The sequence below is a fragment of the Vibrio sp. 1F263 genome (assembly GCF_041439035.1).
GTDB classification, from domain to species: Bacteria; Pseudomonadota; Gammaproteobacteria; order Enterobacterales; family Vibrionaceae; genus Vibrio; species Vibrio tasmaniensis_A.
The window spans coordinates 1-57,671 of sequence record NZ_JBGONI010000029.1 but is presented as its reverse complement, the minus strand read 5'-3'; the positions used below and the strand labels follow the sequence as shown (position 1 = coordinate 57,671).

Annotated in this window: 44 protein-coding genes (1 of these 44 running past the window's edge); 21 read left to right on the top strand and 23 right to left on the bottom strand. The window is 43.7% G+C overall.

All coding sequences use genetic code 11. The features are described from left to right. The 4 genes from ACED25_RS16895 to ACED25_RS16880 form a co-directional block, all read left to right on the top strand. A protein-coding gene (locus ACED25_RS16895; RefSeq protein WP_371695739.1) for a hypothetical protein crosses the window boundary here: on the top strand, positions 1-186 show its 3' portion. 162 nt of this gene lie to the left of the window's left edge; the window shows 186 of its 348 coding nt (coding positions 163-348); its start codon lies beyond the left edge, outside the window; its stop codon occupies positions 184-186. Positions 187-306: 120 nt separating this feature from the next. Then, positions 307-3,657, top strand: a complete 3,351-nt coding sequence (locus tag ACED25_RS16890) for a hypothetical protein (RefSeq protein ID WP_371695738.1) — start codon at positions 307-309, stop codon at positions 3,655-3,657. A gap of 798 nt (positions 3,658-4,455) precedes the next feature. Further along, positions 4,456-5,112 (top strand): 2OG-Fe dioxygenase family protein, encoded by a 657-nt coding sequence (locus ACED25_RS16885; protein WP_029223059.1) that lies wholly within the window; start codon positions 4,456-4,458, stop codon positions 5,110-5,112. After that, a complete protein-coding gene (locus ACED25_RS16880) occupies positions 5,096-6,331 on the top strand; it encodes a cysteine desulfurase-like protein (RefSeq protein WP_371695737.1) in 1,236 nt (411 codons plus the stop codon). Before ACED25_RS16885 ends, ACED25_RS16880 begins: the two co-directional genes overlap by 17 nt. Before the next feature lie 164 nt (positions 6,332-6,495). Here ACED25_RS16880 and ACED25_RS16875 read toward each other — a convergent pair whose 3' ends face one another. Beyond that, positions 6,496-7,167 carry a type 1 glutamine amidotransferase domain-containing protein gene (locus ACED25_RS16875; RefSeq protein WP_371695736.1) on the bottom strand — a complete coding sequence of 224 codons (672 nt, stop codon included), beginning with the start codon at positions 7,165-7,167 and terminating at the stop codon, positions 6,496-6,498. 218 nt (positions 7,168-7,385) lie between these two features. Between ACED25_RS16875 and ACED25_RS16870 the strand changes: the two genes are divergently transcribed. Both ACED25_RS16870 and ACED25_RS16865 read left to right on the top strand, forming a co-directional pair. Continuing rightward, positions 7,386-8,270, top strand: coding sequence for a LysR family transcriptional regulator (locus ACED25_RS16870; RefSeq protein WP_371695735.1), 885 nt, complete (start codon positions 7,386-7,388; stop codon positions 8,268-8,270). Between the two features lie 247 nt (positions 8,271-8,517). Continuing rightward, entirely contained in the window at positions 8,518-9,768 is a 1,251-nt protein-coding gene (locus ACED25_RS16865) for a diguanylate cyclase (protein ID WP_371695734.1), read from the top strand. A 152-nt stretch (positions 9,769-9,920) separates the two neighbouring features. On the opposite strand, the gene ACED25_RS16860 is transcribed toward ACED25_RS16865, so the two are convergent. Further along, the gene (locus tag ACED25_RS16860; protein WP_135380643.1) at positions 9,921-10,745 is read right to left on the bottom strand and encodes a DUF2797 domain-containing protein; all 825 of its coding nucleotides are present in this window, start codon (positions 10,743-10,745) and stop codon (positions 9,921-9,923) included. A gap of 302 nt (positions 10,746-11,047) precedes the next feature. Here ACED25_RS16860 and ACED25_RS16855 point away from each other — a divergent pair, with 302 nt between their 5' ends. Beyond that, positions 11,048-12,343: a GGDEF domain-containing protein gene (locus ACED25_RS16855; protein ID WP_102257343.1), complete on the top strand. Its 1,296-nt coding sequence runs from the start codon at positions 11,048-11,050 to the stop codon at positions 12,341-12,343. Positions 12,344-12,639: 296 nt separating this feature from the next. Here the strand turns inward: ACED25_RS16855 and ACED25_RS16850 are convergent, their stop codons facing one another. The 3 genes from ACED25_RS16850 to ACED25_RS16840 form a co-directional block, all read right to left on the bottom strand. Beyond that, positions 12,640-14,010 carry a DASS family sodium-coupled anion symporter gene (locus ACED25_RS16850; protein ID WP_009846474.1) on the bottom strand — a complete coding sequence of 457 codons (1,371 nt, stop codon included), beginning with the start codon at positions 14,008-14,010 and terminating at the stop codon, positions 12,640-12,642. Between the two features lie 198 nt (positions 14,011-14,208). Then, complete coding sequence (locus ACED25_RS16845) at positions 14,209-15,045, bottom strand: ElyC/SanA/YdcF family protein (RefSeq protein ID WP_371695732.1); 837 nt, start codon at positions 15,043-15,045, stop codon at positions 14,209-14,211. 172 nt (positions 15,046-15,217) lie between these two features. Further along, positions 15,218-16,906: an NAD-dependent malic enzyme gene (locus tag ACED25_RS16840; protein ID WP_055318335.1), complete on the bottom strand. Its 1,689-nt coding sequence runs from the start codon at positions 16,904-16,906 to the stop codon at positions 15,218-15,220. A gap of 184 nt (positions 16,907-17,090) precedes the next feature. On the opposite strand from ACED25_RS16840, the gene ACED25_RS16835 reads away from it, so the two are divergent. Next, positions 17,091-19,475, top strand: a complete 2,385-nt coding sequence (locus ACED25_RS16835; RefSeq protein ID WP_371695731.1) for a helicase-related protein — start codon at positions 17,091-17,093, stop codon at positions 19,473-19,475. A gap of 203 nt (positions 19,476-19,678) precedes the next feature. Further along, positions 19,679-20,056 carry a transporter gene (locus ACED25_RS16830; protein WP_371695730.1) on the top strand — a complete coding sequence of 126 codons (378 nt, stop codon included), beginning with the start codon at positions 19,679-19,681 and terminating at the stop codon, positions 20,054-20,056. A gap of 188 nt (positions 20,057-20,244) precedes the next feature. Here the strand turns inward: ACED25_RS16830 and ACED25_RS16825 are convergent, their stop codons facing one another. The 7 genes from ACED25_RS16825 to ACED25_RS16795 all read right to left on the bottom strand — a co-directional run bounded on the left by ACED25_RS16825 (position 20,245) and on the right by ACED25_RS16795 (position 26,391). Further along, positions 20,245-21,348: a phosphoribosylaminoimidazolesuccinocarboxamide synthase gene (locus ACED25_RS16825; RefSeq protein WP_371695729.1), complete on the bottom strand. Its 1,104-nt coding sequence runs from the start codon at positions 21,346-21,348 to the stop codon at positions 20,245-20,247. 323 nt (positions 21,349-21,671) lie between these two features. Continuing rightward, positions 21,672-22,079, bottom strand: a complete 408-nt coding sequence (locus ACED25_RS16820; protein ID WP_269334863.1) for a SulA-like leucine-rich domain-containing protein — start codon at positions 22,077-22,079, stop codon at positions 21,672-21,674. Between the two features lie 353 nt (positions 22,080-22,432). Continuing rightward, a complete protein-coding gene (locus ACED25_RS16815; protein WP_048659540.1) occupies positions 22,433-22,621 on the bottom strand; it encodes a hypothetical protein in 189 nt (62 codons plus the stop codon). 165 nt (positions 22,622-22,786) lie between these two features. Further along, positions 22,787-23,881 carry a hypothetical protein gene (locus ACED25_RS16810; protein ID WP_371695728.1) on the bottom strand — a complete coding sequence of 365 codons (1,095 nt, stop codon included), beginning with the start codon at positions 23,879-23,881 and terminating at the stop codon, positions 22,787-22,789. Positions 23,882-24,023: 142 nt separating this feature from the next. After that, on the bottom strand, positions 24,024-24,692 hold the full coding sequence (locus ACED25_RS16805; RefSeq protein ID WP_009846483.1) for an OmpA family protein: 669 nt from the start codon (positions 24,690-24,692) through the stop codon (positions 24,024-24,026). 105 nt (positions 24,693-24,797) lie between these two features. Next, on the bottom strand, positions 24,798-25,487 hold the full coding sequence (locus tag ACED25_RS16800) for a DUF2786 domain-containing protein (RefSeq protein ID WP_009846484.1): 690 nt from the start codon (positions 25,485-25,487) through the stop codon (positions 24,798-24,800). Positions 25,488-25,707: 220 nt separating this feature from the next. Beyond that, entirely contained in the window at positions 25,708-26,391 is a 684-nt protein-coding gene (locus tag ACED25_RS16795; protein WP_009846485.1) for a DUF3334 family protein, read from the bottom strand. 219 nt (positions 26,392-26,610) lie between these two features. Here ACED25_RS16795 and ACED25_RS16790 point away from each other — a divergent pair, with 219 nt between their 5' ends. Both ACED25_RS16790 and ACED25_RS16785 read left to right on the top strand, forming a co-directional pair. Beyond that, the gene (locus tag ACED25_RS16790; RefSeq protein ID WP_371695727.1) at positions 26,611-29,646 is read left to right on the top strand and encodes an FAD-binding and (Fe-S)-binding domain-containing protein; all 3,036 of its coding nucleotides are present in this window, start codon (positions 26,611-26,613) and stop codon (positions 29,644-29,646) included. A gap of 66 nt (positions 29,647-29,712) precedes the next feature. After that, on the top strand, positions 29,713-30,174 hold the full coding sequence (locus tag ACED25_RS16785; RefSeq protein ID WP_012603712.1) for an isoprenylcysteine carboxylmethyltransferase family protein: 462 nt from the start codon (positions 29,713-29,715) through the stop codon (positions 30,172-30,174). Between the two features lie 138 nt (positions 30,175-30,312). On the opposite strand, the gene ACED25_RS16780 is transcribed toward ACED25_RS16785, so the two are convergent. From ACED25_RS16780 to hutC, 7 genes are all read right to left on the bottom strand, one after another. Beyond that, entirely contained in the window at positions 30,313-31,038 is a 726-nt protein-coding gene (locus ACED25_RS16780; RefSeq protein ID WP_010438254.1) for a DUF3581 domain-containing protein, read from the bottom strand. Positions 31,039-31,205: 167 nt separating this feature from the next. After that, positions 31,206-32,273 carry a histidine ammonia-lyase gene (locus ACED25_RS16775; protein WP_371695726.1) on the bottom strand — a complete coding sequence of 356 codons (1,068 nt, stop codon included), beginning with the start codon at positions 32,271-32,273 and terminating at the stop codon, positions 31,206-31,208. A gap of 124 nt (positions 32,274-32,397) precedes the next feature. Next, positions 32,398-33,930 carry a histidine ammonia-lyase gene (gene hutH, locus ACED25_RS16770; protein ID WP_086049202.1) on the bottom strand — a complete coding sequence of 511 codons (1,533 nt, stop codon included), beginning with the start codon at positions 33,928-33,930 and terminating at the stop codon, positions 32,398-32,400. Positions 33,931-33,944: 14 nt separating this feature from the next. Further along, positions 33,945-35,639 (bottom strand): urocanate hydratase, encoded by a 1,695-nt coding sequence (gene hutU / locus ACED25_RS16765; RefSeq protein ID WP_371695725.1) that lies wholly within the window; start codon positions 35,637-35,639, stop codon positions 33,945-33,947. 60 nt (positions 35,640-35,699) lie between these two features. After that, the gene (gene hutG, locus ACED25_RS16760) at positions 35,700-36,764 is read right to left on the bottom strand and encodes a formimidoylglutamase (RefSeq protein ID WP_371695724.1); all 1,065 of its coding nucleotides are present in this window, start codon (positions 36,762-36,764) and stop codon (positions 35,700-35,702) included. Then, positions 36,751-38,001 (bottom strand): imidazolonepropionase, encoded by a 1,251-nt coding sequence (gene hutI / locus ACED25_RS16755; protein ID WP_371695723.1) that lies wholly within the window; start codon positions 37,999-38,001, stop codon positions 36,751-36,753. The genes hutG and hutI overlap by 14 nt, the downstream gene beginning before the upstream one ends. Before the next feature lie 113 nt (positions 38,002-38,114). Further along, on the bottom strand, positions 38,115-38,828 hold the full coding sequence (gene hutC, locus ACED25_RS16750) for a histidine utilization repressor (protein WP_371695722.1): 714 nt from the start codon (positions 38,826-38,828) through the stop codon (positions 38,115-38,117). A gap of 181 nt (positions 38,829-39,009) precedes the next feature. On the opposite strand from hutC, the gene ACED25_RS16745 reads away from it, so the two are divergent. From ACED25_RS16745 to ACED25_RS16715, 7 genes are all read left to right on the top strand, one after another. After that, the gene (locus ACED25_RS16745) at positions 39,010-39,753 is read left to right on the top strand and encodes a sporulation protein (RefSeq protein ID WP_371695721.1); all 744 of its coding nucleotides are present in this window, start codon (positions 39,010-39,012) and stop codon (positions 39,751-39,753) included. A gap of 384 nt (positions 39,754-40,137) precedes the next feature. Next, positions 40,138-42,066: a threonine--tRNA ligase gene (gene thrS, locus ACED25_RS16740; protein ID WP_029223062.1), complete on the top strand. Its 1,929-nt coding sequence runs from the start codon at positions 40,138-40,140 to the stop codon at positions 42,064-42,066. A gap of 2 nt (positions 42,067-42,068) precedes the next feature. Further along, the gene (gene infC / locus ACED25_RS16735) at positions 42,069-42,620 is read left to right on the top strand and encodes a translation initiation factor IF-3 (RefSeq protein WP_077680304.1); all 552 of its coding nucleotides are present in this window, start codon (positions 42,069-42,071) and stop codon (positions 42,618-42,620) included. Positions 42,621-42,724: 104 nt separating this feature from the next. Then, the gene (gene rpmI / locus ACED25_RS16730) at positions 42,725-42,919 is read left to right on the top strand and encodes a 50S ribosomal protein L35 (protein WP_004738430.1); all 195 of its coding nucleotides are present in this window, start codon (positions 42,725-42,727) and stop codon (positions 42,917-42,919) included. Between the two features lie 42 nt (positions 42,920-42,961). Continuing rightward, entirely contained in the window at positions 42,962-43,315 is a 354-nt protein-coding gene (gene rplT, locus ACED25_RS16725; RefSeq protein WP_004733517.1) for a 50S ribosomal protein L20, read from the top strand. Positions 43,316-43,483: 168 nt separating this feature from the next. Beyond that, positions 43,484-43,798, top strand: a complete 315-nt coding sequence (gene yqfB / locus ACED25_RS16720; protein WP_009846506.1) for a N(4)-acetylcytidine aminohydrolase — start codon at positions 43,484-43,486, stop codon at positions 43,796-43,798. 68 nt (positions 43,799-43,866) lie between these two features. Beyond that, positions 43,867-44,316, top strand: coding sequence for a hypothetical protein (locus tag ACED25_RS16715; RefSeq protein WP_102257340.1), 450 nt, complete (start codon positions 43,867-43,869; stop codon positions 44,314-44,316). Between the two features lie 120 nt (positions 44,317-44,436). On the opposite strand, the gene ACED25_RS16710 is transcribed toward ACED25_RS16715, so the two are convergent. The 4 genes from ACED25_RS16710 to ACED25_RS16695 form a co-directional block, all read right to left on the bottom strand. Continuing rightward, entirely contained in the window at positions 44,437-45,675 is a 1,239-nt protein-coding gene (locus ACED25_RS16710; RefSeq protein ID WP_371695720.1) for a leucine-rich repeat-containing protein kinase family protein, read from the bottom strand. A gap of 114 nt (positions 45,676-45,789) precedes the next feature. After that, the gene (locus tag ACED25_RS16705) at positions 45,790-47,364 is read right to left on the bottom strand and encodes an ABC-F family ATP-binding cassette domain-containing protein (RefSeq protein WP_371695719.1); all 1,575 of its coding nucleotides are present in this window, start codon (positions 47,362-47,364) and stop codon (positions 45,790-45,792) included. Positions 47,365-47,857: 493 nt separating this feature from the next. Then, complete coding sequence (locus ACED25_RS16700; RefSeq protein WP_371695718.1) at positions 47,858-48,436, bottom strand: TetR/AcrR family transcriptional regulator; 579 nt, start codon at positions 48,434-48,436, stop codon at positions 47,858-47,860. Next, positions 48,433-49,869, bottom strand: a complete 1,437-nt coding sequence (locus ACED25_RS16695) for a coniferyl aldehyde dehydrogenase (RefSeq protein ID WP_371695717.1) — start codon at positions 49,867-49,869, stop codon at positions 48,433-48,435. Before ACED25_RS16695 ends, ACED25_RS16700 begins: the two co-directional genes overlap by 4 nt. A 561-nt stretch (positions 49,870-50,430) precedes the next feature. Between ACED25_RS16695 and speA the strand changes: the two genes are divergently transcribed. The 3 genes from speA to ACED25_RS16680 form a co-directional block, all read left to right on the top strand. After that, positions 50,431-52,338, top strand: coding sequence for an arginine decarboxylase (gene speA, locus ACED25_RS16690; protein ID WP_371695716.1), 1,908 nt, complete (start codon positions 50,431-50,433; stop codon positions 52,336-52,338). After that, positions 52,338-53,264 carry an agmatinase gene (speB, locus tag ACED25_RS16685; protein WP_371695715.1) on the top strand — a complete coding sequence of 309 codons (927 nt, stop codon included), beginning with the start codon at positions 52,338-52,340 and terminating at the stop codon, positions 53,262-53,264. Before speA ends, speB begins: the two co-directional genes overlap by 1 nt. A 725-nt stretch (positions 53,265-53,989) precedes the next feature. After that, the coding region (locus tag ACED25_RS16680; protein WP_371695714.1) for a retention module-containing protein at positions 53,990-57,671 on the top strand (3,682 nt) is incomplete at its 3' end.

Here is a 57,671-nt window from a genome sequence, read left to right as displayed (position 1 = left end):
TACAAGAAGTCAGCATCTCCAGAAGAGCTAGCTGGACTAATTGAGTCATCAAAAGTCCTTCAAGAGGTAATAGCCCAATTAAACGAAAAACCTCAAACTGTAATCAATATTAATGCATACGGAAGTGGTGATGCATTTAATGGCGACAAGATCATGGGCAACCAAATCAACATCAAAGATAAGTAAACCTTCCTTTGAATAAATCACGATAGCCTTAACGTATGTTTGTCAATTGAGGCTCTATTAAAGTGTGGGTCTTCCTATATTCCCTAATTACAAAAAATCAGAACACACTATGAGGTATCAATGAACACCTACAATATAACCAGCAGCGGTACAGGTGACGCATTTGGCGGTAACAAAGTTATTGATGCTGAAATTTTTATAGATAAGCTTCAAGTCCAGATCAGTGATAACGTATCATTAAGTGCTATAAGTAGACCTATCATTGATGCTCTAGATGATTTCAGGCAAAACGACAATCATAGTGGGATACAAAAACTAAGCCTCCTCAGTATGATGGGGACGTTAGATGAAGAAGCAAAGCTGGCTATTGCATCCCTTCGAATCCTAATGAGTGGTGAAAGCCTTGAGAATGATGAGGAACGAGTCGAAGGTTATTCTCAATCTGAAAACTACTCCACATTTGCACAGGAGCTAGCAAACGCTGCAATACTTAAACTAATCAAGATTAGAAATGGTAAAGAAGCCGCCGAAGCATACTTTGAAAGAATCCCTGAACAAACGTTACCTCAGTATATTTATTTGCAAACGCTTGCTACTGAGGGCTATGTAAGTAACCTTGTAGCCAGACAATCAGAATTACCTGAGTTCATTCTTGGTGCTTTATTTGAAAAAACGCTCGAATATTCAATGATAGCCGAAAGCCAAGGCATCCTTGATCTATTGCGAGAGTTAAAGCCTCTAGCTGATTTCAAACGAGAAAGAATCATCTTAGAGTGCGTCAATGCTAATGACTTTCTCAATAAAGATTATTTCTGTCTATCATCTGAAGATAAGTCTACGTTTGATAACCTACGAGACTCACTCATAGAGCTGATTGGCAGCAGTAAAGCGCCTGACTTTAAACTAATTAACATCCTTAGCCAGCTATTTCATTACACTCAATATACTTGTGCAGTAACAAGAGCTTGTCTGGAAAATAACCAAATAAACATAGAAACAAGAAATTATTTCGATGATGAAGTATTGAAGTCTGTGCTGACTAAAACTCCTTTAAATGAGTTTGAAAACATACACTCGCTGTCACCAGAAGAACTTTCGCTAAAACTAATAAATCAAACAGATAAAAACTTTTGTAATTTACCTGTTGTCGGATTGCTCTGCCAAAGTGGGGATAGCGAACGAATAATAGGAACCCTCGATAGGTTATCCGAACAAGCCTCTATGGGGGCTAAAGCTAACCTACTAGCTTTGGCTGCTATCAGCTGTCCAATTTTATCAAATCATGAATTTCCTCATACTCAAGTTGAGGACTGCATAGACAACTACTTTAAAGACGCAGATTTAAGCATCTCCTTTATCGACAGCGTTGCGTTTCACTTTGCGCACAATGGACATGTAGAAATAGCAGTAAAGCTTTATCAAATAGGCTTTAACGATCACTTTCCTTGGCTCTCAGATACTTATTTTTCATATCTAAACTGTTCACATCAAGCCAGACAGTACAATACCGTTACTCAACGCTTGTCTCATTTGAATGAAGAGGAAAAGCAAAAAGAAGAAATAATAACACTCTACTCTTTGCTTGCTAACGAAGAAAAAAACTATGAGCTAGCAGCGACTTTGCTTCGAAAAAATATAGAACGATATGAGGATCGCACCCTAGAGACTTATGAAAAGAGGAATCTAGTCTATTTATGGGGGCAATACTTAGAGACCGTTCATCAAGAAAACCCAAGCAAAGCTCATGAGCTAACAAGTGAATTACCCTCCAATATTTTTGATGAATGCTTTGGGGAGTATTCGTGGCGACTAATGTTTTACCATTCACACCGTATTGAAGATATTGCCGAAAAAGCTCTCGATTGGTTCTTGGATGATCCCTATTCAAATGCCAAGCATTATTTCAAGTTAATAATGCATGCCAACCAAAACTTCCATGAACAAAACTGGTCGTTTAACTCTGGAAAATATACCAACGCATACCATTACAAAGAAAACTATAAATCGTACATAAAAATAGCGGTTCCTACTCGGTTTGTAAGAAACAACCCTCAATATCTAATTGATGTTAGTGGAGTAGTGGCTACTAAACTAAGTCATTCTCAATTAGGGGATGCAATTTTATTGCCTGTAAAACTTTGTACTTTAGTTGATAAATTATTCCCCGTGATTGCAGCTTATCACATTGCACAAAACATCATGGATGAAGATGAAAGCGAAGTTTTTCACATGCTAAGACTTCCAGAGGATGCTACAGGTGAAGAGATACTAGAAGAACTACATAAAGTAACATCTACCTTCAGGGAACAAAGAGATAAATTAGCTCCGCAAATGAAGCAACCGATCCCTATAGACCTTAAATACAAATACTTAAACGGTCAGGATTACGCAGAAAAAGCGATGTCAGCCATACTTTGTGAAGATGTAACAATCCACATAACCCCGATTAATGAGGAGCACTCTAAAGTAGGTTGTAGGGATTTCGTTATCGATGAAACTACGGCTATATATTTAGCATATATAGGTTATCAAGCTTTCAAAGGTTACACATGGCATATGACAAAGGCTGTGTATGAGTCATTATCACTATATTGTGACTTTCACAAAGATCAATGGCCGTTTTATCATGAATCACATGACACAGTGTACTTTGAAAAAGAAGGAGAGCGAAAAAATAGTGTCGTACCGACAAACGTCATTGAGAACCTGTTAGATATCCTTCAACAGACCGAGGTACATAGTGACAGCAACTTGGATATACCTCTTAACTTAAAGCTCAAATTTAGAGGTATATGTACCGAAAGCTTCCTGCTAAGCATTGCATTAGCTGAACAGCTTGAAATAGGCTTCTTCGCTATAGATGCAGGAACAAGGAACATTCTCAAGCTCTTTGCGCCGAACATAGAGGCATTGATGCCTGAAGATTTCCTAGAGATTATTGTTTCAAATAAAGATCTTCAAATTATCAACAACTTGCTTTGGTTAAATTGTCACTCAAACATTAGTTCAATGTCATTCGATAGTATGGAGGAATTAATACAGTACGGTAGTGACGAAAAATTAACAATACTGATCAAGTTTTGTCAGTCTCACATTGACAGTCAGTGGTCAAAAACAAATATTATCAATTTAATCATTGCCTGTTTGAAAAAAATGGTTATTGCGGGTATTTTTACTGATAAAACAGAAGTTGTTGAGCAACTACTTATCGGCTTACTTGTAATGTTGACCAATAGTGAATCGGTCACAAATACTATTACTGACCACTTAATTAATTTATTACCTGTACCTCTTTTTCTTGAGCACTATGAGCAAGAAAAATATCACAATGATCTGAGTTTAATTCGACAATCACTATTTGAAATCACACAAAGGTACACTGACTGTCTTTCAAAAGCTCTAAGAAAAAATAACCATTCAACGGCTGCATTTTGGAAAAACTTTGCAGACCGATGTGACTTAGATGAGTAGAACTTGAACTTTCTATCCATACCACTCAAGGAATGTTACTTCATGATTTTTAAAAAACTTCCGTGAATTGGTAAACTTGGACACCGTGTTATGGAAGAGCGGCTTGCATTTGTGAACACATGCCGCTTATTACTAAATTACATCATTTGTCGTGGCGGACTTCAAATACCTCATGTTCAGGTTTTCAGATACGACTGAGCCAATATCCCCCCGTAACATTCCACTTCAAAAATCTTCGAGACTAAAAGAACTATCAAGTTGCTCTTCTAAAGAAATGAGCCATTTGAGGGCGGCCGAGTTCCCCCCGAACTCGACCTGTTCCAGACGCGCAAGCAAAGGCGTTTGGTTTCTGGCTTACTGATAAATTAACCAATTTTAGTTTGTTGTGTAAATAATCAATAGCTTGGCAATTGATAGGTAGGTCGTATTTCGATGTGCAAATCATAGAAATAAATGATGACAACCGTGGTGCCTGAGTTCATGCAAGGAGGCTGGCGTATTGAAGTGAAAGGGCCGACACAATATGAAACTTGCCTTTCTAGTTAATAATATCGTTATTATTTAAATTGTAGGTATTTATAACTGGCTAGTGGAGTGTGCTAGTTTTAAGAGTTGGTCATCTTTTATTCTGGTGTTATACACTGCTTTTTATTTCTAGATTGGACTTAGTGTCTGAATTATTAAATCTGACGGGATAAATGATTGTTTAATGTTGATTTGGCAAGATCTTCAAGTATCCTTTATGTAAACAAAACGTTAAATATCGAAAGTTAATTAACAATCATTAAGGAGTCGATGATGTTACATGCTCACGAAAATACCCTACATATTACCCACCTCAGTAACCATGCAGTTAAGGAGTTGTCACCTTCATTCTCTAAGCTACCAAGCACAGAGCATGCAGATGGCCAGTTCCGATTGAGAAGGTACTCAGTGGTTGAATTCAGTAATGGACAAGTCGTTGAGCTAGACAAACATAACTTTGTTCAGTCTGAAAACATTAATCACTTTCAAGGTGATGTTGTTCGTCAGTTCGAGCCGATTGAAGCGAATATTCTAAGCAGCGAAGGCATGCAAGAGATGTGTGAACTGTTTATTGAAACCAACGGGCTTGAAGACGGACAAGAAATCGAAATCCATCAAATCCGCATTGCCGCTATTTTTGAAGAAACTCAGGTTGCACCAGAAGGTGTTCACCAAGACGGTTTTGACCACATCGCGATCATTGGTGTTACTCGTCACAACATCGTTGGTGGTGAAGTGATGCTTTATCAAGATAGCCACGAAGCGCCATTTTTTAGAAAAGTGTTAGGAGATGGCGAGGTGGCAATGCTTGCTGATAGTAAGCTTTGGCACAATGCACAACCGATTCGTACCATAGACCACGGCGAGATGGGCTACATGGATGTGTTTGTTCTAACGGCTAAGGATGCGCGCAATGTCCTTCACTCTTAATGACGTGCGCCAACAGTTTAGCGCGTTAGGCCAATATCATAATGGCAAGCCAGTCACTTTCTTTGATGGGCCGGGCGGCTCTCAGGTGCCTGAGAATGTTTTAGCATCAATGACCGAATACCTAGGGCATTTCAATTCAAACCTAGGCGGCCACTATTTTTCTAGCCAAAAGACCACAAGTTTAATGCAGCAAGCGCGAGAAGCGGCGCAAGCACTGCTCAATGCGGAGTCTTCTGGCAACGTTGTGTTCGGAGCGAACATGACATCGCTGACCTTCCAACTAAGCCGAGCGATCAGCCGCGATTGGAAAGAGGGCGATGAAGTTATCGTCACTGCGCTAGATCATTACTCAAACGTGTCGAGCTGGCAGCAAGCGGCAGACGACAAAGGCGCGATTGTTCGCCAAGTTCGTGTAGACGAGTCGGATTGCAGTTTGGATATGGCGCATTTTGAATCGCTGCTTAACGAGAAAACCAAGCTTGTCGCGGTGACGTTTGCTTCGAACACGACGGGCTCGATTGTCGATATGGCAAAAGTTATTGAGCTTGCACATCAATATGGTGCGCAGGTTTATGTCGATGCCGTTCATTACGCGCCACACCATTTGGTCGATGTTCAGCAATTGAATTGTGATTTCTTAGCGTGTTCAGCGTATAAGTTCTTCGGCCCGCATGTGGGTATTGCTTATGTTGCGCCTCAATGGCTGCATACTTTAAAGCCTTACAAGGTAGAGCCTGCAACCAATATAGGCCCAGGTCGATTTGAGACAGGAACACAAAGCTTTGAAGGCCTTGCCGGTGTGATTGCGGCGGTGGATTACTTAGCGCAATTAGGTGATCCCGCCGATTCATTGCGTTCTCGTTTAGAGCAAAGCTACGCGCTTTATAATAAGCATGAAAGCCAACTCAGTGAGTACTTCCTTAAACGCTTGTCTGATCTAGAAGGGGCAACGCTTTACGGAAAAACCGAATTTGATTCGAACCTAAGAACCCCAACCTTTGCGATTACCTTTGAGAACCATTCTCCAGAGTTCATCGCCAAGAAGCTGGGTGAACATAATATCTGTGTGTGGAATGGTCACTTCTACGCATTAGGGTTAGTGAAGCAGTTGGGTATTGAAGAGCAGGGCGTGGTGCGTATTGGTTGTATGCATTACAACTCTATTGAAGAGATCGACTTGCTGTTTAATGTGCTTGAAGGGATCTTACGAAGCCACTAGCACTTAATAGCTACAGAATTAGAAAAGAGCATACTTCTCTCAAAAATATTGAGTAGGAAGTATGCTCTTTTTATTTGATCGAGCTTATATCTGTTTAACGGCAGTTATTCTATTAGGACGGTTACTAAGACTAAAACCGTTACTCGATTAACTCCATGACTTAACTAAGACAACTGCTTAACGAGAGCTGCACCTACTGCGTGCGCACTGGTTGGGTTTTGGCCAGTAATCACTCGATCATCAACAATCACAAGCTCTTGCCAAGGTTGAACCTTGTTGAAACGCGCTGCGCTGCGAGCAAGAGACTCTTCCAGTAGGAATGGAATGTCGTTGATGGTGCCAAAGTCGATCTCTTCTTCACGAGTAAAGCCAGTCACCGATTTAGAGCTTAATAGCTTCTCGCCGTTGCTCAAAACAATCGGAAGCAGTGCAGCTGGGCCGTGACATACAGATGCGATCACGCCGCCATCTTCATAGTGCTTAGCCGCAATAGCTGCGAATTGCTCGTCGGTTGCTAAGTCAGAAAGTAGACCGAATCCACCTGGGTAGAAGATGGCATCGTAGCTTTCTACGTTTACTTGGCTTACAGGAATCGTGTTGTTAATACGGTTCTGGAAGTCATCGTCAGCCAAGATCTCTGCGTTTACTGAATCACCTTCAATATCGGTTCCATACAGTGGACCTTTACCACCCTTGATAGACGCGATGTCGTACTCAAAACCCGCAGCAATGATCTCTTTCAGTGCATGAGTCAGTTCTGGAGCGTAAGTACCGTTCGCTTGGTCTGTATCGCCTAATGTTGCGTGGTTAGTTACTGGGATTAGTATTTTTTTCATGATTCGTTCCTTTGAGCACGTTTGTTTGGTTTTAGCGTCGTGGCTTTTATTTAGAAAACCAAAGCTTTCAATTTAGATACCGCTGTTTCGTTACCTGTAATACTAGTAGTAAACCATTTGAGTGATAATATGCCGTGTAGGCAAAACATTATTGCTATATAGCAATAGTGGATGTGGATTAGTCGTATGTGAACTCGTTAAATGTAAACAGGTGAAGTATGGATAGCTTTGAAGGTATTAATGAATTTGTGGCGGTAGCGGAGTGTCACGGCTTTTCTGCAGCAGCAAAACAACTGGGTTGCAGTACCAGTCATGTAAGCCGTCAAGTTTCAAGGTTAGAAGAGAGAGTGGGTGTGGCACTGCTTGCACGCTCTACACGAATGGTGAGCCTGACCGAATCGGGTCACACCTATTATCAGCAATGCAAAGATCTGGTTATCGGGCTGCAACAGGCGAATGAACAAGTCACGTCTCAACAAACTCAACTTAGCGGTACTTTGCGTGTGAGTGCTGCGGGTGCGTTTGCTGAAAATCATGTTGCCGCGGCGCTGATGGAATTTGCGAAAGACCACCCTGATCTGACTATCGAAATGAACTTCAATACCAATATGGTTAACTTCATCGAAGATGGTATTGATTTCGCGATTCGCTATGGTCGACTTGATGATTCTGGTTTGGTGGCAAGGAAGCTGGTGGATCGCCCAATGGCAGCGGCCGCGAGTCAGAACTACATCGATCAATTCGGTTCTCCAACACAGCCTGAACAGTTGAAGTTGCACAGCTGTATTATTGCCAACAGTGATCAGTGGTTGTTTGAGAAAGATGGAAAACCGTTAAACGCGGTGCGCGTACATGGGCGTTGGAAAAGCAATAACTCAAGTGCGGTACTTAAAGCTTGTGAAGAAGGGCTTGGCATTGTTTATCTTCCCAAAAGCAGCTTCAACGGAGGTCTTGCCAATGGAAAGCTCGTTCCAGTGCTAGAAGAGTATTGGGGAGCAGGTACAAGCAGTTGGATCGTATATCAAAACCGTCGCTTTCTTCCACAGAGAGCAAGGCTGGCTATCGACTTCTTAGTCTCTCACTTTTCGGATTGGAATGAATAACCGAATAGATAATGCTTACATAGCTATACAATATCCTTCTTGTTTTTTGATGTGCGTAATAAGAAGGTGCTATTTGTCTACTTTTGATGACTTAAGCTTACGATTGAGTTGTAGAGAAGCCCAAAGCAGTACGATATACTAGATATTATATTAATGTCCCTAACGCGTGATAGATTGTGTGGAAGCGTTGGCAGGATGTGTTGTTATGCTTCGGCTTATGAAGTGTAGCGAGAATGCGGAGTTGGCAATGTCTTCAATAAATTTCGAATCCACGTACGGTGTAATAACGATTCAAGATATGAATGTAGTGAGTGTTGACGCTAACTATGCTCGCATCTATGGATACCAATCACCGGAAGAACTACTTTCTGATATCGATAGCTTTCTAGATCTCATCTCAGAAGAGTACCATGTTTTAGCCTATCAAAATTACCTTGAAACGGTCAGTGGTCAACGAGACCCTCAGGTTCACACCTATACCAATATTGATCGCAATGGCAGAGAGTTTACCGTGTTTTCTATCGATCATGTGACGGAGTGGCAAGGAAGACCTGCACTGCAAGTCACGGTTATCGATCTTTCCCCTGCGATTCAGCTGCAAAACGCAGTGCGTGAGCAAGATAAGATGTATCACGACATGATCATGCAATCAGGGCAGGGCATCTTGGTTCACCGAGATTTCAAACCACTGATGGTCAATCAATCATGGGTAAAACTGCAAGGTGGATCTTCCATAGAGCAAGTCTTAGCGCTGGATTCGATTCTTGACTTAGTGCCACAGCAGAATAGCGACGGCATCTATAAACACTATCAAGCGATCGTGTCGGGTGAGTTGTCGGGAACCAGTACCGTGGTTGAAAACATTGGCTTTGACGGTGTTCATCGCTTCTTTAATATTTACGATAATGCAATTACTTGGAAAGGTCAGCGGGCCGTTCAAGTGGTACTCGAAGATGTGACTCAAAAGGTGATGTTGGAGAAGCAGTTGGTTCACCAAGCGAATTACGATGAAATGACGGATCTGCTTAATCGTAGGGCGATTTATGAATGGTTGAGAGAGCATATGTTCTCTAAAAACTACCTTGTCTGTATGCTACTAGATATCGATGACTTCAAGTCGATCAATGACACTTATGGTCATATGGTGGGTGATGAGGTAATTTGTGCTTTAGCTGGTATAACTAAGCGCAATGCCGAGAAAGTCGGTGGAGTAACAGGCCGTTGGGGTGGTGAAGAGTTCATTATATTTATCCCAAATGCGTCTCTTGAAACAGCTCTCGAAGTTTCAGAAGAGATTCGCCAACAGTTCAATCAAGTCGAGTTCAAAGTGGGTGAACAAATTCGTTTTAACTCTAGCGTGAGTATCGGAATCAGCGATAGCCGAGCGTGTGAAGACGGTGTCACTATTGACGCACTCGTGAATTTAACCGACCAATCTCTTTATCGCGCGAAAGCCAATGGCAAGAATTGCGTAGACGGAGATGTAGTCGCGCTTTAACGCCTAAAACCGTCACCCAAAGACGAATAGAATCGACAACGAAAAATGCCCTCAAGTCATCACTTGAGGGCATTTTATTTTTTGGCTATTAACTGAACGCTTCTCACTATAAGAAACGCCTCTAACTATGAGAAACGCTTAAGTTCTATAAATTAGGCAGACACTTCCACTTCGTAAGAGCCAAATTTACGGATGTTAATCACGCCAGTATCTAGGATAAGGTATTGACCTTTAATACCTTGAAGTACGCCCGTCACTTCAGGGTTCTTATCAAAGTTGTGCGATACAATTTTCACTGGGTGCTGTTCAACTGGGTAGCTCAATGAAGTAGTGCTCTCACTGAGCACCTCGATAGCATCATCACCAAATTTCGCTCTGATCTCTTGAATCTTATCTTCTACAAGTGGCAATAGTTCTTTGGCTTTTTCAACCAACTCCATATCGTCACCGTCGCCTTTTAGCAGCGTGCGCCAGTTGGTTTTGTCAGCAATGTGCTTCGCTAATTCGACTTCAATAAGACCAGAGATCTGACGCGTTTTTACCTTCAAAATAGGTAGGCCCTGAGTGGCTCCTTGATCAATCCAACGGGTAGGGATTTGTGTATGGCGAGTGATTCCAACCTTAAGGCTTGATGTGTTCGACAGGTAAACGAAGTGATCGACGAAGCAATTTTCTTCACCCCATTGAGGCTCACGACAAGTGCCTTGTTCGTAGTGGCAAGTCTCAGGCTTCATGATGCACATGTCGCAGCTTGCTAGCTTTTTCATGCACACAAAGCAGTGGCCTTGAGAGTAGCTTTTCTTAGTTTTCTTACCACACGAACAACAAAAAATATTACCAGTGTGGGTAAGGTTGATGGTTTTTCCAATCAGAGGGTTTAGCTCTACAAACTCTTCCCCTACAGGTAAACGGTAGGTAACCGCACCATCAAGGGAAGCACTCATTTTCTTGAGTGTTCCTTTTGCTAATAAAGACATGACATTACTCGTTGTATTTTGATTATTATTTCGTCGACTCGAACGCCTTGTAAGCAGTCGCTACGGTTAACGATGATTATGCGATGAGTATAACAAATAGAGCCTCTATTTATACGCAATATTACTTGATTCATGCAGTGAATAATTGACTGGAAATACGCCATCTAAATTATAGTATGACATTTTGTTAAGGTGTGATATAACGTTTTTAAGTCAATTGTTAGTATGCAATCTAATGATTAATTTTGCTTGTTTATATCGTCAAATCCCAACTATAGGGACCAAAAGCCGGAAGCTTAGATGTGAAGTGGATTCATAAAATTGTTATCTTTCTAGTTATCGCAACACTTGCCATTGTGCAGTATTACCAGGTAAGTGGAAATCGTGTGATAACAACAATTACTCCTGAACAATATGAATTTATCGCGACCAGCGATCAAGTTGATAGAGGAGTCAGTACCTCCCAATTGTCCTATGAAAATGGGCAGTATATTCTCGATTGTGAGCTTAAAAAATCCGAATATCCGTGGCCTTACTGTGGGCTATCGATTCGTATTAGCCCAGATATAACCACTGGTCTTGACCTTTCGCAGTACCACACCTTTAGAGTCAATATTGATTACCATGCGAAGGCTGATTCTAGTGGTCGTCTGAGAACGTACCTACGTAATTACAATCCTGCTTATTCGGTTCCCGATGATGAGTACACACATAAGTACAATGGGATGGAGTTCTCTCCAGGAATCGATGGTGGCGTGATCGAGATCCCGATCAAAAACTTGCAAGTCATGACGTGGTGGTTAGCGGATAACGAGGTTGCGTTAGAGCATTCAGCCCCCGAGTTTTCAAATGTGAACATGGTTGAGTTTGCTACTGCTTCTGGTGCTAAATTAGGTCACCATCGGATAATTATTCGAAGTATTGAGTTTGAGGGTTCGTATATTTCGGCTGAAAGTCTGTTCCTGATTTTGCTGTTTATCTGGGTCGGTACCGGCACTGTGTTTCTGCTTTCAGAATTACACCGCTCAAGAAAACGTATCGCGATCGCTGAAAAAAGACACCATCACTTAAAAAACGTCAATCGGGCATTGAGAGAGCAAAACTTCGAGTTTTCTGAAAAGGCTCATCGTGATGAATTGACAGGGATACTTAACCGACACGCGATTCGTGATTGGTTGAAAATGCAGTCGCAACAGGTGAAGCAAGGCCACGGCAAGTTAAGTATGATCTACCTGGACATTGACTACTTTAAAAGTGTGAATGACAAATACGGACACCTGATGGGTGATCATATCTTGCGTGAATTCAGTATGGTGGTTGGCAGCTCTATCAGTGCGACGGACAAACTTGTACGTTGGGGTGGTGAAGAGTTTATTGTTTTTTGCCCTGAAACCGAAGCTGGCGAAGCGCAGAGAAAGGCAGAGAAAATCCGACTTTTGGTTAGCCAACATCTTTGGATTCATGGGGATTCTCTCACTTGCAGTATCGGCATTGCCGAGATGAAACAAGAGCGGGTGACAGAGACCATTGCCCGCGCTGATGAAGCCTTATATCAAGCGAAGCATTCAGGGCGAAATCAGGTGATCTTGAGCCACTAATCGGAAGTAGAGTTTATTGGTTTATAAGCCACACGTGCATATGTGACGTGTGGCGTTTTTATGGTTCTTATCCCAATAGCCAAAACAAAAAAGGTGGCGCGGGGCCACCAAAAGGGAAAAGCGTTTCTTGTTTTTAGATGCCCGTTTGGCTGATCTTGCTAGTTAAACGGATCTTGTTAGCAGAGCGGGCATTTTTGTACTGGTTGAGCCGGGGGAAGCTGCAACCAGATTTTTTTTGAGAAGGGGCATTCCTATAAGCACTTGTCTATAAACATACGTCTATAGGACATTAGTGTTTACCAGAAAATCCAAGCGAACAGAGTCAGAACTAGGATACAAACTAGGTTCAACACCATACCTACTCGCATCATTTCTTTTTGTTTGATATGACCAGAGCCAAATACAATCGCATTAGGTGGTGTCGCGACTGGTAGCATGAAGGCACAAGATGCGGCAATCGCAATCAGTGCAGATAAGATAACAGGTGACATACCCAGCGCTTCAGCAATGGTTGCAAATACAGGGACAAGCAATGCCGCACTCGCTGTGTTACTCGCAAACTCCGTTAGGAATACCACGAACGCTACTACGGCTAGAATCGTAAGAAGTATACCTGCTGTTTCTAAAAATCCGCTTAGTGAGTGTGCTAGGAATACGCTGGTTCCGGTCGCTTTCAGAATGTTACTTAAACAGATACCACCACCGAACAGGATAAGTACACCCCAATCCGTTGTCTTCTCAACGTCTTTCCATTCCACGGCTCTAGAAGCGCCAAGCAGTACAATGGCGCCAATCGCTACCAAACTATCAAACTTAGAGAACCCGCCAATCATTGCGTTGATCGGCTTGCCGAATATCCAAAGCGTTACGGTTAAAAGGAAGATAGACAGTGTGATTTTCTTGCTGTTTGTCCACTCGACAGGTGCATGGTCTAGCTCGAATTTGTGGTCAAGTTTTGGCTTAGTCATCACGTACAAAATAATCATCGTGATTGGCAGTAAGATCATCGAGATAGGTAGCCCAAGTGCCATCCACTCTGTGAAGCTCAAGCCAACTTCTGCGGCAGCAATGGCGTTTGGCGGGCTACCTACTAAAGTTGCGATACCACCGATTGAAGCACAGTAAGCGATGCCTAGTAGCACAAATACATAGGTGTTACGGTCTTCACTTTGGTCAACTTTGTTCATGATGCCTAGTACAAGAGGGAGCATCATTGCTGTGGTGGCTGTGTTTGAGATCCACATGGATAAACCCGCACTCACACCGAACAACATGAACACGGCTACCGACATTCTGCCTTTTGCTATGAGCAATACTTTGTCAGCTATCGCTTTATCCAGCTCTTGCTTGTTCAGTGCGGCTGCCAACGCGAATCCGCCCATGAATAAGAATATGATGGGATTCGAAAAGTTAGCCAGTGCTGCGGGCGTGTTGAATACACCAAACAAGACAGCCAATAGGGGAACGAGCAAAGCGGTGATGCTGACGTGGATAGCTTCTGTTAACCATAGAATGGCAACGAACACGAGAATACTTAAACCCGTATTCACTTGCGCTTCGAATGGCAGGGAATTGAGCAAAACTGCAAATAGCGTGAAATTACCAATTAATATCATGCTGTTGCGGGTAAACAACCAGTGTTTCAGTGTAGTAACAAGTGCCGTCATAAGACGCTCCTTTTGTTTATCCTCGTTTTATTGGTGCACGACTTCGTTGAGCGGTGCTTATTATTTTCGAGGTATATAGACTTGATGTAGGGTCAGACTTTGTTGGGAGAATGTTACTCAAGTTAATAAAGGAGTGTTGGTGTGTTTTTGCTTAACAATGGGGAAGTGTGAGGCAACAAATTCAAAATGTGTAGTTTTCTACACATCGGTCTCTGCTGGCTCTAAAATAGGGCTTACTGAAGGAGTTGCAATCGGATTTTCAGTAGGGCTTGCTGTGGGGTCTGCTATAGGGTTTGCATTGGGGTCAGCAATAGGGCTAGGAATCGGCAATGATTCTGGTTTTGGACTGGGTTGGATCGGCTCTTTAGGGCCAAGGAATTTTGGCGTAGTACCAATAATATACAGATCAAGAAACGCTTTGGTACGTGCAAACACTTCACGTAAACGTATTGAGGTTCCTGAATGATGGGTTGGTCCTGAAACCGCCAAACACTGCGCATTAATATCGTAAGAGTTAGCGATAAATAGCGCTCTTTCACAGTGGAACTTCTGAGTGATGATTAGGAAGTTATCGGTATCGAATATCTTTTTGGCGCGAACAATCGAATCTAGGGTTCTGAACCCCGCATAATCTAGATTGATGCGTTCATCGGGGACGCCCGCTTTTAACAAGTCGCGTTTCATCGTCCACGGTTCATTGTAAGAGCGATGAGCGTTATCGCCACTCAGTAGAAATTGGTCTACCTTTTCACGATCGAACAGCTCAATTGCCGCTTCGATTCGGTGCTTATAATAGTCGTTGAGTGTTCTACCTAAATATTTGCTTGTGCCAAGCACAACGGCGACCTCAAGCTCGGGCACTTCATCTATATCGTAGATGATGCGATCTTCTGCTTGCCATGAAACCCAATAATCGATCGCAATAACCGCAGCGCTGCCTACTAAGAACACGAGGAAAGCGCCAAACAGAAAACCTTGCTGTTTTTTGTAAGCTTTTAATAAGTGGCTACGGAAAATGTGAGAATCAAATTTCACTCTCGGTATGGTCCTTTGACTGAGCATTAATTTTTGAGTGCTCGATAATACCAAATAAAAATGAGAAAAATCAGTTAAAAAGACAAGACAGTGTAAAGAAAAAAGCCCCTGCAATGGCAGAGGCTCTTAGAAGAGGAGTTAACGCTCTTTATTCAAAGTACAGCACGCTTTATTAGAATGCCGTGCGCTTGTAGCGACGGTAAACTGGCTGCCAGAAGTGCTGGTCAATCGCTTGTTGCAGTGCTTCTTCAGTGATCTCTAGAGCAACGCCCTGTTCAATCGCCTTCTTACCAACAGCAAGAGCAATCTTCTTCGATACCGTGTGGATTTCTTCTAATGGTGGAAGTAGAGCGCCTGTGCCATTGATTGCTAGTGGAGAACACGTTGCAAGTGCACGGCTTGATTCCATTAGCATTTCGTCAGTGATGCGTGAAGCATTCACAGCTAATACACCAAGGCCAATACCTGGGAAGATGTAGCTGTTGTTACACTGAGCGATTGGGTAAGTCGTGCCATTGTGAACTACTGGCTCAAATGGGCTACCTGTCGCAACAAGTGCTTGGCCATCAGTCCAACGAATAATGTCATTTGGTGTTGCTTCAACACGGCTTGTTGGGTTTGACAGTGGGAACACGATAGGACGTTCACAGTGTAGGTTCATCTCTTTGATGACTTCTTTGCTGAACAGACCCGGAGCACCAGATACGCCAACCAGAACCGTAGGTTTCGCGTGACGAACAACGTCTAGTAGAGAGAAACCAGTGCCGTCGCTTTCCCAATCTTTGGTGTTCGCGTTGGTTTGAACTAGACGCTGTTGGAAATCAAGCAGGTTTTGCATGCCTTCCTGTAGCAGACCCCAACGGTCAACCATGTAAACTTGAGAGCGAGCTTGTGCATCGCTGATACCTTCAGACACCATTTGAGCAATGATAGCTTCAGCAATACCACAACCTGCAGAACCCGCACCTAAGAAGGTGATGCGTTGGTCTGACAGTTTGCTGTTCGCTGCTTTACATGCTGCAAGTAGAGAGCCAACCGTTACGGCTGCTGTGCCTTGGATGTCATCGTTGAAACAACAGATGCGATCTTTGTAACGCTCAAGCAGTGGCATTGCGTTCTTTTGTGCGAAATCTTCGAACTGAACTAATGCATCAGGCCAACGGCGTTGAACCGCTTGGATGAACTCTTCAACGAATGCATCGTAGTCAGCACCTGTGATACGAGGGTGACGCCAGCCCATGTACATTGGGTCAGCAAGACGCTGCGGGTTGTTTGTACCCACATCGAGCACGATTGGTAGCATGTAAGCTGGGCTGATGCCGCCACAAGCTGTGTAAAGTGCTAGTTTACCAATTGGAATACCCATGCCACCGATACCTTGGTCTCCCAAACCAAGAATACGCTCACCATCCGTAACCACGATAACTTTAACGTTGTGGTTTGTCGCATTGTTCAGTAGGTCATCGATACGATCGCGGTTCGGGTATGAGATAAACAGACCACGGCCACGACGGTAAATATTTGAGAAGTTCTCACATGCTGCGCCAACTGTTGGCGTGTAAATGATAGGCATCATTTCAGAGATGTGGTTTTGAACTAAACGATAAAAAAGCGTTTCATTAGTGTCTTGGATGTTACGAAGGTAGATATGCTTATCCATATCACTTTCGAAGTTACAATATTGCTTGTATGCACGTCCTACTTGCTCTTGGATTGTTTCGGTTGTTTCCGGTAACAAGCCTTCAAGGTTGAAAGAACTGCGCTCTTCAGCAGAGAATGCGCTGCCTTTGTTTAGAAGAGGGGTACTTAGTAGAGCAGGACCAGCATAAGGGATATATAGAGGGCGTTTATCGTTGTTCATTAGATGCCTAATATGGGAGAAAGGGTAACCGAAAAATGATAACGGTTTAGTTATTCAATTGTAAATAGTTTACCTCCGATCTTTGCAAACAAAATGATATTCTTACCCATGTCCCACACTTATCGAATTTTAGCACCATAATTCGTTATACTTTGCTCACACTTTTTCGCGACGCCTCTTTTTTATGTCATTACTGCCCATCGATGCTTATCAAAACGTATTTCACGAACAAATCGCTAATTCTCACCTAGTAGTAGAAGCTGAAACCGGATCGGGCAAATCAACGCGTTTGCCAATTTGGGCTTGCCAACATGGGCGAGTGCTGGTGGTTGAACCAAGACGAATAGCTTGTACCTCATTAGCTAAATATCTCGCCCTACAATCGGGCAAAAAGCTTGGTGACAAAATTGGTTATGCGATCAAACTTGAGTCTGAATACAACGAGCAAACTAACGTTGTTTTTGTGACGCCCGGTATCGCGCTGCGTTGGCTATCTGAAGATGGGCTTGCTGGCTTTGATGTCATCGTAGTCGATGAATTTCATGAGAGGCGCTGGGACATTGATTTGCTGGTGGCGATCCTCAAACAAAAAGCGAGTCATCGTTTGGTGATCACTTCAGCAACCATTGAAGGTGAGCGCCTTGCTCATTATTTGGATGCGAATCGAATCAGTTGTGAAGGCCGAACTTATCAAGTTGCTATTGAACACCGAGCGAATGAGTCAAGAGCATTGCCCGATATTCGACACCTAGAGCAACGCATTGCCGAAGAAGTGAATCACCAACTGATTGCATCTTCTGGTGACATGTTGGTTTTTCTACCAGGTAAAAAAGAGATCGTGCAATGTGAACAAGCCTTGGCAAAAAATCCAGATATCCAAGTGGTGAAATTGTATGCGTCAGTCAGTGATAAAGAGCGAGATTTAGCGTTATCGGGTCGTAATATCGATATCAATGCTAACGGTTATGGCCTGAGAAAGGTCATTCTTGCTACTAATGTTGCTGAAACCTCATTAACCATTCCTGACATTGGCGTGGTAATAGATTCAGGATTAGAAAGGCGCACCGTTCAGCGTAACGGAAGAACCACACTGATGCTTAAATCCTTATCACGAGCGAGTGCCAAACAACGAGCTGGCCGCGCGGGTAGGGTGATGGATGGTGTCTGCGTTCGCTTATACGGAGAACACGCCGCATTAGAGTTAGTGACACCGCCCGAACTGCAACGCGAAGAACTAACAGAACCTATGTTGGCTGCGGCATGTTGTGGCAACTCGATCGAGAGCTTATCTTTTCTTGATCCAATCCCTGAGAAGTCGTTAAACAGTGCTACTCAAACCTTGCTGACGATGGAAGCGATTAACGCCGAGCATCAAATTACCGAGCATGGCAAAAAGCTGTATCCGTTGCCGATTGATGCTTTGTATGCCGATATTGTTACTCGAATCAAAACCAAAGCACTCAAAGAGGCGATGGTGGATCTCACTGCGGCGCTGTCCGTTCCTGCTCGCTTGTATCAATTACCAACCAATGCAGAACACCTTGAAGCTCTGGCGCAAAAAGAGAAAGAAGGGTGTGATTTATCCCTGTTGATTCAGATCGTTCGCGGTCGCGAATATCCGAATCTAGAAATCGACCAGCAGGCATTGAATGAAGCACAGGGACTGGCTAAGCAAATGCGTGAGGTGTTTGAACTTCCTCAATTAGAAGTCGCGTCCCGTTTCCTGCGTATTGAACTAATTGACACCATTATTAAGCTGCATCCTGAGTTAGTCTTTGTGCGCAGACTGAAAAGGAAAGAAGCCTTTGCCAACGGAGTGTTAGAGGTAGTACTCGGCCGTCAGAATCGTTTCCCGGACAATGCACAAGCGATGTTGGTGTTAGACACTCATAGTTTGCCGGGAAGAGGTGTTAAGCAAACACTGACCTTAGCGACGGTCACGGCCCCCATTCCTCTTGAGCTTATCATTGATGCTGAGCTAGGAGAGTGGGAGCAAGGTGAAACGATTGTGAATGATGACGGCGTCTATACTGGGATGGCGTTGGTGTATGCCGGCCGCACGATCACGACCAAGCTCGTGGCAGCGGAAGGGCAACTATCGTTAAAGCCGATCGTCGATCTTGTATCGAATGGGGTTCAACTTCCGGGTTTTGCACAAGCTCGCACTCAACAAATCAAACATTGGCAGCTGTATGTGAAACTCGGTCTCGATGAACAAACCCAATACACACCAGAAATTGAGAACATTAACTTTGAGCTATGGTTATTAGAGCAGCTTGAAGTGTTAGGTGTCACTGATGTGAGCGAATTGGAAATGTTCGACCATGCAGATATTCCATTCGATGGTATCCCGACTTGGCTCTATTCAGAGTTTTCGGAAAAGTACCCGTTTGCATTGAGCCTTGCCGACTTGCAACTCGAAGTCGAATACCTGCCGGCACGCAAGCTGATTTACGTTCATTATCAATCGGGCAGTCGAAAGTTATCGCCAAAACGTTGGGAGCTCCCGACATGGTCTGGCTGGCGTATTCAGTACAAAAAAGCGAGTCGGATAATTGATATCAAATAGATGGATTAGTTTTATCTCTAAAATATTAATCAAATAGGTGCATATATGTTTTTTCAGTACTTATTTTGTTACAAGTTTGATTTTTATATGCCTTTTTAACCAATCAAAAGGTCATAAAAGACTATTCTTCTATATCCTATTGCTATAAAGAAAGAGTTGATAGATATTGAGTATATTGTGTTGTCAAAGTGTCGGGGGACATCATGGATAAACAGACAGAGACGCGTGTAGAGTTTGATTACACAACATTTCTTGGCGCCTCATGCAGTAAAAAATGGACTTTTCTGGAAGCACTCACCACGATTGCGCCAGTATTTAGTACTGTCTGGCGAGATAGCATTAAAGAGCTCGCAAGCCCTGAAGATCGTTTATGGCAGATGGCATTGAAATCGATGTCGACGCGTAAAAGTGATGAGTCAAACATTGTTACCTTACTCAAGCTAGCCAAGCTAGAGGGGATCACTGAACTCAAAGTTGCTATGCCATATTCTCTTGAAGAAGAGCAGATCGAGTACATTGAATCGCGCAGTCATTTGGTGATTGCCGAGAATACTGGAGAAGAGTTTACTATTAAGCTTTAATCTATCAGTATTGCTTAGAGCTTAGAGCTTAGAGCTTAGAGCTTAGAGCTTATTGCTTAGAACATATCGCTTAGAAGCTAGCTCAAAGAATATTAAAAATCGCACACGAAAAAGGGCCTCAATAATGATGAGGCCCTTTTCGTATCTGGAACTTGTGTTTACGAGCTTACTCGCTTTCTAGAATGCAATCAGTCAACTAGACCATAGTCAGCACGCAATACATCGATGATCTCTTGCTTAGGGTTCTCACTCAGTACGATTTCCGCGCCTGTAATCTTCGCCGCGATATCAAGATAAGTGCGCGACAGAGACATCAATGAATCCAATGGAAGTTCATTGTCACGAGCTAACGCTTCACGCTCTGGCATACGCTCTTTGTTCAAAAGAATATCAGCATCAGGGAAGTAGTTAAGTAGGAACTGGCGGAAACCTTCTTTTGAATTCTCAACGATGTTGCCGTTATTGTATTCCTGAGTATCCCAAATGCGAGATGAATCTGGGGTACCGACTTCATCCATGTAGATAAGCTTTTCTTTGCCTTGAGCATCGTTCACATAGCCGAACTCAAATTTCGTATCGACAAAGGTTTGATCGACTTTTGCTAGCGCTTGGCTAATTACGTTGAAGCCTTCTTTTAGAAGTTTCTCGTAATGCGCAATGTCACTTGCTTGAGTAAAATTGAATGCTGCGAAGTTATCTTCGATGTTGTTACGTGTGATGTTCACATCATCAGCTTCTGGAACGCCAGGAATACCTTGCAAAATCCCTTTTGTAGAAGGCGTGATCAGTAGCTCAGGCAATTTCTTGTCTTTCTCAAGGCCTTCTGGCATCTCGATACCACAGAATTCGCGTTCGCCGTTTGCGTATGCACGCCACATTGAACCTGTGATGTATTGACGACAAATCGCTTCGATCATGACTGGGCGAGCTTTTTGTACAATCCATACGAACGGGTGAGGGATATCAAGAATATGACTGTCAGCGAGGCCGTTGTCTTTAAACAATTTGAACCAGTGGTTAGAGATAGCATTCAGAGCTGCACCCTTACCTGGAACACCTTTTAGATTCCCTTCACCACGCCAGATACAATCAAATGCAGAGATACGGTCACTGATCACCATGATTGCTAAAGGCGCATCTGGTGCTACATCGTAGCCTTTCTCTTTAATTAGTCGTTGGCTATCTTCTTCAGTTAACCAGTAGACTGAGCGAACCTTGCCACTGTGGACAGGTTTATCAGTACGGATTGGTAGGTCATCATTTACGGCAAGAACTTGATCAGCAAGGCTCATTTAGACATTCCTATCTTTTATCAAACGTCATACAGAGAAGTGCGGTGTGCACATGATTAGACGGGCATTATACCCAATCTACTATTTGCTTCCAGAGAAAAAGCAAACGATTGCTAAATCTATTGATCAAATAAAAACCCCCGCCTAACTATTCGCTAGAAAATTGGCGAATTGTAGGGCAGGGGAAGGCAGTATATTTGGACTGTGTTTTGGAGCTATGCTGTTAAGTTAACTTAAGTTTGTTAGCTAAAAGATTAAGCTATGTTTATGGGCTATGTTTATGGGCTATGTTTTTGATCCAAAATGTTATTAAGTCAGGCGGTCTAGTGAATACGCTCTGAATTGGCATCAATAAAGAAGACTTCACACTGAAAGCGCAATCCTAATGTTCTTAGGTACTGTTGGCTGAACTGATCAATCGATGCACTTGCAACAATCGCACTCGCATTCTTAGATCGAATGGCTTTCTCGACGGTTTCTACTTCTGTCATTTGATTAGAGGCTTTCATGTGAATAACACGATCACAGCAAACATTATGTTGCTGCAGCTGTTTAGCCGATGGTCTTGGTGTTTGAGCCGTAAACAGTAACCACTGATGTTGATTGGACAGCAACGCCATTTTGGCAAACAACGCTTCTTCGTTTGAACTTTTTGTGTCACGAGAGACGGATGTAAATGCGCAGTGAGTTAGCGGGCTAGAGTGTTGTGCTTTAACGTGTGCTGGAATCATTTTGCTGTCCTTATATACATGCTGTATGTGTATACAGTAGTTTTTGTTGCTTATAAGATCAAGCGTTTTTTGAGGGATTATTGGACGATCTTGCTTGGGTATGGAGGTGGCTTTTATTTAAGTGATTGAAAATAGAGTGAAAATTAAATTTGAATGAATTTGTTGTTTTGTCTCATAAGTTGAAGAAATGTGAGCTTTATACAGGTGTACACAGTGGTTTTGACAGAAAAGTACTGTATACACCTGTATAGAAGATAAGAAGATAAGAAGATAAGAAGATAAGAAGATAAGAAGATAAATCTCAGATACAAAAAAAGCGCCTTAGGCGCTTTCTTATATTTCAACGGTGTTGCTTATCTCAATGTCGCTTGGGAGAGTTTTGCTCTCATTTCCATTTCACCAATATTGAACTGGCGAACATCAATGGTGGCCATATCATTGCACTCTTGACATGCATGATGACACTTACCATCTAGGTAGTCGTGCTTTTTAACTAGGCTTGGCTTTTTGCACCAATCACAAACGCCTTCTATTGTGAACATATTCTCTCCTCACCTGTTTAAGTCAGGTGTATTTTCGGCGCAAATTATGACACAAGTAAGACTCATTAGTTAATAGTTTGTTACCTGTTTTTGAGAGGGGGATCGATTGCAGTACTAATAAAATCGATATCTTTGCGACTTTGGAAATCGAGTTTGCTTGGTTGTTTACGTTTTTGCAACACTCTTAAGGATGGTTTTTAGCGAATTGTTCAAACGTTTCATCTCTTCGTCACATCCGTAACCATCTGGGTGGTAGATTTTGGATAGCTGTTTATATCGAATTTTAATGCTTTTTTGATTCGGAATTGAGCTAGGTGTATACCCAAATAGAGCGCAGGCTACTTGTAAATTGTTCAGGCTGTTGTCATTTTTCTGTTTTTTTAACTCATGGAACATCGTGTGCAGCTGACGTTTCTGCTGCTTAATAGTGAAGTCCTTCGAGCTAAGCTGTGCTTCAAGTGTCTGCTTTTGTTGCCCCAATTCACCCGATTTTAGAGCGTGTCTTCTTTTTGATATCACCAGAGTCATGATAATGCTGACAATTGAAATCAACACGGCTAAGGCTGTGCCAATTAGATAGTCTGAATACGTTAGGTTAGAACGTGTTACCTGCTCTCTAGAGGGCAGATAAGAAGGGGAGCTACTTGCTCGCTTTGGATTAGATAGCCTCTGATTCGTGCTGCTTTCAGCAATGACGTTGTCGTTGAGCTTTTCAATCGAAGAGATCTGCTTGGCACGTTGCTGGTTGAATTGCGCTTCCAGTATGCGGTTATAGCCATCTTCGGCTTTTGGATTGTTTTTTAAGGCCGCTTCATACCATAGCTGTGCTTCATCTAATGGTTTTAGGAGTTCTTTCTCAAGTGAGGATTCGTAGAGCTTTGCGACTTCGATAGGCGCGCGCTGGTTACCTTGCAAGGCTGATTTAATAAACCATTCTAAAGCTAGCTTGTTGCTTTGCTCTACACCTGATCCTGCCAAGTACCATTCAGCCAGCCTAAATTGCGCATTTGCATTGCCGTTTTCTGCGGATTGCGAGTACCAATAAAATGCATCGTTGGTGCTCAAAGGGACATCATTACCTGATTCATAAGCTTGAGCTAGTTGGTATTGAGAAACTGGATCTTGAGGTTCTATCGAGAATGCGACGTTGCTTTCTGCATGAACGAAGTGTGCAGTAGAGAACTGTATTGTGGAAAAGATGAGGGTAAAAAATAGAGTTCTAAGAAGTGATGATGACAGAAAGTTGGATAGGATAAACAATAGATAAGTCTCGTTAAAAAGCCCAGAGTCGGTATATCAGTATGAATATGGCTAGTCGTGTGACTTTGAACAAGCAACACGACGATAAGCAACTATATAGAGGTTAATTCAATAGATAAAGACGAACTGGGCTTTAATCGTGCTACTTAAGCGGCAAGATTTGAATTTCTACGCGACGGTTACAAGCGCGACCTTGAGAGGTGTTGTTGTCACACAGAGGGTAACGTTCACCGTTACCACGAGCAATGGCACGGCCTGCAGCAACGTCTTGAGAGATCAAGAATGCACGAACCGATTCAGCACGACGCTCAGAAAGAACTTGGTTAGAAGACTCGCTGCCTGTGCTGTCAGTGTGACCTTCGATCACTAGGCTAGTGTCTGGGTATTCAACTAAGATGCGCGCAACGCCGCGAAGTGTTTTGTGGATGCTTGATTCTAAAGCGTAAGAACCAGAATCGAAGCCAATGCCGTTCTCTAGGCGAAGTAGAAGTTGGTTCTCACCAACACGCTCTACTTGAACGCCTGAGTTCATGAGTTCTTCACGAAGTGCAGCTTCTTGCTGGTCAAAGTAGTAACCGATACCACCGCCAACTGCGGCGCCACCTGCTGCGCCGATGAGTGCACGCTTACGACGGTCTTTAGAGTCGTCACCCGTAGCAGCACCAGCAACAGCACCGGCGATTGCACCAATTAAAGCGCCTTGAGTTGCGGAATTAGTCTCAGATTCGCCAGTTGTCGCGTTTTGGCGTTGTGTCGCTTGACAGCCCGTTAGAGCAACAGTGAGTGCCAGGGCTAGTGTGATTTTTTTCAACGTATTTCTCCATCATGTACTTCTGTCAAACGCATGAATTACGAAAGACAACAATAAGTCCTATTGGTGGTTTTTATCAATACGCTGAAGCAATGTAAAGTGGCTCTATGATTTAGTTATCTTTTTAACGGCTTGAGTTCCGCCAACAGGTCGATTTACAGACAGTTTTCGGCCTTTCTTCAAACCAACTTCATAGTCTGCGGTGAGGTTTTTCATCGCTTCTCTGAGTTGTTGTTTGAACGTTTCACGGTCGATGTTTTGGAATTCTTTATCAATGTAGTTATTGATCTTGTTGTTTGACTCGTCGTCTGGGGTGATAACAGGCAGTTTTTCAAGCGCACCTTCTACCCAACCCGAAACGTAAGAGTTTACGCGACGTGTTACTTCTAGTGTCCCTGTTCCCGAGCCCGCAAAACTGTTTCTGAATTGGCCAGTGTGCTCATTCAGTTCACGATAAATAATATCGAACGCAAAAGCCGCGAAGATAGCGCGATCGGCTTCACCAATGAATTCAACGCGTTTAAGGCCTTTGTGATTCAGTAACACGGCTTCTACGCCAAACTTGGTGTTAATACCACGAATAACACGCAGCAGTGTAGAGCTGATATTTGCAGGTAACAGGTGACTGGATTGAGTTTTTCCCATCTTGATAAATTCAATATCGTCCTTTTCGAGACCATATTTCAGCATCAAGTTATGCGCCATTTTTATCGCATTGGCAGCTTCATTGACGTTCGCAGAGTTTCCAAGCTCAAGACACTTGGCAATTTTCTTTAGGGCTTTTTTCTTATCCATCGACAACTTAATCATTACCGCAAATTTTTAAAAGTCCAACATTTTACATGTTTTGGCGAGTAACAGCAAAGTCAAAAGTCATTTGTAGGAATGTGGTGAACGATTATGGAAGATAAGGACATAGGAAGGAAGCGGCGGGTCCCGGACAAAACAAAACGCCATCAAGAGGATTGATGGCGTTAGTGACACGATTTTCTTGATTAACTAGAGTATTTGTAACCTAGATTCCAAGTTCATCGAGTAAATCAGCTGCAGAATCGTTGCCTGAACTTTGCTCTGGCTGCTTTGGTTCTTGCATTTTTTTCTGAGTCGCTTCAAGAATACTGTCTGGACATTCGTCTTCAGCGATTTCGAATTCTTCCAATTGGATGAATTCTGTTTTGTCCATTGCAAGCTCAAGGTAGAAAATGTTGTTGTCGGCAGTTGAGAAAGTAACACGACGAGCTTGCGGGCGATCTAAGTTAGTATCAACAGAAAGGTTCACTTGCTTGTTCAATGCCAGCATTTTCGGTTGGTTTTGTGTGATGTTAGTTTGCAGTTCTTTACGGATTTTGTTGGTAAAGTCGCCAACCAACTGGTTCATCAACTCACCTAATACATCACCTACTTCGTCTGAAGTATGAAGTACAGCGAGTTCGTCTTCAGGCATGCCCATATTACGCATGTAATTTGTGTAGATCTCTAGCGCTGCTTTCGACGTAAAATTGATAACAACAAGACCTGAAAACCCGCCGTCGAACAAGACGAAACAACCAAAATCTGGCTTAAGACTTGTCTTGTTGATCTTTTGAACCATGGCTGAGTAGGACACCTGTGAAGCCGTCGCTGAAGTAAGTACGTTTGAGACTGATTGGCATAGCTTAAGAAGAATATCTTCAGTTGTGACTGTTTTGCTTTTTTTCATTGTTATTTGCTCATGGAGATGTCGTAAAAAAGTTATCTACTATCTTACTACTGAATTAAGACGAAAGTGACTATTTCTCCATTCTTGCACCGAGATTCTTATTTGATCACCTTTTTATATGATCTTAATAGTAGTAAAGTGACGAAATTCAAAGAAAAATATTAAAAATCTCAGATAACCCAATGCTGATAGGATCAGCGAAGTAGGGGCAGGAAGCAAATGTTACCAAGACTTCAACTCAATGCTGATGTCGATCCAGTTGTCGTACGCTTTTTAGATGAACTAAAAACAGCGGGCTTTACTGGCGACATTGAATCTCAATATTCTAGCCGTTTGGCTGTGGCGACTGATAACAGTGTCTATCAGCAATTGCCGCAGGCAGTTATTCTCCCTAAAACAACCCAAGACGTTGTGCTGCTCGGTAAAGTGGGTGCAAAATCTGCTTACGAACGCGTGACCTTTTCCCCTCGTGGCGGTGGTACCGGTACTAACGGACAGTCTTTAACAAAAGGCGTCGTGGTTGACCTGTCTCGTTATATGAACAAGGTTCTTGAGATTAACGAGCAAGAAGGCTGGGTAAGAGTTCAGTCGGGTATCGTTAAAGACCAATTGAACGATGCTGTGCGTCCGTATGGTTACTTTTTCTCTCCAGACCTTTCTACCAGTAACCGAGCAACCTTAGGTGGCATGATCAATACCGATGCTTCGGGCCAAGGGTCATTGAAGTACGGTAAAACGTCTGACCATGTGTTGTCGCTGCAAGCGGTCTTCGCAGATGGTTCATGTCTCGAATCCGATTTATCACACGGCTTACCTGTTGAGGGTGAATTTGCTCATCATGCACTTGCAGTAACTGAGGCCGTTTGTCGAGATAAGCGCGCTCAAATTCTTAATAAATTCCCACCATTGAACCGCTTCTTAACTGGTTACGATTTAAAGAACGCAATCAACGAAGAAGACGATAGCTTTGACCTGACTCGTGTTCTATGTGGTGCAGAAGGTTCATTAGCATTCATCACTGAAGCAAAGCTGAACCTCACGCCGATTCCAAAAGCACGAACGTTGGTTAACGTGAAATACAATACGTTCGATTCTGCACTGCGTAATGCGCCGTTCATGGTAGAAGCGAAAGCGCTGTCTGTTGAAACCGTTGACTCAAGAGTATTGAACCTAGCGAAACAAGACATTGTTTGGCACACCGTGAGCGATTTGCTGATGGATGTTCCAAATAAAGAGATGCTTGGCATCAACATGGTTGAGTTTGCAGGCCAAGATGAAGCGGAAGTTGAACAACAAGTTCAAGCGCTGACCGCACAGCTTGAAAGCATGGTAGAAACTGAAGAAGCCGGTGTGATTGGCTTCCAAGTGTGCAGTGATTTGGCGAGCATTGGCCGAATCTACAACATGCGTAAGAAAGCGGTAGGTCTATTAGGTGCGGCGAAAGGCCGAGCTAAGCCAGTCGCTTTTGCTGAAGATACCTGTGTACCACCAGAAAACTTGGCCGACTTCATCTCTGAATTTAGAGTATTACTCGATTCAAAAGAGTTGAACTACGGCATGTTTGGTCACGTGGATGCGGGCGTACTGCACGTTCGTCCTGCTTTAGATTTGTGTGATCCGATGCAAGAAGCATTGATGCATGAAGTCTCTGATGAAGTGGTTAAGCTGGTGGCTAAATACGGCGGCTTGATGTGGGGTGAACACGGTAAAGGCTTCCGTTCTGAGTATGGTCCTGACTTCTTTGGTGAAGAGCTGTTTACCGAATTAAGACGAGTTAAAGCGGCATTTGACCCGCATAACAAGATGAACCCAGGCAAGATCTGTACGCCGTTAGAAAGCGATGCTGAGTTGGTGAAAGTCACTGATACCAAGCGTGGTTTCTACGATCGTCAGATCGACGTACAAGTCCGTGATAGCTTCAAGCAAGCGATGGAATGTAATGGTAACGGCTTGTGTTTCAACTACGATACGAGTTCGCCAATGTGTCCTTCGATGAAAGTCACGGCTGACCGTCGTCATTCACCAAAGGGCCGTGCAGGCTTGGTTCGAGAATGGTTACGTCAGTTAACGGAACAAGGCGTCGATATTCTCGACTTAGAGCAAGAAGCACTGAAGGACAATACGCCGATTAAAACCATGGTTGAACGTGTTCGTAACACGATGAACAAACGCCATGAGTACGATTTCTCACATGAAGTTCATGAAGCGATGAATGGTTGTCTCGCATGTAAAGCGTGTGCGAGCCAGTGTCCGATTAAAGTTGATGTTCCGAGTTTCCGTTCTCGATTTTTAAACATCTACTATTCGCGTTACCAGCGCCCAGCAAAAGACTATTTAGTTGCCAACATTGAAACCATGCTGCCGCTGATGGCGAAAGCGCCAAAAGTAGTGAATGCTGCATTGGGCCAAAAGTGGATACAAACCGCAACGGCTAAAACGGTCGGGTATGTTGATGCTCCTTTGATGTCGGTACCTACACTTAAAAATCGTCTAGCGAGCAAAGAGCTGCAACTCTTCGACTTACAGTACTTAGAAGGCTTGTCTTCTGAAGAGAAGAAACAGCATGTGCTGATCGTTCAAGACCCGTTCACTAGCTTCTATGATGCGGAGGTGATTGAAGACTTCGTCACTCTGGCTCAAAAACTTGGCAAAACTCCGGTGTTGCTGCCGTTTAAGCCAAATGGTAAAGCTCTGCACATTAAAGGCTTCTTAAGTCGTTTTGCGCGTGAAGCGAAATCAACATCGGAATTCTTGTCAATGGTTGCCGATATCGGCATTTCTTTGGTGGGAGTGGACCCGGCTCTTGTGCTTTGTTACCGCGATGAATACGTTGAGATCTTAGGTGACAAACGTGGCGACTTTGATGTGCTTACCGTGCATGAATGGTTAATGCCATCGTTGGGTGAGTTCGAAGCACGCTCAGCAAGTGAAGATATGTGGTACTTGTTTGCTCACTGTACTGAGAAAACCAAAATGCCGAACGCTGAAAAAGAGTGGGGCACTATCTTCAAGCACTTTGGTGCTGCGTTAACCAGCGTTCCGGTCGGCTGTTGTGGCATGGCGGGCACCTTCGGGCATGAAGTCGATAAGCTACAAATGTCGAAAGATATATACGGTTTAAGCTGGAAGCCTCAAATGCAGGACTTACCAAAAGATCGTTGTTTGGTGACGGGTTATTCTTGCCGTAGCCAAGTGAAGCGTTTTGAAGGTGAGAAGCTTGCTCACCCATTACAAGCGCTAGCAAAAATTCTTTAATACATTTAGCCCAGCAATTGCTGGGCTTTTTTCTAAACTAACAAAGGAATGTTAATAAGGAAAAGTATGAAATTTCTAGAATTAAAAGTACCACCCGTTGCACTGTTCATTATTGTATTCGTAGCATCATACTTCTGCGCTCAGCAGTTGAGCCAAGGAACATTGGCACTGCCTTATCGAATGGTTGTGCTCGGTATCGGGATTGTCTTGAGTGGTGTTATTGGAATATCAGGCATATGGGAGTTTCGCAAACAGAAAACCACCGTTAATCCGATCAAAGTCGACACCGCTTCTGCAGTTGTGGACAGTGGAATCTTTGGCTACACGCGAAACCCAATGTATCTAGGGCTATTTATCCTACTGTTTTGTTTTGGCTACTTCTTCCAAAACCTGTTCAGTGTCTTACTCAGTTTTGTATTCGTAATCTACATGAATCAGTTCCAAATTAAGCCAGAAGAACGCGCTCTAGAGCAATTATTCGGTGCGGAATATGTTGATTACAAACAAAAGGTTAGGCGCTGGATTTAGTTCTGACTTGAATACAGGCTTGAGTGACTTGATGTCATTAGTCATCGAAATGAAAAAGCCCAGCTTGTGATACCAAGCTGGGCTTTATTGATCTTGTTTTTAGCTGTTTACATCAAGTGATGTAAATAAGAGTGCTGATTAAGCGGCAGCTGCGAACTGAGCTAGAAACATCTCTTTACGTTCGTTGAAGCGGTTTACTAGGTCGTCAACAGAAGCTTGGTCGTATGGCTTAAGGCCACTTGCTACCATGCGTTTCACGCCTTTACCGACTACTTCACCGTCTTCTTTGAAATCAAAGTTCAGTGTCACGATGCCACGCTTGCCTTCAACATCAAAAGTCGCACCTGAGAATTCAACTTCTGGGTGAGATAGGTCTAGACGAGTAAATTCAACTTCCATGCTCTCGTAAATCACAAGAGGACGTTGGCAGTTGATCATCATTTGCTGTTCTTCCATAAGAGGAACCATGATGTGTGGGAAGTTCATGCCTGAGAACTTAACGTAGTTTGTTACTACGTGTTCGATGAATGCTTGATCGTGGCTCTTTTCACCTTCACAAGACATGTGTAGGTACTCTTTGCCTTTCTCGTCAACCAGTGAGCTTTCTTTCTCACACTTGTTGTCAACGCTTAGCGCAATACCGTTACCCACCATACCTGAAAAATCAAAACGCATTTTTTGGCTGATGCCTTCTTTTTGCAGAAGTACTGCAAACAAAAGATCGCCAGGCACGCAGAAGCGCTTGTTGTCTTCATCGTGAATTGGGTTGAAGTCAGCGGCTACTTTTTTTGCAAAGTGGCTAGCTTGTTCACGAGTGAATTGAAATTGATTGTCTTCAGTAGAAAAGTAAGGTGTCAGAAACATAGTATCGCTATTAGTCATCAAATCTGGCGGGGATTATAGCTAACTAACTTGGTTTTAATGGTCTATCCAGTTTACGAGGGCCGAAAAGGAGGGAGATTGATGAGAAGGCGGGCTGGTGAGAAAAAATAATAAAGGTCTAGAAAATCTAGACCTTTATTTATATAAGCTTATTTTTTATTAGGGAAGAACCACTTATCTAAATAATCACTCATTGGTGTAAAAGCAAGGTTCGCATAGTTAAATGGGTAATTAGCTGTTGTTGTTTCACCACTTGCGATTTTACCGACCGCAGTAAAGCCTTTTGGCTGGTTTGCGTCTTTCAGCTCATTCGGGAACTTACCGTTAGCAGGGTTCACTTTGTATTCGTAAACCAATCCTAAAAATGCGCCTGGGTTGAGGTTCTTTTTGACAGTATGGACTGAGTCTAATTTACCATTCGAAATGTCATCACCATCGTCATTAATACTTGTACCATTACTTGAGAGACATTTGCTTGGAGTACCATCAATACGATCTGCACCTAACTGCCCGTTGCCGTAGTTACATTCATCGTATTTTAGATAACCTAAAGCTTGTGTACCTGTTCCTATTTTCTTATTGATGAGAGTTTTGAAACCATCGTAGCTTTTGGCCAATTCAGCACCAACGGCTGTATTGTTGTCACCATCAACATAGTAATCGAAAACTTGCAGCAGCTTTTGGTATGTCGTGGTGCTTTTTGTTTCATCTACGCCTGACAGGTCAGTATAAATAAGCTCTAAACCATTGATGTTAGGGGTGCTCGCATACATATTTTGTGCAAGTGCAAGCACGAATTTACCATGAGCTGTAGAAGGATCTGGTTCTCCTTCTGTTATGCCTATGAGTATCTTTTTCTGGCTAAACTGTTTTCTCACGTCGTCATGAGCCCATTTAAGCAAATTTTCGACTTGAGTTTTAACTGCGTCTTGTTGTGTTTGAGTAATGTTTGGACCAATCGGCAGAATGTAAATACCTTTTTCAAAAGCGCAGTTTGGCACTTCAGCAGCAGTTGAACAGTTTTTAATGCTGGTATAGGTCGCGACTTTCGTTAGTGTAGGAGTCGTAGGAGTCGTAGGAGTCGTAGGAGTCGTAGGAGTCGTAGGAGTCGTTGGTTTTGCGGGTGCTTTATTGCTTGAGTCAGATCCACAGCCGGCTAAGAATAAGGTGCTGATAAGGGCTGTTGTAAGCAGGATTGGGGATTTTTTTGTTATCATTGGTAATGAACTTTCCGACAGTGAGTGATGATTTTTCGGATAGTATCACTCCTATCAATAAGTGTATTCATTTTTTATGGACAAGTGGGCTGTAACGAGAGTACAGCCCAGTATACGGAAAGTATTAAAAACTTGACAGCGTACCTTCTGGCATTAAGTGGTTATGAACGGATAACTTGAGTAACAGGTTAGCTTGCTCAATATCTGGAGCAAAATATCTGTCTTTGTCGTAGAAGCTCACTTTCTCACGCAAAATCTGCTTCGCTTCTTCCACACGAGGAGAAGATAGATTCGGAGCGCGGAAGTCTAGCCCTTGTGCTGCTGCTAAATATTCTACTGCCAATATCCCACGGGTATTTTCAGCCATGTATCTAAGCCTACGAGCGGCAAAGGTAGCCATTGATACGTGGTCTTCTTGGTTTGCAGAAGTAGGTAGGCTGTCTATTGACGCAGGATGAGCCAATGTTTTGTTCTCACTAGCGAGTGCTGCAGACGTTACTTGAGCAATCATAAAGCCTGAGTTCACGCCGCCGTTATCGACTAAGAAAGGCGGTAGTTTGCTTAGCGCGCTATCAATCAGCAGTGCCATTCTTCGTTCAGAAAGGCTGCCAATTTCTGCAATGGCCAATGCAAGGTTATCTGCTGCCATTGCGACAGGTTCTGCGTGGAAGTTACCGCCCGAAATGATGTCGCCATCGTCAGCGAAAACTAGCGGGTTGTCGGATACGGCATTTGCTTCAATGTTTAAGGTTTCTGCTGAATTACGAATCTGCTGTAAACATGCCCCCATCACTTGAGGCTGACAACGCAGTGAGTAAGGGTCTTGAACCTTTTCACAACAAGTGTGTGATTCACCAATCTCACTCTTTTGATCAAGCATATGACGGTAAGCAAGTGCTGCATCCATTTGGCCACGGTGACCACGAACGCGATGAATACGCGGATCAAATGGACGACGGCTGCCCAGCGCTGCTTCAACAGACATTGCACCACACACGGTTGCAGACGCAAACAAGTCTTCAGCTGCGAACAGACCTTCTAATGCAAATGCTGTCGATGCTTGTGTGCCGTTTAACAGCGCTAAGCCTTCTTTTGGCGCAAGTGTGATTGGTTCCAAGCCAGCGATCTGCATTGCTTCTAAGCCAGTGATGATCTTTCCGTTGTGACGTGCTTGGCCTTCACCTAGCAGTACCGTACTCATGTGGGCGAGGGGAGCAAGATCTCCTGAAGCACCCACAGATCCTTTTTGTGGAACACATGGGTAAACCTGTGCGTTCACAAGATCGATAAGGGCATTAATCACTTTGAGGCGGATACCCGAGTAGCCACGAGACAAGCTGTTAATTTTTAGCACCATCATCAAGCGCACAGTTTCATCAGACATGAATTTACCAATGCCCGCAGCGTGAGAAAGCACGATACTTTTTTGTAGTACTTCTAAATCTTCAGGGGCGATTTTGGTATTTGCTAACAAGCCAAAACCCGTATTGATGCCATACACGGTACGATCTTCCGCAATCACTTGTTCGACAACGTGCATGCTCGCTTCAATATCAGGAATAGCTGCGGGATCAAGTGATAAGTTCACAGGGCTACGGCTAATCTTACGCAGTTCAGGTAGGCCAAGAAGTCCTGGTTTAAGTAATAAATTCAACATGTTTTCTCCAGACATTAAAGGCGACGAAGTTCTTCGTTTAGCATAGGCAAATCAAGCTTCTGTTCTTTAGCACACTGCTTGGCAATATCGTAACCTGCATCAGCATGACGCATTACGCCTGTTGCTGGGTCGTTGTGAAGTACACGAGCAATGCGCTGTGAAGCATCTTCACTGCCGTCACAACAAATCACCATTCCTGAGTGTTGTGAGAAGCCCATGCCAACGCCACCACCATGGTGCAGAGAAACCCATGTTGCGCCACCTGCAGTATTTAGAAGGGCGTTCAATAGAGGCCAATCTGATACGGCATCTGATCCATCCATCATGCCTTCTGTTTCGCGGTTCGGGCTTGCTACTGAGCCTGAATCTAGGTGGTCTCGACCGATAACAACGGGTGCTTTCAGTTCTCCATTTTTAACCATTTCATTGAATGCTTGACCTAAGCGTTCGCGATCTTTCAAACCGACCCAACAAATACGAGCTGGTAAGCCTTGGAACTGAATGCGTTCACGCGCCATATCTAGCCAGTTGTGTAGATGTGGGTTATCTGGAATCAGTTCTTTTACTTTTTGGTCTGTTTTGTAGATGTCTTCTGGGTCACCAGAAAGGGCAGCCCAACGGAACGGACCGACGCCTTCACAGAATAAAGGTCGTATATATGCGGGAACGAAACCTGGAAAATCAAATGCGTTTTCCACACCTTCTTCCAGTGCCATTTGGCGAATGTTATTGCCGTAATCTACGGTTGCAGCACCACGGTATTGCAGGTCTAGCATAGCTTGAACTTGAATCGCCATGGACTGCTTAGCGGCTTTCACTACTTTCGCTTCATCAATGGTTCGTTCTTGCGTTGCTTTCTCCATCGTCCAACCTTGTGGCAAGTAGCCGTTCAGTGGATCGTGGGCAGAGGTTTGGTCGGTGACTACGTCAGGCGTGATATTGCGTTCAACAAGCTCTGGGAATACGTCTGCTGCGTTACCAAGCAAGCCAACAGAGATTGGCGTGTCTGATGCTTTAATCATGGCCATCGCTTCATCGATGCTGGTGGCTTTTTTGTCTACATAGCCAGTACGCAAGCGGTAGTCGATTCGTGATTCATCACATTCAACCGCGATCATTGAAAAGCCAGCCATTGTAGCTGCGAGAGGTTGAGCACCGCCCATACCGCCAAGACCACCCGTTAGAACCCACTTGCCGTTTGCTTCTCCTTGAAAGTGCTTCTTCGCGATAGCGACAAACGTTTCATAAGTGCCTTGAACGATGCCTTGTGAGCCAATGTAAATCCAGCTACCTGCTGTCATTTGGCCGTACATCATCAAGCCTTCTTTATCAAGCTCGTTGAAGTGCTCCCAGTTCGCCCAGTGTGGAACAAGGTTCGAGTTAGCGATCAGTACGCGAGGCGCGTTTTTATGAGTCGGGAACACGCCCACAGGTTTACCTGATTGAACAAGCAACGTTTGGTCGTCTTCTAAACGCTCTAATACTTCAACAATCTTGTCATAACATTTCCAATCACGTGCCGCGCGACCGATACCGCCATACACAACCAGTGCATGTGGATGTTCTGCCACATCAGGGTCTAGGTTGTTCATCAGCATACGCAGTGGTGCTTCTGTTAACCAAGATTTAGCGCGCAAAGTGGTGCCATGAGGTGCGCGAATTTCGCGTGTCGTGTCGAGACGAGGGTCACTGTTGTGGTGTTCCGTCATTTTGGAATTCCTTCTATTTCACGTTATATCGTTGTAGTTGTAGTTATCGGTATAGCTGGATTAGTCGCTGGCCATTGCACTGGCTATATCCCAACACAAACGTGCCGCCAATCGAGCCGTTTGGCCATCGATGTCGTAGTCTGGGTTGTATTCCGCAATGTCCGCGATAATGAGTTTTTCGCTGTGTTGGAAAATCTGTTCTAGAAAAGGAGCGAGTGCTTCATAGCTCACGCCTCTTGCCGCTGGTGCACTTACACCCGGCGCAGTCGCTGCTGGGAATACATCTAGATCAATGGTGAGATAGAGGTAATCACATTCAGCGATGAATTTTTGCAACTTAACCAGTTGAGCGACTTGGTTCACTTGGGTCATGTTGCGGTCATGTTCATACCACACGCCCAGTTGGTCAGCTTTGTTAAACAGCGCTTTGGTATTACTGGCTGCGCTAACGCCAAGACAAGCGTAATGAAACGGCCATTGATGCTTGTGGCAGTAATCGCTGATTTGATTAAAAGGCGTACCTGAACTGGGTTTAACATCAGCGATGTCGCTTTCAAATTCACGAAGATCAAAGTGAGCATCAAAGTTAACGATGCCGATCTTAGGTTTGTGTATTGGCTGATCTTTATCAATACGTTCAGTTTTATGAAGGCGTTCTGCTTTATGTAAATGTTCCGCAAGACCTTGGAACGACGCCCAAGCCACTTCGTGACCACCGCCGAGGGTAATCACTTTGTTAGTTGATAGAGCATTGGCAATCACAGAAGCACACTGGTTTTGGCTGACTTCCAATTGACCATCATTGCACTCGATATCACCAAGGTCCGCAATGTGAGCGTCACTGTGCCAAGCCATATTAGCTAACGCTTGACGAATTAGGTTAGGTGCTTGTCTTGCGCCCACTCGTCCTTTATTTCTTGCAACACCTGCATCGCTGGCAAAGCCAACTAAGGCGATAGCGCCGTCAGTAAGCTCGTTACTTAAGTCACTATGTTGCACTTGCTTGGTAATGTGATGTACGCGTGTGCCGAGTGCGCCATCTTCAAGATCATTGCGTCCCGTCCACACGAAGTTATGTACGGTTTCTGAGTTCTTTTGAATGCCGTTGGAATTAGATTGAGTCATGACACACCTCGCCATTAACAATGCGTTTATGCAGATGAGGAACACCAACTTGATAGCTCAGATCTGCTGGGTGCTCGAGATTCCAGATAGCCAAATCAGCGGCATAACCCACTTCGACTTTACCTTTGGTTTGTGACTCACCAATGGCAGCTGCAGCGTTACAAGTTACACCGCGTAGCGCCTCTTCAGGCGTCGTACCAAACAGGGTGCAGCTCATGTTCATCATCAGCGTTAAATCAGCAAAGGGTGAAGTACCGGGATTTAAGTCGGTCGCGATCGCCATTGGAATCTTGTGTTCACGAAGTAGGGCAACGGGCGGCTGTTGAGTCTCTTTCAAGAAATAGAAAGCTCCGGGTAGCAAGGTGGCTACTGTCCCTGATTCCGCCAGTGCTTTTACTCCGGTTTCATCAAGGTACTCAACATGGTCAACAGAGAGTGCGCCGTATTTTGCTGCAAGCGCACTGCCACCCATATTAGAAAGTTGTTCAGTGTGGCCTTTAATCGCGAGCCCATATTCTTTGGCTGTTGCAAAGACACGTTCGGTTTGTTCTAGGTTGAAGCCGATAGATTCGCAAAACACGTCAACAGCATCGGCGAGCCCTTGCTCTGCAGCTTTAGGAATGATCTCTTGGCAAACCAGATCAATATAACGATCGGGCTGCTCTTTATATTCGGGCGGCACAGCGTGTGCTGCAAGGAGAGTAGTGGTGATCTTAATTCGGCGATGATTTTCTAACGCTTTCGCTGCACGTAACATCTTGAGCTCATCTTCAAGTGTTAAACCATAGCCCGATTTTATTTCGATGCTGGTGACGCCACTTCTTAGCAGGCCGTCTAATCTAGGCAGCGCCATCTCAACCAATTCGGCTTCTTGTGCTGCTCGCGTCGCAGTGACTGTTGCTAAAATACCACCGCCTTGCTTGGCTATGTCGGTGTAAGACACATCATTCAAACGCTGCTCAAATTCATTGGCACGATTACCTGCAAATATAAGGTGAGTGTGGCAATCAATTAACCCAGGTGTTACTAGCTTGTTTTTGCAATCATAGGTGATGTAATCCGCAGAGCTATCTGTGCTCAGTTGTTCTAATTCAGAAGCAAGTGCCTCGTGGTTTGAACAAGAGATGGACACGATCTTACCGTTTTCGATAACGATATTTTGAGGAGAAGAGGGCTGATAGCCATCGGCTCCCGAACTCATGGAGACCACTCGTGCGTTTTTGAGGATCAAATTCATAATCACCTAGATCTTTGCTAAATATTAAATGTATATACAAATAAATAGGCTAAACTCTGACCCGAATCAAGTTGATGTTGCAAAAATGTGATCGGCGATCAGGATGATATTCTTTAATCTAGAAGTATCTTGGAGCTTAATTTGTACTTAGAACCAGGATGGTAGAGCAATGCAAAGCTGATGAGACGTTCTTTGCTCCATGTTCTTCTATTCAAAAGTAGGCAAGGCTCTGATTCAGAAAGTTTTAGTGACGTTCTAATTTGAGAGTCAGGAATAATGGCTTCAACCGTATGCTCGATAGCACTCAACGGGCAGCTTTTTGAAAGGTATTCATTGGGGGTAGAGGTTGAAAAGTCTTGCTCTAGGTATTTTGGAGCGGCTTGAGAGTTCACCCAGCGCGCTTCCAATTGAATCGGTGCGTTGTCGGCAAAGTGTATGATTTCACTATAGAACACTTCTGCGTTAATCATCACACCTAACCGTGTAGCCGTGCTTTCATCAGCCTTGATACTATCGTGCTTGATAACTTGGCTAGTATACGTTTGGCCTCGGTCTTTGATCTCTTGCGCGATGTTGTTGATATCAAGCAACGGAGATTGCGCTTTTTCGTCTGGTTCACAAACAAAAGTCCCCAGTCTTGGTTTCCTGATGAGCTTGCCTTCAGACACCAAATCTCGAATCGCTTTATTGACCGTCATTCGACTCACATTGAACTGCTCGGTAAGTTCGAGTTCTGTGGTTATCTGGTAACCCACTGGCCAGTAACCACTGTTGATCTTGTCATCTATGAACTGTTTTATCTGAAGGTAGAGCGGCGCTTTCGACATAATGAAACCTTATTTGACTATACAAATAGAGTAACGGAATTTTTCACGATTTCAACATTTCCTCGGGCAATGTGACCTTATTCAACATAGATGGGGCAAATTGCTTGATTCTGTGAGGCAAGTGTCGCAAATTGTCACGCAATAACTATTCGTAAATCAGATAATTAGAAAGGGAAATAATATGTTTAAGAAATTAAAGGCCTCGTTGGGCATCGGTGCAGCAAAGGTTGATACTGTCTTAGATAATATTGAAGTTTTCCAAGGTGGAGAGTTGTCTGGCAATGTTCACATTGTTGGTGGCGACGTTGAGCAACAAATCGACTTGATTAACTTGGTTCTCAACACAGAAGTAAAAGTAGAAACGGAAGACAGTACCAGCTACGAAACCTTTTCACTGGGTCGTATTCAAGCGGTAGAGCCTTTCGTTATCCAACCGGGCGAAACCAAACTGGTTCCATTCCGTCTTAAGTTAAATGATGAAACGCCAGTCACTGCGTTGAATGCACAAATGAACCAATGCCATGTGTGGGTTGAAACCAACCTAGATATCGGCTTCGCGATTGATCCTAAAGACCGCGACTTTATCTCTGTTTATCCATTGCCAACGGTTGCTAAAATTATCCAAGGTGTCGAAGCTTCGGGCATGGCAATGGTGAAAGCTGATGTAGAGAAGGGCTTCTTAAAAGGTAACAGCTTTGCTTCACGTTCGGGATGCTACCAAGAGATTGAATTTCGTAGCGGCGGTTTCATGAACAACAAAGAGATCGAGCTGTCATTCATCGTTGAAGGCTCAATGGTTCACTGCTTAGCAGAAATCGACCGTTCAATGAGCTTCCGTGGCGATCAATACATCTCATTCAGCTTGCCTGCTAACGCTGCCGATTCAGACATCCGCAACGCTGTATCAAGAATCATGAGTGCGTAGTTGCCTTTCTGTGAGTAGTCGCTTTTTCTATTAATAGAGACAAGATAGTACGATTTCTATAGCCGAACTTAAACGTTCGGCTTTTTTGTTTGTAAATTAAGACAAAGAATCAATCATTGAACGTTAGCTTAGGGTGTTAGAAGGCGCTATATAGAAGAGACATTTAAGTTATGTAGTTTTTGTGGCGCTGTGGGACTAACATTGTCATTTCATATAATTTCGTTACAATGTTCGGCTACTCACAAATGGGGCATCTGTATTTGCTTCTATGTGGGTATCTTTATTATGCATATATCTCCGATCAACATACTTGTTGGTTGAAAAACATATATTAAACATTTTCATGTGTTGCTTGGTGTGCAACACCACTGTAAAGGACAAATAATGCCAATTATTACTCTTCCTGACGGTAGTCAGCGTCAATTTGACAACCCTGTATCAACTCTAGATGTTGCCCTATCAATCGGTCCTGGTCTTGCGAAAGCAACGATTGCTGGTCGTGTAGACGGCGAGCGTGTTGATGCTTGTGATCTTATCGAAAACGATGCAAGCCTAGAAATCATCACTGCTAAAGATGAAGTTGATGGCCTTGAGATTGTTCGTCACTCTTGTGCTCACCTTTTAGGCCACGCGATTAAGCAGCTTTTTCCAGAAGCGAAAATGGCAATCGGTCCTACCATCGATAACGGTTTCTACTACGATATCGACCTTGAGCACTCTCTAACGCAAGAAGATCTAGAAAAGATTGAAAAGCGTATGAAAGAGCTAGCGAAGACCAAGTATCAGGTTGTTAAGAAGAAAGTTAGCTGGCAGGAAGCGCGTGACGCATTCGAAGCTCGCGGCGAGACTTACAAAATCGAAATCTTGGATGAGAACGTTTCTAAAGACGATCGTCCAGGCCTGTACCATCATGAAGAATACATCGATATGTGTCGTGGTCCACACGTTCCACATATGGGCTTCTGCCAACACTTCACGCTACTTAACGTAGCGGGTGCTTACTGGCGTGGTAACAGTGACAACAAGATGCTTCAACGTATCTACGGTACTGCATTCCACGACAAGAAAGCGCTTAAGGCTCACCTAGTGCGCCTAGAAGAAGCGGCTAAGCGTGATCACCGTAAAATCGGTAAGCACTTAGATCTATTCCACATGCAGCAAGAAGCACCAGGCATGGTGTTCTGGCATCACAACGGTTGGACTATCTTCCGTGAGCTAGAAGTATTTATTCGTCAGAAGCTGACTGAGTACGATTACCAAGAAGTTAAAGGCCCATTAATGATGGACCGTGTTCTTTGGGAACGTTCTGGTCACTGGGATAAGTACGCTGAAGCGATGTTCACGACTTCTTCAGAGAACCGTGAATACGCGATCAAGCCAATGAACTGTCCTGGTCACGTTCAAATCTTTAACCAAGGTTTGAAATCTTACCGTGATCTACCGCTACGTATGGCTGAGTTTGGCTCATGTCACCGTAACGAGCCGTCTGGCGCACTTCACGGCATTATGCGTGTTCGTGGCTTCACTCAAGATGATGCTCACGTATTCTGTACTGAAGACCAAGTTCAGCAAGAAGTTAAAGCTTGTATTGAAATGGTTTACGATACTTACACAACTTTCGGTTTCGAAAACATTGTTGTTAAGCTATCTACTCGTCCAGAACAGCGTGTAGGTTCAGACGAAATGTGGGACCGTGCAGAGGCCGATCTTAAGCAAGCGCTTGAGGCGATGGAGATTGCATACGAGATTCAAGAAGGCGAGGGTGCGTTCTACGGACCTAAGATTGAATTTACTTTGCATGATTGTTTGGACCGCGCATGGCAATGTGGTACAGTGCAGCTCGATTTTGCATTACCAGAACGTTTAGGTGCAACTTACGTAGGTGAAGATAACGAGCGTCACACGCCAGTTATGATTCACCGCGCGATTTTAGGTTCACTAGAACGCTTCATCGGTATTCTTATTGAAGAATACGCTGGCTTCTTCCCAACGTGGTTGGCGCCAGAACAAGCAATTGTTATGGGCATTACAGACAAACAGTCTGAATATGTACAAGAAATTGCGAAAAAACTGCAAAAAAGTGGATTTAGAGTCAAAGCAGACTTGAGAAATGAGAAGATTGGCTTTAAAATCCGCGAACATACTTTGAAACGTGTACCGTTCATGCTTGTGTGTGGTGACCAAGAAATGGAAGCCGGCGAAATTGCAGTACGTACACGCAAAGGTAAGGACCTTGGTAAATTTAAAGTGGATGACTTTATTTCATACATCCAAGCCGAGGTTTCAAGCCGTAAGCTCAATCTGGAGGAATAGCTATTAAAGGCGGAAGACGTGGCCAACAACCGGCCAAACAAAACCAGCACCGTTTAAACGGTGACATTCGTGGCGTTCGTGAAGTGCGTCTAACTGGCGCAGACGGCGAAGCTGTTGGTGTAGTAACAATCGCTGAAGCGATGGAAGCTGCAAATGAAGCTGGTATGGATCTTGTAGAGATCAGCCCTAACGCCGAGCCGCCAGTTTGTCGTGTGATGGACTACGGTAAGTTCCTCTTCGAGAAGAGCAAAGCTGCGAAAGAGCAGAAGAAAAAGCAAAAGCAGGTTCAGATCAAGGAAATTAAATTCCGACCTGGAACTGATATTGGAGACTATCAGGTAAAACTACGCAACCTGACTGGTTTCCTTGAAGACGGCAACAAAGTGAAGGTAACAATTCGCTTCCGTGGCCGCGAAATGGCTCACCAAGAAATCGGTGTTGACGTTCTTAATCGTTTGAAAGTAGATACTGAAGAATTTGCAGTTGTCGAATCTTTCCCAACGAGAATTGAAGGTCGCCAGATGATCATGGTGTTGGCCCCTAAAAAGAAGTAATTAACGGCTTTGCAAGTAATTAAACCCTGCAGCCTCAGGTTGCGGGGTTTTATTCGCCCTAATTACTATGTTATTAACAACTCAACAATGCGGAGTTATTCATCATGCCTAAGATGAAAACCAACAAAGGTGCTGCTAAGCGTTTCCAGAAAACTGCTGGTGGTATTAAGTTTAAGCACGCTGGTAAACGTCACATCCTGACTAAGCGTACTACTAAGAACAAGCGTCAGCTACGTCCGAACTCGATCCTTCCTAAATGTGAAGTTGCTCAAGTTCTACGTATGATGCCATACGCTTAATTCTTTTTAGTTTATAAATTCGTTTAGTTTAGGAGAAGCATAATGCCTCGCGTAAAACGTGGTGTACAAGCTCGTGCACGTCATAAGAAAGTTCTAAAACAAGCTAAAGGTTACTACGGAGCACGTTCACGTGTTTACCGCGTAGCTTTCCAAGCAGTTACCAAAGCTGGTCAATACGCTTACCGTGACCGTCGCAACAAGAAACGTCAATTCCGTCAACTTTGGATTGCACGTATCAACGCGGCATCTCGTCAAAATGGTCTATCTTACAGCCGTTTCATCAATGGCCTTAAGAAAGCATCTATCGAGATCGACCGTAAGATTCTTGCTGACATCGCAGTATTCGACAAAGCAGCATTTGCTGTTCTAGTTGAAAAAGCGAAAGCATCTCTATAATTTAGAGTTAGCTTAAAGGTTTAATAAAAGGAGAACTTCGGTTCTCCTTTTTTATTGCCTGCTATTTGGCTTTGCCGCATTCTCTCGCATCTAATTTTTATTCGCTTGAACAAGCATTCTGGTATATAAACATTTACCTAACCTTTAAATGTTAAGCGACCGAGATAAATGACCGCACCGACTACTATGACGTTCTTCGAACGTTTTGAAACTGACATCCTTTCTGGCAAGAAGACGATTACTATTCGCGATGAATCTGAGCGCAATTACCAGCCAGGTAGCGTTGTAGAAGTATCAACGCTAGAGCAGGGACGTGTATTCTGTAATCTTAAGATCATTAGTGTAGAACCAATCTTGTTTGATGACTTAGGTGAGTTCCATGCGGAGCAAGAGAACATGACGCTAGAAGTCCTCAAGGGTGTGATTCAAGATATCTATCCGGGTATCTCTCAACTGTATGTGGTTTCTTACGAGCTTGTGTAACCCGCTTTAAATAGAATTTGTTGATCAATACAGCGTCTAACGCAGAGCAATGAGAAAGGGAAGTCACAATGAGTGAATTACAGAATGGTGCAGCTCAGCAAATTTTGCTCCAACTTTATTGTCGTGAGCAAAATGAGCAGCCGTTAATCTCTAGAACTGATCTCGACCTTGCTCTTTATGATAGCGAAGGCTTTCTAGCGTGGCGTGATACAAAGCGTGACTTCATTGTCAGTGATATCGAGAATCGAGTTTGGGTGAAGAGTTGCCCCGGCGGTTACATCACTGAAGTACACTTCAATGCTGACGGTTCTCTGATTGAATATCGTTTGTTCGATCGATTTGAAACAACAGGGCAGTGGCAACTAAAAGATGGGTTGTTACACGTCGAGATTTTGAAGGGCGAGAATCGCTACCAGTTTACTGTTGTGGCTCGTGCTGATCTCAATATTCACTCTGCGGTGGAATATAAAAATGGTGAGCTGCATTCGTATCTGAAATTGGTGCAGGCTGAGCGTTAATCCCTTTTAGCCGACCTTGCTTGTCCATTAGAATAAGTGATATTCCAAGAATAAAAAAGCCAACAGTGATGTTGGCTTTGTTGTTTTTAATTCGACCGATTACTTCCAATCAACACGCCATTAAGCTTCGAAGTTCGCCAGTTGAGTATAAAGCTCGCTGTCTTGATCTTGCTTTGCACAAACCGTCAGTAGGTCTTCAATAAAGTACTTCAATGCACGTGCTTCAATTCGGCGAATGCCTTGCTGTTGCTCTTCAGTTAGGTAGTCGTAGATAGTTGCCGCTCCAAAGTCGCCAAAGATCATCTGACCTTGCTCATTCACTAAAGTGTTGTGAGCGTATAGATCACCATGACAAACTTTGTTGGCATGAAGGTGTTCAAACACATCAATCATCTGTTCGGTAATGCTATTGATCTGAGCAATTGAAAGCACAAAGCCTTCGTTGAACGTATCGCGAGTGCAGCTCTCAAGAGTAGGGGGCAAACCTAGGTTGTAGTAGTTGCTCGGGATAAGCTCCATCACCAATGCTAGGTAGTTCTCTTCATCAACTTGTGCGATAGACTTCACTAGGTTGCTATGTTGGCCTGCTTGAAGACATGCTTCAAGTTCATCATGTGGGTAACCGTCACTGGTCACTTCGCCTTTGAATACTTTAACTGCCACTTCTTGTGGGAAATCAAAGTCACCGTTTAACCAGTTAGCATGAGAAATTACACCAGACGCACCTTGGCCCAGCACTTGATTGAGTGAGTAGCATTGCGAGCTTACGGCAGGCACGCTATCTAAGCCGCTTGGATGTTTGCAAAATGGGTTACCCGCAAACGCTAACCAAGCCAGTTTTGGTAGCTTGATAAGGAACTCTGGGAATTCAGTCAGTTGGTTTGCAGACAGACGAACCAGTTCAAGGTTTGATAGGTTTTCCATGCTTTCTGGCAAAACGCGAATCTTGTTGCCTGCTAATGCTAGTTTCTGTAGTCGTTGTCTTTCACCTAGCGAGCTAGGCAGAACCTCGATCTCATTGTCGGTCAGGATTAACCAACGTAGTTGAATCGGTAGAGACTGCTCGCTAACGGTTTTGATTTGGTTGGTTTTGAAGCCAACCATTTCAAGCTTAGGAAGTAACCCCAGAACATCAGGCAGGTGCGTGAACAGGTTATTCGACGCGAAGATAATACGCAGGTTAGTCAGCTGTGATAACTCTTCTGGTAGATCTGACAGCTGATTGCCTGAAAGGTCTAGGATCTCAAGAGAATCAGCGAGCTCTAAGATCTCTAGTGGAAATTCGGTGAGACCTTCTGACAGTTGTAAGCGCTTAATACCGTTTAGTTGCCCTGATTTTAATTGTTCTAGAGTATGCAAACCTTAGCCTTATGAATAGATGTTCGAGGCGCGTAGTTTACTTGTCTCAATCAAGAAAGGCGAGCACCGGAACGATGCTCGCTTAACTAAGCTAAGTGAACGAATTTACGAAGGTTAAAGTCGTATATGATTTTGGCTGACGCCGACCTCCTCAACAAAGTCGCTGTCATGACTCACCAAGATAAATGCGCCTTGGTATTCACGCAAAGCGGATGCCAATATTTGTTTTGAGTCGATGTCTAGATGGTTGTCCGGTTCATCGAGTAATAAAAGCGGGGTGTCTTGCTTATGGCTAACGATCAACATCGCCAGTTTCATTTTTTCACCACCACTTAAATGAGCCACTTTTCGGTATACAGAGTCTCGCCTGAACCCTATTCCAGCGAGCAAGGTTCGTGCGTCACTTTCTGTTAACCCAAAGCCGTGTGTCATCAAGCTATCGAACATGGTGTCGTTGGTGTCTAACAGGCCAAAGTGTTGATCCAAGTATACGGTCGCCCCTAAGCGCTTAATGGATCCGATATAGTTCGAGTGTTGGCCGTGAATGGCTTTTAACAGTGTCGATTTTCCGCACCCATTAGCCCCAGTTAGATAACATCGTTCTCCCTGTGATAGAGAGAAGCTAATAGGAGCACTAGAACCAAAATTTAGGCGACACTCTTCAACGGTTAATAGTGAGTGTTTTTTAGTAGCATCCGCTTGTTGTAGGTATAACGCTTGTGGCTTCAGTTGCTCTTGTTGTTCTTGAAGAGATTGAAGTTTATGTTGGTTTTGATCCTTTAAGTTCCTGTGGCTTGTTGCCGATGCTCCTTGGGTTCGTCCTGCTTTATCTTTCATTGCATCCAATAGTATCTTGGGTTGGCTACCTGATTTTCGGAGTCGGTTACCTTGAGATTCACGTTGTTGTACTTTTTCCTTGTTAGTCTGAGCTTGGCGCTCGAGTCGTTTCTTCTCCGATTGGTGATGCGTTATCTGCTTGTCCAGTGCTTCACTTTGACTCGACATTTGCGTGAAGTAATCATCGTAGTTTCCTTTGTAGAAACGTAATCCCAAACTGTTGAGATGATAGATCCCTTCCATGTGTCTCAACAAGCTTCGATCGTGACTGACGACAAGTACTTTTCCTTCAAACAACTGGCACTGTTCTAGTAACCAATTGCGCCCTTCGCTATCCAAATGGTTTGTAGGTTCGTCGAGAATCAGTATGTCGTGGTTTGATGCGAATAACCGATGAAGCTGTAAAAGGGCGAGTTGCCCACCACTCAAAGAGCAACAAAGCGTGTTCAAATCACTAGTGATCTTTAGTGTACCTAGCAACTGCTGGGTACGTGTCTCTATATCCCAATCATCTCCAACGATATTGAAGTGCTGCAGTTCGCAGCTACCTTGCTCTATCGCTTTTAATGCATCTAACTTTTCGGTGAGCCCTAAGAAGTCAGCGATAGTGGTGGCGGAATCCAGTAGCGTTGATGGCAACTGAGAGTAAAAGCCGATCGAACCTTGGCGCGAAACACTGCCTGTTGTAGGCTGTTTTTGTCCAACAAGCAACGAAAGTAACAATGACTTCCCAGCCCCATTTCTTCCGACTAAGCCTGTCAGGCGACTGCTCAAACTAAAGGTGATGTCTTTGAATAACCACTCACCAGTATCGAGTTGGAATGAGAGATTGTTGGCTAATATAGTAGGCATAAAAATACCTCCCTTTACGTGTAAACGAGTAAAAGGGGTGAGGCGCTTTTTCTATATAGAACCCTACACAGAATTCTATGTATAAATCGCCAAAGACGTTACTTAGGTAGCGTACCAATCAAAGATAGGAAATAGAGTGCTGATCTGATCTCTGTCTTTAAGGTGCTGATCTTAAAGATGTAGCTTGTCAAAAAACGGATCTTTAAGAGCTTGATTTGTCGCGAAAATAGATGACGAAGTAACGCCCACTAACCCCGAGTGTCCAAATGATTTTTATAAAAATAAATCGGATGTCAGGATGTTAGTACTTCATTATGGCGTTATTCTCTTTTGAAATGATGGTGGGATGGTACTGAAAGAGGGTGCTTAAAGTCAATATGGTGATGTGATTAAAATGTATCCAAATAATTAAAGCGCCTCATGCCTATATAGATATAACTATGAGGCGCTTTAGAGTGTTCTTTGAAAGCAAGAGCTTCAAATAATGTGCAAATTACAGGTTTTGTCCGCCGACAGCTCGCCAACACATATCAAAGCTATCATTGATGTACTTCGATGTTTGCTCTGGTGGAGATTCGTTTTGCTCAATAAGCCAGTTTGCACAAATCAGAAAGTGGCTATGGATGAAGTGTCTGACAAGGTTAATGTCTAACACCATCAATTCACCGTCCTCTTGTCCTTTCAAAATGATCTCGTCTAGCGACGCGAACATCTGCGAGACGATTACTTCTCGAGTTTGGGTCGTTGGGTCGAAATGAACATTGGTGAAAAACTTCATCGCAACTGGATTTTCTAGCGCCCATTCAAGCCCTGTGATCCACATGAACTTAAAGGCTTGGTAGCGATCTTGTTCAGCGATTTCTGTGTGCTGGTCAAGGGTAGAAAATAGCTCTATTTTCAGTTCACGAAACAGTTCATCAATCAGTAGAGATTTGTTCTCGAAGTGGTGAAACAGTGTCGCTTTTGCGACGCCTGCTGTTTTCGCTATTTGTCCTGTAGATGTGCCCTCTAGCCCTTGCTGAGAAAAAAGCAGGAGTGCAGCATCTAGGATTTTTTGCCTTTTCGTAATCATCTATTTAGTACTTTGAACAGAATCTTTTTAATTGGGTTGTTGTAAGGAGGGTGCATTAACTTGGTGAAGTTAATTTTTCCTCTACTTAGAACGGTTTTGCCATGGCTAAAGGTCTTAAAGCCTTCAATGCCGTGGTAGTGTCCCATGCCTGAAGGACCAATGCCACCGAACGGCGCATCTTCTGCCGCCACATGCACTAGCGAGTCGTTAATACAAACACCGCCAGAATGTGTATCCGATAAGAACTGGTCTTGGGTCTGTTTATCATGACTCATCAGGTACAGAGCAAGTGGACGTTCTCTTGCTGTGATGTAGCTGATCGCTTCTTCAATAGAATCATACGGCACGATAGGCAGAATAGGGCCAAACAACTCTTCTTGCATTGCGACCATGTCGTCGTTCACTTCGGTTAGAAGGTGTGGCGTCATTCTGTGGTTCACATCATCTTGTGCTTGCTCGGTAACGGTGTGAATAACCGCGCCTTTAGACTGAGCATCTGCAATCACACCCTTCAAACGATTGTATTGGCGCATATCGATCACTGAGGTTAAGTCTTTGCTTTCAATACCTGCTTTATACAGTTTTTTGAAGTACTGCTTATAAGCTGTGATGAATGTATCGACTTTTTCTCGTGGCAATAAGATGTAATCGGGCGCCACACAAATCTGGCCAGCGTTTAAGCTTTTTGCAAACAGGATGCGTTCAACGGCGTCAGCCACATCAAAGTCGGGAGCAATAATCGTTGGAGACTTGCCGCCCAATTCCAAGGTTACAGGCGTTAAGTTATCGGCTGCTGCTCTCATGACGTGCTTACCCACAGAGGTCGAGCCAGTAAATAGAATATGGTCAAACGGGAGCTGGCTAAATTTAGCGGAAACGTCAGCTTCGCCTTCGATAATCGCGACTTGATCTTCACTAAAGCCTTCGGCCAGCATAGCTTTTAAAACTCGGTTGGTCACTGGAGTGAACTCAGACATCTTGAGCATTGCAGTATTACCTGCCGCCAGCGCCGTGATGAGAGGACCTAAAGAGAGCATCACCGGGAAGTTCCAAGGAACAATGATACCGACAACGCCCACAGGCTGATAATGAACCGTGATCTTTGCTGGCGTCAGCATCAAACCGGCTTTGCGGCGTGATGGCTTCAACCACTTCTTAAGGTTCTTATCACTGTAATTAATTTGGTGAAGAGAAGGGGTGATATCAGCAATCAAGCTGTCGTGTTTTGCGCGATGACCATAATCTTCAGACACTGCGTCAATCAATTGCTCTTGGTAGCGCATTAACAACGCTTTTAGTGCTGAGAGGTCTTTTCTTCTCTGCTCAAGCGTAGGATTAACATTATTGCGGTAGTGATCTTTTTGTCGGTTGAACATTTGATCCATGTCGTTGGTGTTCGACGTGTTTGGTTCAAGGTCTAGATTATGGCTCATAGTATCCCCTAAATTCGAAAGCTGACCGATTGGTTGGTCGGTTGAAATTACAAGAATATCCAACCAAATACAAGATATGCGCGAGAAAAGTTCAAAAATTGAGCGGTTACAACATTGAAGTGAGCGAGTTTTAGTAGGAAGAACGAAGTGTTTATAGGTATCGAATCACGGGATACAAGTTGTGTTTGTGATAGCGAGAGTTCAGATTGGGAAGTGCGCATATTTGTCACAACCCTGACTTAACTTGACCAGGTTAGCTAAGAATTTTATGTGTCTTTGGTATTTTATTCACCTGATTCTTTGTTAGAAAGTGCTTTAAATCTAATGCGCTTCAGCCTGTTTTTTGGCCTAAAACCTTGTAATACCTTACCTGTCACTTTAAGTCGGGTCGACGATAAAAAAACGTAATCGTAACCACAAATATCAATGGTTGGACTCACTCTTAATAATATCGGTTAATGCAGCCAACAAATCGTTTTCGAACGTTTTTTGTTGGGTTATACCTCGCTATTCCAATGAGGTATCTTCTGTCGATGGCCCTATAGTGTGAGGTCTCTAGAATTGGAAAATTCGGTTAATTTGGAACGCATCCGTGCTGAGTATAATGTAAAGCACTGGAGCCAAGGTTTTTATGGAATTGATGATAATGGTGAGGTGTATGTATCACCGAGCGAAACCGATCATCAAGTTCCGCTAAGTCAGATCGTAAAACAGTTAGAGCAGAGAAATATTGGTTTGCCTGCTCTTGTGCGTTTTCCTCAAATAGTGCATCAACGTGTGCACAATATCTGTAACGCATTTAACCAAGCGATCGATGAATATCAGTATGACAACCGTTACTTGCTTGTTTACCCGATTAAAGTTAACCAACAAAAAGAAGTGGTTGATGAGATCTTAGCGAGCCAAGCTCAATTAGAGCAAAAGCAGCTAGGCCTAGAGGCGGGCAGCAAGCCTGAATTATTAGCGGTATTGGCACTGGCTCAAAAAGCGAGCTCGGTGATCGTGTGTAACGGTTACAAAGACAGAGAATACATCCGTCTTGCTCTTATTGGCGAAAAGCTGGGTCATAAAGTATTTATCGTTCTAGAGAAGCTATCTGAGCTTGATCTTGTTCTTTCTGAAGCGAAAGCGCTTGGCGTGAAACCTCGTTTAGGTTTACGTATTCGTCTTGCTTCTCAAGGCGCAGGTAAATGGCAAGCAAGTGGTGGTGAGAAGTCGAAGTTCGGTTTGTCTGCATCACAAGTGCTGACTGTTATTGAACGTTTAAAAGCAGAAGATCAACTCGATGTTCTAGAGTTAGTGCATTTCCATCTTGGTTCACAAATGGCCAATATTCGTGATGTGCGAAATGGTGTGAGCGAAGCGGCTCGTTTCTACTGTGAACTGCGCGATATCGGTGCTCAATTGAAGTACTTAGATGTTGGTGGTGGTTTGGCGGTTGATTACGACGGCACACGTAGCCAGTCTTCAAACTCAATGAACTACGGCTTGCTTGAGTACGCTCGAAATATCGTAATGACAGTAGGGGATATCTGTAAGCTCTACAATCAGCCACAACCCGTGATCATTTCTGAATCTGGTCGTTCGTTGACTGCGCATCACGCTGTGCTTGTTACTAACGTGATCGGTACAGAAAGCTATTCTCCGGAAGATATGGCTGCGCCTGAAGTTGACGCACCAATGTTGCTAAACAACATGTGGAAGAATTTCTTAGAGCTAGATGCGGGTAATGATGACCGAGCGTTGATCGAGATCTACAACGACACGCAGAGTGATATCGCAGAAGCGCACAATCAATTTGCCACAGGTATGCTGAATCTTCAGCACCGTGCTTGGGCAGAGCAGATGTCTTTGCGTATTAACTATGAACTTAGTTCTCGTATGAGTACTAAGAACCGTTATCACCGTCCTATTTTGGATGAGTTGAGCGAGCGTTTAGCCGACAAGTTCTTCGTGAACTTCTCGCTGTTCCAATCTTTACCAGATGCGTGGGGTATCGATCAGGTATTCCCTGTATTGCCTCTAAGTGGTTTGGATAATGCGGACGAGCGACGCGCTGTAGTACTGGATATTACTTGTGATTCTGACGGTACGATTGACCAGTATGTTGATGGCCAAGGTATTGAAACGACTCTGCCAGTTCCTGCATGGAACCCAGATGAACCATACCTGATGGGCTTTTTCTTAGTAGGCGCATACCAAGAGATCTTGGGTGATATGCATAACCTATTTGGTGATACCCACAGTGTAGTGGTGAATGTTGATGAAAGTGGTGAAGCGAATATCGACTACATCAACGAAGGCGATACGGTTGAAGACATGATGCGTTATGTTCACATCGATACAGATCTGATTCGTCAGAACTACAAAGATTTGGTCACAGCGAAAGTACCAGCACAAGAGCAGCAAAGCGTACTTGAAGAGTTAGAGCAAGGCTTGATGGGTTACACCTATCTTGAGGATTTTTAATGAACGATCTATTTACCAAACCAGATTACTCGCTGTACTCCAACGCGATGACGTTTATGCGTCGCCCATTGGTACAGAACCCAATTGATCACGATGCTGATGTGGTTGTGTTGGGCGCGCCGTTAGATATGGCGACGTCGGGTCGTCCGGGCGCTCGTATGGGACCTGATGCGATTCGTCGTGCGTCGGTAAACTTGGCGTGGGAAGGCAAAAAGTTTCCTTGGGACTTCAATGTATTTGAACATACCTCGGTAATTGATGCTGGCGATCTTGTGTTTGATTGCGGTGATGCTGAAGATTTAACTCAGCGTTTAGAAGCGGCTGCAAATGCGATTCTAAACAGTGGTAAAACATTGTTAGGTTTAGGTGGCGATCACTTCATTACATTGCCTTTGCTAAGAGCATACGGCAAGAAGTACGGTGAAATGGCTCTGATTCATTTTGACGCGCACACTGATACTTACAGTCAGGGTAGTCGTTACGATCACGGTACTATGTTCTACCATGCGCCAAATGAAGGGTTAATCTCGCCTGAGCATTCTGTGCAAATAGGTATTCGTACAGAGTATAAGCAGGAAGCTCATGGCTTTAATGTTATCAATGCGATGCAAGCGAATGACATGAGCGTGGATGAGATCATTGCTCAAGTGAAAGGCATTGTTGGTGATAAGCCAGTTTACCTAACGTTTGATATTGACTGTCTAGACCCTGCGTTTGCTCCGGGTACTGGGACACCAGTGTGTGGTGGTTTGAATTCAGATAAAGTGCTCAAAATCATCCGTGGCTTACAAGGTATCAACATGGTTGGTATGGATGTAGTAGAAGTGTCTCCAGCCTATGACCAAAGCGAAATTACCGCTCTAGCTGGTGCAACTATCGCACTTGAGCTGCTTTACGTTTGGACGGCAAATCGTTTAACAAAATAAAATAGTTAGCGAGCCATGTTGAACGTGACAATCTCGTTTTACAGATAAACACCATATTGCGGTACATGATCTTCTAAAAGCCGCCCGAGTTAAACTCGGGCGGCTTTTTTGTATCTATTGTTTTGTCCTAAAACGTATTCCTTTTGATATGTGTATATCCAATGATAAGTCATGACTATTGTTCCTCCATAGCACCTTAATATGTTGATGGGCATATATGAAATTGGCGAAATATACGCTTAATAAATGGTTTTTCATCCGCTTTGTGCTGAACATTGTCTCAAGTTTGGGACTACTCTCTGCTTTATTGCTATCACATCGTTTGCCTCAAGCAATGTCTTATATTCGCTCATGATTTATCTACTTTATTCCTGTATATCTTTATAGGATTAAAGAGATGTAACATCGCTGTGAGTTTATTTGCATATAAATCAATGCACTACTAACGTTTAATTTGTGTTTTAGAAATCCATAGAGAATAAGTGAATTTGTGAAAAGGAGTCTCTTAGCACAGACATGGCATTTTTTATGGGGAAGACTAGGCTTAACAGTAAGTAAACTATAAAAAAAACAGGTTAAATACTTATCTCTTTTCAACTCGAAGAGGCACAACAAAAGATTGGCCATTGATGAGGGGTAAGTATGAATTTGATTAAAGCCTGTAATGATTAACAAAAATAATTTGTACAGCTCTAGATAAGAGTGCTTGTGATAACGGGGGATATATGGATATTGAGGTTTCGCGCCAAGCTGCGGTTGTTGAAGCAGTAAGTGGGGATGTGGTTGTAGTAACACCTGACGGCAACCCAAAAAAAGTTCTAGTTGGCGATATCATCCGTGAAAATGAGATAGTCATTACCGCAAATAATGCAGAACTTGTATTGGGTGCTCCAAATGGTGAGGTTCTGGTTGGCGATAATTGTGTTGGATGTATTGACCAAGAATTGTCTTGGGCAGATGCCCCAATCGCCGGAGAGGTCAACTTCGATTTAGAGCAATCTGACGACGGAGCCTTTACTGACGATGATATTGCGGCAATCCAAGAAGCTATTTTAGGCGGCGCCGATCCTACTGAAATTTTGGAAGCAACGGCTGCTGGTGAAGGGCTAGGCTCTGCAAATGCTGGCTTTGTTACGATTGAATACAATAATATTCAAACTCAGCCCTCGACATTCTTTGAGACATCAGGGCTTGCGAAAGAAGAGGTAGAGGAAACTCGAGAGGAATTTAGAACGATCACCCGTTCAGCTGGTGGTCAATCGATCAGCGAATCAGTCACTGAAGGTTCTATTTCTGGCAATACCTACCCCCAATCTATTACGACCACAGAAACGATTATTGCGGGCAGTTTAGCTCTAGACCCAGATTCTTTTGTCCCAGACACACTCTCCCTTGCTTCACTCCTAAGTGAGCTTAATAACGACATTACATCAAGCGGCCAAGTTGTCACGTTTACTTACGACTCGGTAACGAATTCCATTGTTGGTGTTCAAGGTACTGACGAAGTATTACGTATCGATATTGATGCTACTAGTGTTGGCAATAATATCGATATCTCATTAACCACCACGATTTCTCAATCTATTGATCATGTTCCGTCTATCGGTGGTGGGCAGGTCTCTTATACTGGCGATCAAATTAACTTTGCTTTTGATATTCAAGGTGAAGACTCCGCAGGAAACCCAATAGCATCACCAATTAATGCGCTGGTTACTTTATTTGACGGGGTGAATCCGTCTGCTGAAAGCGTGAATATCAATAATGTAGAAACGAGTAGTGCACCTATTGAAGGCACTTTTTCTAATATTGGAAGTGATAAACTTCAATCTGCTGTCTTTGATGCAAGTGCGTTAGAAGAGTTTGATGGGTTGCTCAGTGATAACCAAAATACGGTAGCAAGACTGTCTGATGACGGAACAACGATCACTCTGTCTATTCAAGGGAGAGGTGAGGTTGTTCTCACAATCTCTCTCGATACCGATGGCACATATAATTTCCAACAGTTTAAACCAATAGAAGAAGTGAGCTCCGACACGCTTTCATTCTCTCTACCGATCACGGTTACCGATTTTGACCAGGATGTCGTAACGAATACGATTAAGGTTGATATCTCTGATGGTGATAGCCCGTTCATTATTAATGTTGATGGCATCGATGTTGATGAGTCAGGCATTGTTGGCGGCTCACAAGAAGGAACAACCCCAGTAGGCGGTATTGGCAGTATCACAGCAAGTGTTTTTGAAAGTGACATTATTGACCATTACGAACTTGAACCGACTGAATTTAATACAGCGGGAGCCTTGGTTTCCAATGGTGCTGCCGTTCAATTAGAGTTAGTTAGTCAAACCAATGGTGTGAGAACGTATGAAGGTTATGTTGAGGTCAATGGATCTCGAATTACGGTCTTTGACGTTAAAGTCGATAGTCCATCATTGGGGAATTATGAATTTACTCTGTACGAATCGCTTTCACATCAAGGTTCTGAAGGTGAGTTGCTAACCTTTGTATTGCCCATTTACGCGGTTGACGCGGATGGCGACCGCTCTGCACTATCTGGTGGGTCAAATACACCAGAAGCTGCTGAGATCTTAATCAGTGTAAAAGATGATGTGGTCGAACTCATCGATAATGTCGTTTCCGTCGATGAACCGACTTTGGCGGGTGATACTGTTGTTTCTTATAATCTATTCAACTTTGAGGGTGCGGATGGTTCGACAATCCAATCATTGTCTTACGATGGGGTCGAATACAAGTTAGACCAAAATCTACTCCCAGATGCGGCACAAACTTTCCCATTTACAGAAGGGGTTGCAACGATTTCACTCAATGGTGATTTTAGTTTTGAAGTCGCTCGTGATATCAACCACTCAAGCAGCGAAACCATAGTAAAACAATTTGCCTTTTTAGCTGAAGATGCTGATGGCGACGAGAGCTTCTCAACGCTTGATCTTAGTATTACTGATGGCCAAGATCCGGTAATTAACCTAGTTCCACCAGTGACATTATCTGAAACGAATCTTGGTGATGGATCTTCGCCAAGCGGAAATGCGGTTAGCGCCACTGAAACGATTACGTTTACAGCCGGTAGTGATGATGTCGCGAGTTTTCGAATTGATCCAAACTTGTTCAATACTAATGATACGCTCAAATCGAATGGGCTTGTCGTTGAACTCAAGGAAGACCCCCAGAACTCAGGTACTTACATAGGTTTTGTTAACGATGGGGTAAACCCTGATGTCCCAGTATTCACGATTAGCTTTTCTACAAGTACATTAGGGGAATACACCTTCACGCTGCTTGAAGCGTTAGATCATGAAGATGGCCTTGCAAATAACGAGCTAAACTTTGAACTGCCTGTTTACGCCGTGGACACTGATGGCGATAGCTCGCAAATTTCCCCGCTTACAATGACCATCGGTGATGATGTGCAAATCATGAAAGATGGTGTGCTCAATATTGTTGAACCGACGGTTGCGGATTTGGCTTCTGGTACGGTGACGACTGCCACCATTGATGTAATGCCTGAGCAGAGTGCTGATGGCGCGACCATCACCCAGATCACGTATGATAATACCGTTTATACCTTGGATCAGAGCTTAACGGGAGAGCAACTGATTCCAGTTTCTGAGGGCAAACTGTTCGTTACCCTTGAAGGTGAAATACGCTTTGAACCCAATCGAGATTTAAACCACACAAGCAGCGAAGATATTGTTAAGACGATCGTGGTGACGTCAAGTGACTTTGATAAAGATCCGGTGACATCCACCGTTACTTTGACCATCACCGATGGTGATATTCCAATCATCAATACTATTCCAAGCGTCACGCTATCAGAATCTAACCTTACAGATGGCTCGGCAGCAAGCAATGTTCCTGTGAGTCAAACTGAGACTATTCAGTTTACCAATCAAAGTGATGATGTAGTCAAGTTCCGTATCGACCCTGCTCAATTCAACACGAACGACGCGCTTAAATCGGGCGGGTTAGCCGTCGAGTTACGTGTCGATCCACAAAACAGCAACCAGTACATTGGCTTTGTGAAAGATGGAGCCAACCCAGAGGTTCCCGTCTTTACTATTAGCTTTTCTACCAGCACGGTGGGTGAGTACACCTTTACTCTACTTGAAGCATTAGATCATGCTGATGGCCAAGCGAACAATGAATTGAGCTTTGATTTGCCCGTTTACGCGGTCGACCGCGACGGCGATGACTCATTAATGTCGCCATTGAAAGTGACGGTCAGCGATGATGTTCAAGGCATGCAAAATCAAACGTTAACCATTACTGAGCCAACGGTGGCTGATTTGGCTGCTGGTGTTGTCACGACAGGTGCTGTCGATGTGATGCCAGTGCAAAGTGCAGATGGTGCAACAATCACTCAGTTCGTTTATGACGGACAACTTAGAA

Excerpts from the sequence above, each read along its gene's own strand:
- ACED25_RS16890 (WP_371695738.1), top strand. The coding sequence starts at position 307 with ATGAACACCTACAATATAACCAGCAGCGGTACAGGTGACGCATTTGGC.
- ACED25_RS16885 (WP_029223059.1), top strand. The coding sequence starts at position 4,456 with ATGTTACATGCTCACGAAAATACCCTACATATTACCCACCTCAGTAAC.
- ACED25_RS16880 (WP_371695737.1), top strand. The coding sequence starts at position 5,096 with ATGTCCTTCACTCTTAATGACGTGCGCCAACAGTTTAGCGCGTTAGGC.
- ACED25_RS16875 (WP_371695736.1), bottom strand. The coding sequence starts at position 7,167 with ATGAAAAAAATACTAATCCCAGTAACTAACCACGCAACATTAGGCGAT.
- ACED25_RS16870 (WP_371695735.1), top strand. The coding sequence starts at position 7,386 with ATGGATAGCTTTGAAGGTATTAATGAATTTGTGGCGGTAGCGGAGTGT.
- ACED25_RS16865 (WP_371695734.1), top strand. The coding sequence starts at position 8,518 with ATGTCTTCAATAAATTTCGAATCCACGTACGGTGTAATAACGATTCAA.
- ACED25_RS16860 (WP_135380643.1), bottom strand. The coding sequence starts at position 10,745 with ATGTCTTTATTAGCAAAAGGAACACTCAAGAAAATGAGTGCTTCCCTT.
- ACED25_RS16850 (WP_009846474.1), bottom strand. The coding sequence starts at position 14,010 with ATGACGGCACTTGTTACTACACTGAAACACTGGTTGTTTACCCGCAAC.
- ACED25_RS16840 (WP_055318335.1), bottom strand. The coding sequence starts at position 16,906 with ATGAACAACGATAAACGCCCTCTATATATCCCTTATGCTGGTCCTGCT.
- ACED25_RS16835 (WP_371695731.1), top strand. The coding sequence starts at position 17,091 with ATGTCATTACTGCCCATCGATGCTTATCAAAACGTATTTCACGAACAA.
- ACED25_RS16830 (WP_371695730.1), top strand. The coding sequence starts at position 19,679 with ATGGATAAACAGACAGAGACGCGTGTAGAGTTTGATTACACAACATTT.
- ACED25_RS16825 (WP_371695729.1), bottom strand. The coding sequence starts at position 21,348 with ATGAGCCTTGCTGATCAAGTTCTTGCCGTAAATGATGACCTACCAATC.
- ACED25_RS16820 (WP_269334863.1), bottom strand. The coding sequence starts at position 22,079 with ATGATTCCAGCACACGTTAAAGCACAACACTCTAGCCCGCTAACTCAC.
- ACED25_RS16815 (WP_048659540.1), bottom strand. The coding sequence starts at position 22,621 with ATGTTCACAATAGAAGGCGTTTGTGATTGGTGCAAAAAGCCAAGCCTA.
- ACED25_RS16800 (WP_009846484.1), bottom strand. The coding sequence starts at position 25,487 with ATGGATAAGAAAAAAGCCCTAAAGAAAATTGCCAAGTGTCTTGAGCTT.
- ACED25_RS16795 (WP_009846485.1), bottom strand. The coding sequence starts at position 26,391 with ATGAAAAAAAGCAAAACAGTCACAACTGAAGATATTCTTCTTAAGCTA.
- ACED25_RS16790 (WP_371695727.1), top strand. The coding sequence starts at position 26,611 with ATGTTACCAAGACTTCAACTCAATGCTGATGTCGATCCAGTTGTCGTA.
- ACED25_RS16785 (WP_012603712.1), top strand. The coding sequence starts at position 29,713 with ATGAAATTTCTAGAATTAAAAGTACCACCCGTTGCACTGTTCATTATT.
- ACED25_RS16780 (WP_010438254.1), bottom strand. The coding sequence starts at position 31,038 with ATGTTTCTGACACCTTACTTTTCTACTGAAGACAATCAATTTCAATTC.
- ACED25_RS16775 (WP_371695726.1), bottom strand. The coding sequence starts at position 32,273 with ATGATAACAAAAAAATCCCCAATCCTGCTTACAACAGCCCTTATCAGC.
- hutH (WP_086049202.1), bottom strand. The coding sequence starts at position 33,930 with ATGTTGAATTTATTACTTAAACCAGGACTTCTTGGCCTACCTGAACTG.
- hutU (WP_371695725.1), bottom strand. The coding sequence starts at position 35,639 with ATGACGGAACACCACAACAGTGACCCTCGTCTCGACACGACACGCGAA.
- hutG (WP_371695724.1), bottom strand. The coding sequence starts at position 36,764 with ATGACTCAATCTAATTCCAACGGCATTCAAAAGAACTCAGAAACCGTA.
- hutI (WP_371695723.1), bottom strand. The coding sequence starts at position 38,001 with ATGAATTTGATCCTCAAAAACGCACGAGTGGTCTCCATGAGTTCGGGA.
- hutC (WP_371695722.1), bottom strand. The coding sequence starts at position 38,828 with ATGTCGAAAGCGCCGCTCTACCTTCAGATAAAACAGTTCATAGATGAC.
- ACED25_RS16745 (WP_371695721.1), top strand. The coding sequence starts at position 39,010 with ATGTTTAAGAAATTAAAGGCCTCGTTGGGCATCGGTGCAGCAAAGGTT.
- thrS (WP_029223062.1), top strand. The coding sequence starts at position 40,138 with ATGCCAATTATTACTCTTCCTGACGGTAGTCAGCGTCAATTTGACAAC.
- rpmI (WP_004738430.1), top strand. The coding sequence starts at position 42,725 with ATGCCTAAGATGAAAACCAACAAAGGTGCTGCTAAGCGTTTCCAGAAA.
- rplT (WP_004733517.1), top strand. The coding sequence starts at position 42,962 with ATGCCTCGCGTAAAACGTGGTGTACAAGCTCGTGCACGTCATAAGAAA.
- yqfB (WP_009846506.1), top strand. The coding sequence starts at position 43,484 with ATGACCGCACCGACTACTATGACGTTCTTCGAACGTTTTGAAACTGAC.
- ACED25_RS16715 (WP_102257340.1), top strand. The coding sequence starts at position 43,867 with ATGAGTGAATTACAGAATGGTGCAGCTCAGCAAATTTTGCTCCAACTT.
- ACED25_RS16705 (WP_371695719.1), bottom strand. The coding sequence starts at position 47,364 with ATGCCTACTATATTAGCCAACAATCTCTCATTCCAACTCGATACTGGT.
- ACED25_RS16700 (WP_371695718.1), bottom strand. The coding sequence starts at position 48,436 with ATGATTACGAAAAGGCAAAAAATCCTAGATGCTGCACTCCTGCTTTTT.
- ACED25_RS16695 (WP_371695717.1), bottom strand. The coding sequence starts at position 49,869 with ATGAGCCATAATCTAGACCTTGAACCAAACACGTCGAACACCAACGAC.
- speB (WP_371695715.1), top strand. The coding sequence starts at position 52,338 with ATGAACGATCTATTTACCAAACCAGATTACTCGCTGTACTCCAACGCG.